The organism is Catenuloplanes sp. NPDC051500 (assembly GCF_044454585.1).
GTDB lineage: Bacteria > Actinomycetota > Actinomycetes > Mycobacteriales > Micromonosporaceae > Catenuloplanes.
In genome coordinates this window covers 1-52,550 of record NZ_JBITDX010000038.1, presented here as the reverse complement: position 1 = coordinate 52,550, position 52,550 = coordinate 1, and the positions used below count along the sequence as shown (strand labels likewise).

Below are 52,550 nucleotides of genomic sequence, written 5' to 3'. Positions count from 1 at the left end.
CCCCGAAGAATCCGAAAGCCCTGGCCGGGTATCAATCATAATTGGCACTGGCTTTTCAAGCACCCTGTTGAGTTCTCAAAGAACAACCACACACCTCACGGAGAACGGCTTTCCCGTACCCCCGTGTGGGGTATTTCGTTCGTTCGCTCCGGCGTTTCCCCCGGCGCTTCAATTACTTTACCCGGTCGTTTCCGTTCCGCCAAATCCGCCCCCCGCTTGGGGAACTCGAACCTTTCGGAAAAGCAAACTTCCAGATTTCCCCACGCGAACGCACACCATCATCTGGCGTTTGTTTGTGTAGGAGAAGTCCGCGGACCGGCCTCCGACCTGTACCCAGATCGTCTTGCCCGGCTCCCGCCGACCAACAGAATCTACCCGCCCGGTTCCTCCGCCTCGCACCGGGGGCCTTCTGATCGATGCAGATCGATGTTAGCGTTCACCTGCCCCTGAAAGGAGCTCCCATGTCAGCACCCGGCAGGCTCGTCCCCCTGTCCGCCGGCGCGGCCGCCCTGGCCGGCGCGCTCGTCGCCACCGTCCTGCTCACGCCCGACGCCTCGGCGGCCACCACTATCACCGTCGCGGCCGACGGCAGCGGCAACTACACGACGGTGCAGGCCGCGATCAACGCCGTCCCGGCGAACAACACCGGCGCGGTCACCATCACCGTCAAGGCCGGCACCTACCGCGGCGTCGTGACGATCCCGGCCGACAAGCCCTACATCACGCTTGCCGGCCTCGGCAGCGCCGCAAGGCAGGTGGTGATCGTCGAGGGCCACGCCTCCGGCCAGACCAAGCCCGGCGGCGGCACCTACGGCACGTCGGGCAGCGCGTCAGTCTTCGTCAACGCGAACAACACGGTGATCCGCAACCTCACCATGTCGAACGACTTCAACGAGGCGGCGAACACCCTCGACGCCGAGCAGGCCGTCGCCGTCAACACCTCCGGCGACCGGGTCGAGTTCGACAACGTCCGCATCCTCGGAAACCAGGACACGCTGCTGGTGAACGCGCCGAGCGCCTCTGCGGTGCGCCGGCTCTACGTGCGCAACTCCTACGTCGAGGGCGACGTCGACTTCATCTTCGGCCGCGGCACGATGGTCTTCCAGAACGGCACGGTCCACTCGCTGACCCGTGGCTCGTCCTCTAACAACGGCTACATCACCGCGGCCGCCACCGACATCAACAACAAGTTCGGCTACCTCTTCTGGGGTACGACCCTGACGAGCAACGCCCCGGCGAAGACCGTCTACCTCGGCCGGCCCTGGCACCCGAGCGGCGACGTCAACGCCCGCGGCCAGGTCCTCTACCGCGGTGTCTCGATGGGCGCCCACATCCGCAACGACCCGTGGACCGACATGTCCGGCTTCTCGTGGAAGGACGCCCGCTTCTCCGAGTACAGCAGCACCGGTGCGGGCGCCGTGGTCAACGCGAACCGCCCGCAGATGAGCGCGTCCACCGCCGCCCAGTACGTCCCCACCGCCTACCTGGCCGGCAACGACGGCTGGAACCCGATCCGCTGACCGGTGTCGATCTTCGGCGCTCGGGTGCCCCGCGGAGCGTGCCGCCGTGCGGAACGGCGGCACGCCACGACCCGGATCAGGGCTGAGCGGACGCCTCCGAGGCGGCAGTGGTCGGGCCGACCCGGAGCGCGTAGGCGGCCAGGCCGGTGACCAGGAACAGGGCGGCGGTGACGGCGGCACCCCGGTTGTCCGGCCGCTGGAGCATCCAGACCGCCGCCGCCCGCCAGGAATCCCCGTTCCCCGGGCCCACCACGCACTGCACCGCGGCCCATCCGATCGGCAGCTGCCAGGCGTAGCCGGCACCGAACACCGCGGCCGCCAGCCCGACCAGCCCGGTGAGTCCCGCCGCGTTCCTGGCGAGCTGGCCGGCCGTGCCGAAGTCGACGCCGGCCACCCGTCCCGCATAGAGCAGCGCCACGACGATCACGGCGCAGGCGAGCAGATGGGCGAGGCGGCGAGGAGGCAGGGGCAGCGCCGCGGTCGCCTCAAGTGCCGCGTCGTTGCCGGCAAGCGTGGGAACCAGCGGGGCCATCGCCAGCGCGGTGGTCAGCACCGCGAGGACCGGGTAGACCGGGCCGTCCGGGAAGAGCGTCCAGAGCGCGGTGACAAGCGCTACCGCGCCGGCCGACAGCAGCAGGGCCGCCGGTACGCGCCGCGCGCGCAGATACCGGACGATCATGACGCGGTGAGCGGTGTCGTCAGGTCCGGCGCGCAGCGCAGTGCGGCGTCGCGCACCGCTGTCACGCGGGCGAGCTGCTCCGCCTCGGGCAGCGCGCGCAGTGCCCGAAGGCCTTCCCGCACCTCCGGTTCCCGGGCCTCCGTGCTCCAGTAGCCGAAGCCCGGCTCCCAGAGGCGGAAGTCTTGCACGCCGAGCAGCCAGCCGCCGGCGACAGCCATCGGGACGTACCCCTCGGTCTGGTCTCCGCAGTGTGAGAGGTAGGTGCCGCCGCCCATCGCGATCCGCTCCGCCAAGCCCGGGTCGCCGCCGATCGGGGTGTCTGTCACGAAGTAGACGGTGCCGGGCTCGTCGTTCGGCGTGAAGCGCTGCCACTGTGCCGTGGTGTTGTCGCCGGGCCGGTAGAGGTGCACCTCTACCGCCCTGGTCGGTGCGCCGGGCAGCACCGCGAGCGCGTCGAGCGCGAGGCGCGCCTGCACTGTCACCTCCGGCAGCAGGTGCCGGTGCACAGCTGTCACACATACCTGCGGTGCATCGTCCGTGCAGGTCAGGCGTTGCGCCGCGGGGTCCAGCCGCCATTTTTCGGCGGGGCCGGGCTCGACGATGAGCATCAGTCCGGCCACGCCCGCGGCAAGCACCGCGGCGGCGCCGGTCCGGGTGAACCAGGAGCGGCCCCCGATCAGCAGAAGTCCGGCGGCGACAAGTCCGGCGGCAAGCGAGAGTTGGGCGAGCAGCGCCGCGGCGGTCGGCGTCTCCCAGTGCGTGGCCGGGCCGGGCGCGGGGACAAGCGACAGGTTGTGCCACCTGGTGTAGTGACCGTCGGCGGCGATCGGCGGCGAGATGAACAGCGCCACGGCTGTCGCCGTCGCGAGCGCGGGCGGCAGGATCGGCGAGGCCCAGGCGCGACCGGCCGCGATCCCGAGCCAGGCCGCTCCGGCCAGCGTCAGCGCGCCGATCAGCGGTATCGCGGCGTCCCACCGGCTGAGGTAGCCGTCGCCGGCCGCGATCGCCACCGCGCATGCGGCAGTGACCACGAGGAACGGGGTGGCGACGCCGAGACCCACGGCCGCGGTCGAGGGCAGGAACCGCTGCCAGCGAGGCCGGCCGGTGCTGCCCATCAGCTCCACCGCCCGGGTCCGTTTCTCCCGGCGGCCGAGCATGGCACCGTAGGCGAGCGCGATCGGCGTGAGCAGCATCAGGGCCGCGCCGAGTTCCTGGGCGGCCAGAGCCGACGAACTCCGCCAGTACGAGTAGGAGAAGGCCACCAGCAGCGCGCCGAACGCCACCAGGAGCAGCGCGGCGACAGGTCCGTTCGCGCGGCGCAGTTCGATCGCGAGCGCGCGCATCAGCGGCCGTCCCGGTGGCGTGTGAGGAGCAGCGAGTAGCCGCGTTCGGCCGGGCTGTCGCCGACGCCGCCCTGCTCGCCGAGCCGGGTCAGGTCCGTGGGCGACCCCTGGAAGACGAGCGTGCCCTGGTTGATCACGACGACGTCGGTGCAGGCCGCGACCACGTCCTCGACCAGGTGGGTGGAGACCAGCACGCACGCGTCCGTGCCGAGGTCGCGCAGCAGCTCGCGGAGTTCGATCCGCTGCTCCGGGTCGAGGCCGACGGTCGGCTCGTCGAGCAGCAGCAGTGACGGGTCGTTGACGATCGCCTGGGCGATGCCGGCCCGGCGCAGCATGCCGCCGGAGAGCGTCTTGAGCCGTGCGCCCGCCTTGTCGGTGAGCCGGACCCGGTCGATGGCGCGCTGGGCCGCGCCGGGGATCTCCGCGGACGGGACCTCACGCATCCAGGCCATGTACTCGACGTACTCCCGGACCGTGAACTTCGGGTAGTAGCCGAACTGCTGTGGCAGGTAGCCGAGTGTGCGCCGCATGCCGCGCAGCGCCCGTGCCCCCGCGGCCGCGTCCGTGCCGAGCAGCGTCAGCGTGCCGCCGGCCGGGGTGACCACTGTGGCGAGCGCGCGCATCAGTGTGGTTTTGCCGGCGCCGTTTGGGCCGAGCAGTCCGTGCACGCCGGTGCCGAGCCGCAGGTCGAGGCCGTTGACCGCGAGGTGCCGTCCCGCCTTCACGCGCAGGCCCACGGCCTCCACGTCCCAGGCGTGCAGCCTGGGTTTCACGTCCTCAGCGCTGATCACGCGCATGGTCATCTCCTGTGTCGGGGTGGGATGGTCAGGAATCCGTCCGCGCGCAGCAGCGCCAGGACGGTGCAGATCACGGCGGCGGCGGCCCAGCCGGGCACGCCTTCGGCGCGGATCATCGGGGGTACGTCCGAGGTGAGCACCGCCGGAACGACTACCGCGGCGGTCCACACGCCGATCAGGAGCGCGGCCGCCCGGGTGACGCCGGTCCGGCTGCCGAGCAGCAGCGTGGCCGAGGTGCAGGTGAGCGCGGGCAGCAGCCACATGGCGATCGGCTCGCCGAGCAGGAACCCGGCGGCGGCCAGCGCGGGAAGCGTGACCGCGAGGACCGCGAGCGCGCGCCGCAGCATCAGCTCCAGCCCGGCCCGCGGCATGCCGGCCAGCGTCTCCCACGCCGGGTCGGCGCGCCGGGACCAGGCCACCGCGAGCCCGCTCATCGGCGCGATGGGAGCCAGCGCCAGAACCAGCGACGGGAAGTCCGGGTAGACGCGCTCCAGCAGGAACGCGGCGGCCACGGCGCTTACAGCAGTGGCCGCCCAGCCGAGCAGCGACCAGCTCGTCCACCACCGCCACCGGTTACGGGGCGGGGCGGGGCGGGGTCCGGCGGACGCCGCGGCGAGGACCGCCAGCCGGGCGCCGTCGAGCAGGTCCCGTACCGGCGGCCCGGCCCGGTCCGCGAGCCGCGCCCGGCACTGTGCGCACGTGTCCAGGTGCGCCTCGACGCCCCAGGCCACGACGTCGTCCAGGCCGGGGTCGCCCGCGGCGTAGGCGGTGAGCGCCGCGGTGGAGATGTGCGTGGTCATGCCGGAATCCCCCGCCTGCTGCGGTTCCGGCGCCGTCGATCCGCTCATGACAACGCCTCCCGTAACGCCGCCCGCGCCCGCCGCGCCCGGCTCTTGACCGTGCCCTCCGGAAGTCCGAGCAGCACCGACGTCTCCTTCACGGTGAGCCCGTCCAGCACCATCGCGCGCAGCACCGCCCGCAGCTCCGGCGCGAGGTCGGCCAGCGCGGCGCCGATCTCGTCGCCGACCGTGCCGGCCAGCGCCTCGTCCTCCGCGCCGGGCACGGCGTGCACAGGCATGGTCTCCGCGGGCGTCTCGCGCCGCCGGGCCTGCCGGCGCAGCGCGTCGACAAGCCGCCGGGCCGCGATCGTCCAGAGCCAGCCGACCGCACCGCTGTCGCCGTCGCGGACCGCCGCGAACGAGCCCGCCGCGCGCCAGACCGTCAGGTACGTGTCCTGCAGCACCTCGGCGACCAGGCCCTCGTCGGAGCAGCGTCGCCGCAGCCGCATGAACAGCCACGGTGAGGTGCGCCGGTACAGCTCCTCGAACGCGGCCAGGTCCGCACGCGCGATCCGCCGCAGCAGATACGCCTCGTTGTCGGCCTCGTTCGCTCTCACACCCGGTAGATCGCTCCTCGTCGTTCGGCAGGATCACGGTCGCAAGTGACACAGGCCACAATCATTCGTGGGTACGACGTACCGCGCGACACTCTGCCGTCGCGGCCCTCACTGCCGATGGGACGGGCCCGTCGACCTGATTCTCTACGACAGCGACCGCACCACTGTCCTGCGCCGTCGTGAGCGGGCCTGCCGCAACCGGATCGCCGGCGGTCCGGAGCCACACCCCGGCAGAGTGTGGCTGGGGACCGGGAGCGCCGCAGATACTTGCTGACATGGAGGCGAAACGACAGCTCGGCGAGTTCCTGCAGAGCAGGCGTTCCCAGTTGCGGCCGGAGGACGTGGAGGTCGCCACGTACGGCGGCCGCCGCCGGGTGCCGGGCCTGCGCCGGGAGGAGTTGGCGCTGCTGGCCGACGTCAGCGCGTCCTACTACTCGCGGCTGGAGCAGGGTCAGGCCGCCAACGCCTCACCCGAGGTGCTCGACGCGCTGGCCCGTGCGCTGCGGCTCAACGATGCGGAGCGCGGCCACCTGCATCAGCTCGCGTCCGGGAAGCGGCGGCGGGCGCGCCGGCCGGCCCCGGAGAAGCTCACCCCTGCGGTACGCCAGCTGGTCAGCGCGCTCGGTGACGTGCCGGTGGTGGTACTGGGCCGGCGTACCGACGTGCTGGCCTGGAACGCGGCCGGGCACGCGCTGTTCGCCGGCCACCTCGACCGGGACGCGCCGGACCGGCCGAACATGGCGTGGCTGCTGTTCCTCGACGCGCACTCGCGGGACCTGTACGCGAACTGGCCCGCGAAGGCCCGCGCGGTCGTGTCCGCGCTGCGGGCCGCGTCCGGGCAGCACCCGGACGATCCGCTGCTCGCGGCGCTTGTCGGCGAGCTGTCCGTGAAGAGCCCGGAGTTCGCGGCCATGTGGTCCGCGCACCGGGTCAAGGGCGCCGGGTCCGCGGTCTACGAGATGCGGCATCCGCTCGTGGGCACGCTGTCGGTGACCCAGCAGACGCTTCGTACCGAGGAGGGATTCTCGGTGGTTGTCGTCACCGCCGTGCCCGACTCCCCGTCGCAGGCCGCGCTGACGCTGCTGGCGCACGGCGCCTGACCTTATCCCCCTGACAACTGGCGTTCCGACCGGAACGCCGGGCGCCTCATGCCCGAGAACACCCCTGGAGATCACCATGAATGAGATCAAGCTCGGCGACGTGACGATCACGCGCATCGAGGAGACGCACGGTCCGATCATGCCGGCCGGCGCGTTCTTCCCGGACCTGCCGGAGCAGGCCTGGCGCGACCACCGCGACGAACTGGTCCCGGACCACCTCGACGACGACGGCATGGTGCACGTGGCCATGCAGACGTGGCTGCTGCGAAGTGCGGGCCGGACCATCCTGATCGACACGGTCGTCGGCAACGACAAGGACCGGCCGGCCGTCGCGCCCTGGCACCGGCAGAACATCGACTACCTCGGCCGGCTCGCCGCGGCCGGTGTCCACCCGGGCGACGTCGACCTGGTGGTCAACACGCACCTGCACGTCGACCACGTCGGCTGGAACACCCGGCTCGCCGACGGGAACTGGGTGCCGACCTTCCCGAACGCGACCTACCTGATGCCGGCCGCCGACTTCCACTACTGGAATCCGGCGAACAACCCGCGCATCGAGGGCGGCGTCAACGAGAACGCGTTCGCGGACAGCATCGCGCCGGTGCACGCGGCCGGCCAGGCCCAGCTGTGGGAGGGGTCGCACCGGATCGACGCGCACCTGCGCCTGGAGGCCGCGCCGGGTCACGCCCCCGGCCATGCCGTGATCGTGCTGGAGTCCGGCGGGGACCGGGCGCTGTTCGCCGCGGACCTCCTGCACACCCCGCTGCAGCTGCACGCGCACGACCACGCCAGCTGCTTCTGCGAGGACCCGGCGCAGGCCCGCACCACCCGACGCCGCTGGCTCGACTGGGCCGCCGACAACCGGGCGCTGATGCTGCCGGCGCACCTCAGCGGCCGGTCCGCACTTGAGATCACCCGCGAGGGCAGCGGGTACGCCGTCGCGCAGTGGGGCCCGTTCGACAGCTACTGAGGACCAGGCCCTCACCTCGACCACCGCGCCGCCGACTTCCGCATCGTCTGAATCCGGCAACGGGACCGTGGGCGGTCAGCCGGCCAGCCAGCGCACGTCGCGGGCCACCTCCGAGAGCGCGATCGGCCCGAGCGCGGACGGTCCGCCCGGGGCAGGCGTACCGTCGGCCGTCCGCACCTCGAGGCCGTCCAGGCGCTGGGGCAGGTCCGTCGACTGCCAGTGGTAGCCGGGGCTGAACGCGACCTCGACGGTCAGCCCGCCCGGCCAGTCCCGCAGCAGCGCCTGGTGGCCGGGCGCGAACTGCCAGCCGCGCGCGCTCAGCGCGAACAGGCTCGCGCTCGTGGTCGGCATCCCGGCCACGGTGTCCGGGAGCGTGACACGCTCGCGGCCGAGCTGCGGGAACGGCTGGATGATCGCGTAGTCCGCGAAGATCTGGCCCCACACCGCGCTGTCGCCGCCGAGGTGCCACGGGTGCGGCAGGCCCACGGTCGCGGCCGGGTCGAGCGTCGTGGTCTTGTCGTCGACGTCGGCCAGGGTGCGGTCCTCCGCCACCCGGAACGTGGTCACGACCCGGTCCTCGCCGTCGAACGTCGCCCAGAGCAGCCGGTGGGTCAGGTGCCACATCAGCGGATGCCGCAGGAACAGGCTGTGGAACTCGGCGGCGGTCCAGCGCCGGCCGGTGACCATCGCCTCCTCGATCGCGCGGATCCGTTCCGAGGCGACCGCCTTCGCGTCCTTGCGCAGCGCCGCGAAGCGCCGGGCCGCGTCCGCGGCGAGGTCCGCGTCGTCGGTGGCGGCCGGGCGGGGCAGCCGGGCCAGCCGGGTGCCGTGCACGTCCGCGATCCAGGGCTGGAGCCGTTCGTCGAGCCGGGCGGTGAACCGGCGCGGCCCGTAGTCGAGTGTCATGCCGCCGTCCGCGTCGAGGCCGAGGTCCGGCACGATCCGGTCCGCGAGCTGCGCGGCCTCCAGCCCACGGGCGGCCGCGACGTCGTCCAGGCGCTCCTGGGCGAAGCGCCGGAACCCGGCCGTCTTCGCCTTGCGGGCGAGCCGGTACAGGTGGGTGAGCGCGGTGTCGGTGCCGATCGCGGCGAGCACGTCCATGCCGGTCCGCACGCGCATGCTGCTCCCGGTCGCCCAGTCGGGGAACAGCGACGTCAGCGCCGGCACGGTGTCGTCGTCGCCGAACAGCGCGAGCGCCACCATCGCCAGCCCGCTCTTCGCCGGGTACTGCGCGGCCTGCCACTGCGTGAACACCGCCCAGGCCAGCGCGGCCAGGTCGGCCCGCTCGCAGAGCGCGACCACGTCCGCGACCGCCGGGTGCGCCTTGGCGATCTTCGACGCGGCGAGCAGACCGCAGAGCGCGCGCACCGCGTCCTGGGACAGCACGTCGCCGTCGCGCAGGCGCACCGCGGGCAGCGCGGGAACGACCAACCACTCCGGCAGCGCGGTACGCGGCGCCACGGCGAGCGGCGGCGGCGTGCTGCCCGCGCTGGGTGCGGGGCCGGCCACCGCCTCCACCCTGGCGCGGGCCTCCGCGTCGAGCAAGGGCAGTGTGTCAGCGACCGCGCCGGGGTGGGCGAGCACGTGGTTGCGGAGCAGCTCGCCCGCGGCCTCGCCGGGTTTCGCGGCAAGCACCCGCAGCGCCAGGCCCGGGTCGCGGCCGGCCGCGGTGAGCAGCGCCGGGCGGACGTACTTGCGGTCGAGCCGGTCCACCAGGGCGCCGAACGCCTCCTCGGTCGGCAGCGCCGCGAGCGCGCCGACAAGCCGTTTCTCCTCGTCAGCGCCGTCGAGCCGGCACGAGCCGTACCGTTGATCGAGCAGCGCGAGCCAGCCGGTGCCGATCCCCGCGCCGCCGCTGTCCACGATCCGCTGAGCCCGGGCCCGCACCGACTCCGGAAGCGCTGACGCGACGGCCGGGAGCAGCCGCGGCTCGGTCAGCAGGTGTGCGCCGAGCAGGTCGGTGTAGATGGCGGACTCGTACGGGTTCGCCTCGTGCTCCCGGCCGTACTCCACGCGGAGCACCGGCGCGGCCGTCTCCAGCTCGGTGAGGATCCGCAGCGCCCGCACCGGGAAACGGGTAAGCGCCTTGGACTTCAGCAGCGCGCCCACCCGCACCCGCGGCGTGCCGATCGCCTCCCGGCACAGCAGCCGGAACGCGTCGTCTGTGGGCACCGCGGCGAGCAGGCGCAGGCCGTCCGCTCCCACCCGCTCGCGCAACGAGAAGGTGGTGTCGCTGTCGATGAGGCGGAGCATGTTGCGGTAGAACGGCGAGAACAGGACCGGGGCCGCGTCCGGGCCGACGCCGTCAAGCACTGTGCCGACCTCGCCGTGCATCTCGAACGGGAACATGGACCCGCCGATGTGGCCGTGCAGCAGTTCGAGGTGGCGCACAGTGCTCGCGGAGAGCAGCAGGATCCCGCTCAGCTGGCGGTGGTCGCCCCACACCCTGGCCTCGCCGCCGGAGGTGTCGGCCGCCCAGGCCTCGGCGGAGGCGCAGTCCTCGTCGACCCAGTCCACCCGGGTCGGCGCGAGGTAGGACGTCACGATCCGCTGGACCGGCGTGCTGCGGTACCCGGCCAGGACGTCGCAGGCCCGCGCGTACGAGTCGTCGTCGGCCTCGGCCAGCCGGATCCGTACCGCACAGGCGAACGTGTAGAGGACGTCCTTGTCCTCGCCACGCCACAGGCGCTCGTACTTCGCGTCCGGCCCCGGCTCGACGGACCAGAGGGCTCCGGTGGCGATCAGCCCGGCCATCTCGCCGACGACGCGGGCGGCGAACTCGGCGCCCCCGGCCGCCACCCACAGGTCGGCGAGGAGGTCAGTGGCCGCGCCCCACCTGCTGCCCGTGGTCAGCGCGGCCGCAGCGGCGGCGAGCGGGTCAGCGGAGGGGGCGCGCCCGTAGTCGGCGGCCAGCGCTTCCAGGGCCGGGTCGAGGCGGGCCGCGCGTTCCGACCTCCGGTGCTGGATCTTGACGGCCTCCTCGGACGCGGTCCAGGCGTGCCACCGCCCGGTCAGGTCGTCCGGCACGGCCCGGTCCGGCACGGGAAGCCCGCCGCGGCGGGGATGCAGGCGGGCCCGGAACGCCTCCGGCAGCGTCCAGGCGTTCTCGTCCGGCAACACGAACCTGCGCATGCGCATCCCCCGCGATCGATAAGTGACGGCAGCACACTGCCACGCGCCGGGCGGTGTGGGCGTCCACTCGTGACCGCGCGCCTGGTCAACCCGGCGAGTCGTTCCGCGGCCGCCTCCCGTACCCAATCTGGCGTTTTGGTATTGTTGTCTGTCCACCGGACGCTGATCGTGACGTGTGGCCGCCGTCGGACGGCTCCGCGGTACGGGCTACGGTCGTCGCGGCAGAGTGGGACAGGTACGGATGAGGTCGACAAGATGAATGCTCCGACGGTGGCTTCCTCGCGTGAGGTCGTGCGAGAGGCGGGCAGGCGCAGGACGTTCGCGGTCATCTCCCACCCGGACGCCGGAAAGTCCACGCTTACCGAGGCGCTGGCGCTGCATGCCCGGGTGATCGGGCAGGCCGGCGCCGTGCACGGCAAGGGCGAGCGACGCGGCGTCGTGTCCGACTGGATGTCGATGGAGCGTGACCGCGGCATCTCGATCACCTCGGCGGCGCTGCAGTTCGCCTACCGCGACGTGGTGGTCAACCTGCTCGACACGCCGGGTCACGCGGACTTCTCCGAGGACACCTACCGGGTGCTGACCGCTGTCGACTGCGCGGTCATGCTGCTCGACGCCGCGAAGGGCCTGGAGCCGCAGACGCTCAAGCTGTTCGAGGTCTGCCGCCAGCGCAAGATCCCGGTGATCACGCTGATCAACAAGTGGGACCGCCCCGGCCACGACGCGCTCGCGCTGCTCGACGAGATCGAGCGCCGCATCGACCTGCAGCCCACGCCGCTCAACTGGCCGGTCGGCATCGCCGGGCACTTCCACGGCCTTGTCGACCGCGAGACCGGCGACATGATCCGGTTCGAGCGTGCCCCGGGTGGCGCCGGGCTCGCGCTCGAGGAACTGCTCGACCCCGAAGAGGCGGGCCGGCGGTACGGCGCGGAGTGGACCACAGCGGTCGAGGAGCTGGAGCTGCTGTCGCTGTCCGGCGCGGACTACGACGAGGAGTCGTTCCGGGCCGCCCGCAGCACGCCCGTGCTGTTCGGCGCCGCCGTGTCGAACATCGGCGTCCGCCAGCTGCTCGACGTGCTCGTCGACCTGGCGCCGGCGCCGACCGCGCGGCCTGCCGACGACGGCACCGAGCGGGAGCTGGACTCCGACTTCTCCGGCTTCGTCTTCAAGATCCAGGCCAACATGGACCCGTCGCACCGCGACCAGGTGGCGTTCGTCCGGGTCTGCTCCGGCCGCTTCACCCGCGGCATGATCGTCTCGCACGGCACCACCGGGCGGCCGTTCACCACGAAGTATGCGCAGCAGATCTTCGGCCGTGAGCGGGACACGCTTGACGAGGCGTTCCCCGGTGACGTGATCGGTCTGGTGAACGCGACAGCGCTCGGCATCGGCGACACGCTTCACACCGGCCCGAAGGTGCGCTTCGCCGCGCTGCCGTCGTTCCCGCCGGAGCACTTCGCCGTGGTGCGGGCGGCCGACTCGTCCACGTTCAAGCGGTTCCGCCGCGGCATCGAGCAGCTCGACGCGGAGGGCGTGGTCCAGGTCCTCCGCTCCGAGCTGCGCGGCGAGCAGGCGCCGGTGCTTGCCGCGGTCGGCACCATGCAGTTCGACGTGGCGGTGCACCGGCTCTCCACCGAGTTCGGCGTGAAGACCATGATGGACCGGCTGCCGTTCGAGCTGGCGGTGCGCACCACGCTCGAGGGGCGGGACGTGCTGCAGGGGGAGGCCGGGGTCGAGGTGCTGCGCCGCACCCGTGACGGCGCGCTCCTCGCACTGTTCCCGAATCAGTACCGGCTGCGCTCGGTGTCCGCGCGCCACCCCGGCGTACCCCTGCTGCCGTTGTCCGGCGACGAGTAACGCGGTTTTTCAGCGGCGGGTAGCGCGGTTTCTCAGCGGCGGGTGAGCATGAAACCGTGCTCGATCAGGTGATCCAGGCCGAGCTTCTCGATCATCCGGTGCTCCGGGCGCTCGTCCCGCCGCACGTGCGCGATGTCGAACGCGGCGTCGAAGTACGCCTCGATCTGCTCCGGCCCCACACTGAACGGTGGCGTCGGCAGCACCGGCCGGTACTCCAGCGTGTTGATCCAGTAGCGGGCGCCGGGCGGGATCAGCCCGGTCATCGTCGCCACGTAGCGGTCCCGCATGTCCTCCGGGAAGGCGATCAGCGAGGCCCGGTCGTAGACGACGTCCACCGGGCCGAGGTCCGCCGCCGTCAGCCGGAACAGGTCCGCGCACCTGATCACCAGGTTGCCGGCGGTGAACACGCCCGGCGGGTCCTCGACCGGGGTGAGCGCGTTGTCCGCGAAGAACTCGCCGACCGCGCGCGGCACCAGCTCGATGCCGACGACCTCGCGGGCGTACCGCGCGAAGAACGGAAGATCCACCGACTTGCCGCACAGCGGTACCAGCACCCGCGCGTCGTCGAGCACCCCCTGCTCCGCAAGCGCCACCGCGTGCTCGTGCACGTCACGGAGATGAAAACTGGTCTTGGTGCCGCCCTCGTCCCACGAGTCCACCCAGAACTGCTGCTCCATGGTCACCGACCATAGAGGATTCGCCTGCGCGGAGTAGTCATCCGCCACGTGCCATTAGGGTTATTTAGGGATTATGGGACGCGGAAATTCTTGAGCGTCGATCGACGGGCTGCTTTCCTTTAACAGTCCTTACCGATTCCCCCACCCGGTAAAGAGGTCACCCCCATGCAGAGGCGCACCCTGCTCGCCGCAGCCCTGACCAGCACCGCCGCCGCCACGCTCGGCGCCCTCGGCGCCGGAACCGCCTCGGCCGCCGCGCTCGACCCCACAGTCCCGCCCGGCGGCAACTTCAACCTGTCGATCTGGTCGCTGCAGCTGCCCACCGGCTCGCCCGGCAGCCCCGACACCATCGCCCCCGCGCAGCTCAAGGGCGCGAACGGCTACAGCAACCCGTCCTACTTCTGGACCGACAAGAACGACGGCTCGATGACGTTCTGGGCGCCGGAGAAGGGCGTCACCACGCCGAACTCCAACTACGCCCGCTCCGAACTGCGCGAAATGAACGCGAACGGCAGCGCGGCGAACTGGACGCTGGCCGGCAACCACACGCTCAGCGCCCAGCTGCGGATCGTGTCGGTGACCAAGAACGTGGCGGTCGGGCAGGTCAAACTCGGCACCGGCGGCACCTCGACCAAGCCGCTCGCCGAGCTCTACTACCGGCCCAACGGCGACATCTACCTCGGCACGCAGAACTCGCCCGACGCCAGCGGGCAGACGCTGCACAAGGTCGGGAGCGTGGCGCTCGGCGTGAAATGGACCTACGTCCTCAACGTCAACGGCAACACCCTGAGCCTGACCCTCAACGGTACGAAGACGACGTACACGATTCCGGCCGCGTTCAACCCGTACCGGCAGTACTTCAAGGCCGGCTCGTACAACCAGTCCTCCTCGGAGAGCAGCACAAACGGCGCGAAGGTCAAGTTCTACAGCCTGACCGTGCAGCACGCCTGAGCGGCTCGTGCCCGCAGCGGATGATCGCCCGACGTCGATCGGCGCACCGCTGCGGCCCGCTGAGCCCGTCCGAGCCGGCCCTGACGACCTCCTGGCACGCCCCGGCGAGACTGCGTGATCCGCCCTTGTGACCTGCGGCTACCTATCTTGTCGGTACGGTCAAGTTGCGCTAGCTTCGGGACCATGCAGTCACGTACCGCCGAACCGACGATCGTCGAGACCGACGAGCCGGCCCCCGCGCAGACTCCCCCACCGCTGATCTTCCTGGAACCGGCCGACGACGCCGGCGTCTGCGCAGTGGACGGAGAGTGCGCATGACCGCCAGCGCCTTTGGTCCTGCCGCCGAGCCGATCGTGATCGACGTCTGGAGCGACGTCGTCTGCCCGTTCTGCTACCTCGGCCACGCCGTCCTCGAGGAGGCCGTGGCCCAGTTCCCGCACGGCTCCGGCGTCGAGATCCGCTACCACAGCTTCCAGCTCAACCCGGGCATGAAGGCCGGCCAGGCGATCCGCGCCGACGACTACCTCGCCACCCAGGTGCACCTGCCCAAGGAGCAGATCGAGGCCTCGCACGCGCAGCTCGCCGCCCGTGGCGCCCGCGCCGGCCTCGACTACCGCTTCGAGGACGTGCTGATGGTCAACACGCTCGACGCGCACCGCATGATCCACCTGGCGAAGGCACACGGCCAGGAGACCGCGATGGTCAAGCGGCTGTTCCGCGCCGAGTTCACCGACACGCTCAACCTCGCGGACCACACAGTCCTCGCCGATCTCGCCGCCGAGCTGGGTCTCGACCGCGCCGAGGCCATCACCGTGCTGGAGACCGGCGCCTACGAGAAGGACATCCGCGCCGACATCGCGGACGCCCGCCAGCTCGGCATCAGCGGCGTGCCGTTCTTCGTCTTCGACAACCGCCGGGCCGTCTCCGGCGCCCAGCCGATCGAGACGTTCCGCAAGGCGCTGGACCTGATCTGGCAGGACCGGGCCGCCCAGCCCGCATGACCGAGGAACAGCGGCTGCGCGCGGACGCCCGGCGCAACACCGAGGGCATCCGCCGCGCCGCCCTCGACGTCTTCCGCACCGGCGGCCTGACCACCCCGCTCGACGAGGTGGCCCGGGCCGCCGGCGTCAGCAAGGGCACCATCTACCACCGCTTCGGCAGCCGCCGCGGCCTGATCGACGCGGTCGTGGACGACCTCGTCGCAGCCCGGCTGGCCGACATCATCGAGGCCGTCGACGCGCTCGACGGCCCGCTGATCCGCTTCGAGCAGTACCTCCTGCGCACCTGGCTGCTCCAGTTCGACGAGCCCGCCGCCAACGACGTACTGATGCGGGTCCTCCCCGACTCCGAGCCGATGACCACACTCTTCGACAGGTCCTGCGCCTTCGGCCGCCACCTGCTCCACGACGCGCAGACAGCCGGCGTCATCCGCCCCGACCTCACCCCAGAAGACCTGGTCCACCTGATCCTGGACCGCGGCGTGATCGTCCGCAGCTGCACACGACAATCCCGCGCCGACTACCAACGACGCCTCAGCTTCCTGCTCCGCGGCCTCAGACCCGAGTAGAACGTCAGCCCCGGCCAACACATCGTCTCGCTCGGGCGGCGGTCCGGCCCGCACACGCCAACAGGCCCTCGCACGCATCCCGCGACGCCTGTGGCCCGATGGGCAGAGTGCCCTCGGCCCTCATTTCGCCGATTCGCCGTCCGACTCGGCCATTTGCAGTCGTGCTGAAGATCCCTGCGGCCCTTACAGTGGCGTTTTACGGGCCGCCAGAGCCGCAAGGATCTTCAATCCGCCAGGTGGATAGCTGGATCCGCGCTCTGCGAGCTCCGCAGCAAGCGAGGTTCGCAAGCTCGATCATCGTGCGGGCGAGCACGTCCACGCCGGCCCACCGGCATGCGCGGACGCGACCGGCAGCCGGCCCCGTTCGACTGGCCGCCGGCCGAAAAGGCTTATTGGTGCAGACGGATTGCCTGGGTCGAGCGCCGGCTTCAGGAGTCGAGTTTGCCCTCGGCCTTGGCGCAGGCCTTCTCGGCCGCGTCGATCGCGCGGCCCAGCTTGTCGTCGTTGTCCTCGCGGAGGGCGATGAAGATGTCCTGGGTACCGCGCATGCACGGGACGAGGACGTCGCGTTCCTCGGTGACGTCTGCCAGGCCGTCCTTGGTGGTGTCGAGCGTGGTGGTGAGGTCGGCCTCGCGCTTTCCGGCGTCGGCGATCGTGGCGTCCCGCTGGGTGACGAGGTCGCGCTGTTCCTGCAGTTCGGCCCGGGTGTCGCCGAGTTCGCCGCGCTCGTTGAGGTAGAGCCCGAAGCCGACCCCGGCCAGCAGGAACAGCACCGCGCACAGGACGCCGAGCACCAGGCCGGCCCGGCCGGGCGACGACCCTGCCGCGGGTACGGGTACCGGCGGGTACGGCTGCTCGACCGGCGACGGCGGGATGTGTGCCGGGAAGGCGACTGTCGGCGGCCCGGACGTGGGTGCCGCCGGTGGCACCGAGGTGGGTGGTGGAACGGCGTGCGGGTAGACCGGCCCGGGGACCTCCGCGGGGCGATACTGGGCGCCCTCCGGTCCGTACGACGGGTACGACACGGTTTCTCCTTTCTTGATCACCTGAGGAATCAGCACACGTGGAAGGTCTTGCACGCGGCCTGGATCGGCACCGCGAGCCCGATCCCCTCCGCGTCCCGCGCCTTGGCGTCGGCGATGCCCACGACCTGTTTGCCGGTGTTGATGACCGGGCCACCCGAGTTGCCGGGATTGACGGACGCGTCGAACTGGATCATCGTTCCGGGGCCGTCCGACCTGTCGCGGACCGCGCTGACCACGCCAGTGGTGATGCTCTGCGCAAGGCCGAGCGGGGCGCCGACGACGAGCACGTTCTCCCCGGAGGTGGGCGGCTCGGCCGCGGTGCTCAGGCCTGCGAACTCGGTGTGGACCTCAAGCAGCGCGATGTCAAGCGCCTCGTCTACCTTGGTGATCGGCGCGGTGTAGCGCTTGCCGTCGCGCTCCAACGTGACCGTCTTGTCGTCGGTCCGCCAGACCGCCTCGACCACGTGGAACGCGGTCAGCACGTTGCTTCTGCCGGACTCCGCCTCGCCGACCGCGAACGCGCTGCCCGTGAAGTCGCCCGCGATCGCCTGGAAGACGCTTGGCAGCACCGCGGTGGCGACCGCCTCCGGGTCGAAGATCTGCCGGCTGCGCTCCTCGATCGCGGTGAGTCGCGCGTCCACACTGTCCAGACGGTCGGCAGTTCCGGCCGCGGCCTCCTCGGCGCCGCGTTCCGCCCGGGTGAGGTCGTCGCGCAGCCGGTGAAGCTGCACCGCCTGCACCGCGACCACAAGCACCAGCGCGAGCAGCACGGCCGCGGCGGTCCGGGCGGCCGCCCTGCGCCTGACACTCGGCCGGCGCAGCGGCGGCGCAACCGGATACACCATGTCTCCCCCTCGAAAACCCGAAACTCGAAACCCGAAGCACTGGAAGCACTGGAAGCGCCAGAACGCTCGAAGAACCAGAACGCTCGAAGAACCGAAACCGCCCCGAACAACACTCGAAGGTCCACGCCGAAAGCCGAAGACCAAAGGCCAGAACACCCGCGAAGGCCGTCCCCCAAAACGTATCGACGGCGCCACGCAGACCGTGATGGTCGATCGACCCCCATCGAGCGCCGCGGCGATACCATGACCCCGTGCCGGGCGCGGTCGAGCAGAGGCTTCTTCAACAAGGGCTGACGTATGCGCTCGGTCTCCGCATCGTCGTGATCGGACTGTCCGGTGCGGCCGCGCTCGCGCTGGCGCCGATGCCCGATCGGACCGTGGCCGCGGCCGTCATCACGGCGTTCACCGCCTGGAGCCTGCTCTACGCGGCCGTGATGGTGCGCGGCTCCGCCCGTACCCGCGGATGGGTGCCGTTGATCGATGTTCTGGCGGTCGGCGGCATCTGCCTGAGCCTGCCCTGGACGGTCACGCCGGACCCGCGCGCGGGCGCCACCTGGGTGCTCATCGCGATCAACATGGTGGTGATCACCTACCCGTGGCAGCTCGGCGGGCCGGCGATGATCGGGGCCACCGGCGCCATCATCGCGGTCTACTACGCCGGCGCGACGCTTGCGGATCCGGGCGGCTGGCTTGTCGATCCGACGCTCGGGCCGTGGACGGCGGCGGAGGCGGCGCTGTCCTGGGGGCTGTACCGGTTCGTGCGGCGGGGTGCCCGCACCTCGGACCGGATCATCGCGCGCGCCGCGGAGCTGCGCCGGGCCGCGGAGATCGCCGCCGCGCGCCGGGCCGGCGAACGGGAGTACCTCGCGGCGCTGCACGACACCGCGGCCGCCACGCTGATGATGGTCGGCAGCGGCATCGTCGCCCGGCCCGAGCCGTGGCTCGCCGCGCAGGCCCGCCGCGATCTACGCGAACTGCACCGCTCCGAGGACGCGGCGCACGGCGAGACGGACCTGGTCCCGCTGCTTCACGAGGTGGCCCGGCACGCGCCGCTGCAGATCACCTGGCGTACCCCGGAGGTCCTGATCCTGCCATCGGCCGACGCGGTGTCGCTCAGCCGCGGCGTGCGTGAGGCGCTCACCAACGTGGCCCGGCATGCCGGCACCGAACGGGCGGAGATCCGGGTCCGCGAGGACAGCGCGCTCGTCACCGTCGAGATCGTCGACGAGGGACGCGGTTTCCACCCACAGATCATCACCCATCAGCGGTACGGCGTGACGCGCTCACTGATCGAGCGGATGTCAAGGATCGGCGGCCGGGCGCGGATCGACAGTACGCCCGGCCACGGCACCACTGTCACGCTCACCTGCCCGCGTGTCACCCCGGAGGACACGGGTGACCGGGACGTGATCGCCACCTCGTTCCAGCGGGGCCTGCGCTGGGCCGTGATCGTGATGAGCCTGGCGATCCTGGTCCTGCTTGACCTGCCGCGGATGCTTGCCAGCCGCGCCGCCTACACCGCGTTCTGGCCGCAGGTGGCCACCTGGGTGGGTCTGGTGGGGATCATCCTGTTCACGGCGTTCCGGAAGCGCCCGCCCGGCCGGTGGCGGGCGCCGCTCATCGCGCTCGTGTTCGCGCTCGCCGCGCTGGCCACCTGGTCAGTGCGGCCGGAGTACCTGCTCGGGCCCGCGCACTGGTCCGAGGGCGACGCGGGCTGGCCGATCGTGCTGCTCATGATGGGTGCGCGGGTGCCGGTCTTCGCGGCCGTGCTCGCGGCCCAGTACCTGATGACGTTCGGGCAGGCCGTGCTGGCCGGCGACGCGGCGCTGAGCGTGGCCGGTGCGGTGAGCGCGACCTGGGCCGTGCTCACCTACCAGCTCGCGATCGCGATGATCGCGGCGGTGCTTCGTGGCATGTCCGCGTCGTCAGCCCGCGCGCTGCACGCGGCCGAGCGGGTGCGTACGTCCGAGGCGGTCGACAGGCATCTACACTCGGACCGGACCGGCCGGATCGCGGCGTTGACGGCCACTGCCGTACCGCTGCTGGAGGGTCTGGCCTCTGGTGCTCTTGATCCGGGTGACGGGCCGGTGCGGGTCGCGTGCGCGGGTGAGGCCGCGCGGATGCGCCGGTTGATTGCCGACGACGACGGGCTCTTCTTCCACGAGCTGCGCGCCTGCGTCGAGGAGGCGGAGCGCAACGGCGTCGCGGTGTCATTCACCGAGTTCGGCACGTTTCCCGCGCTCACGCCGCCGGTCCGCCGCAGGCTGATCGAGCCGGCCATCGCGGCGCTCGCCACCGCGCACGGCAAGGCGCGGCTCACTGTCGCGGGCACGCGCGACGCGGTCACGGTAAGCGTGGTGGCCGCGTGCATGCGACTGCCGCCGGTGCCGGACCGTGACGGTGTGAAACGGTCCATCGTGGAGGACGGCGGCCGGCTGTGGATTCAGGCGACCTGGCAGGGAGAGTAAATGACCACCGCGGTCATCGTGGACGATCACCCCGTCGTCGTGGCGGGCGTGCGCGCCTGGTGCGCGCTCGCGGACCCGCCCATCGAGGTCGTCGCTGCCGGGCCGACCGTCGCCGCCGCGTGGCTCGACCCGGGCGACCGGGCCGACGTGGTGGTGCTCGACCTGCAGCTCGACTCGACCGGCCCTGCGTTCGGCGATCTCAAGCGCCTGGTCGACGCGGGACGCCAGGTCGTCGTCTACACCATGCGGGCGGACCGGGAGACCGCGCTGACCGCGCTGGACATCGGCGCGTTCACGTTCCTGACCAAGGCCGAGGGTGAGGACCACCTGGTCGGCGCGATCCACGCGGCCGCGGCCAGCGCGCCCTACACGCCACCGACGCTATCCGGCGCGTTCGGCACGGACGAGCGCTCACACCGGCCGCGGCTGTCCCCGCGCGAGCAGCAGGTGCTGATCGAGTGGTTCCACTCCGAGTCGAAGGAGATGGTCGCGCGACGGCTGACAATCACCGTGCACCGGGTGAACTCGTGCCTGGAGCGGGTGCGCATCAAGTACGCGAACGTGGGACGGGACGCCCCGACCAAGGCCGCCCTGGTCGCACGCGCGCTCCAGGACGGCCTGATCACCACGGACGAGCTCTGATCAGCGTTCGGTGGCGGAGAGTCGCTCAGTGAGGTAGGCCGCGGTCGCGGTGCCGGCCGGCTCGCCGTAGGGCGCGACGTAGGCGGGCCGGTCGCGCTGGAACCGCCAGCTGTCCGCGAGCGCGCCGGTGTCGAGCGCGTCGTACCCGATCGCGTCGAGGAACTCGGTCACCGTCTTCTTCGCGGCCGCGTCGTCACCGGCGATCGGAAGCGTGGACCGGTCCGCGCTTCCGGACGGACGGCCGAGCGACGCCAGGTGCACGTAGTAGATGTTGTTGAAGGCCTTCACCACCCGCGACTCCGGCAGGTGCGCCTGGAGCAGCTGACTTGTCGTGGCCGACTCGTCGTCCAGCTCCGCGATCTTCCCGTCCCGGTCCGGATAGTAGTTGTTGGTGTCGATGACAACCTTGCCGCTCAACTCCGCCACCGGCACCTCACGGTAGGCCTTCAGCGGCACGGTCACCACCACGATGTCCCCGGCCGCGGCCGCCTCCGCCGCGGTCGCCGCGCGGGCTCGCGGTCCCAGCTCGCTCACCAGCCCGGCCAGCGTCTCCGGCCCGCGGCTGTTGCTGAGCACCACGTCGTAGCCGGCCTCCACCGCCAGCCGCCCCACGGTTCCGCCGATGTTCCCGCTGCCGATCAATCCGATAGTCGTCACATCCTGGCCAACCCGGGGTCGTCCGCAACCATTCCGGCGTCCTGGCGAGGAACTCGGCAGAACTCAGAATTTGTCGGCGCAGGAGGCGGTGTCGGCGACCTTGATGAGGAGGCGGTTGAGCTGGTCGCGTTCTCTGGGTGAGAGCGCGCCGAAGAGGTCGTTGTCCGCCTTGTCCAGGACGTCGTCGACGGCCTGGAGGGTGGCGGCACCCTTCGGGGTCAGCGTGACGATGTGCCGGCGGCGGTCGGCCGTGTCGCGCTGCCGGGAGGCCAGGCCGAGGCCCTCCAGTTCGTTGAGCACGCCGACCAGGGAGCTGGGGTCGACGCCGAGCAGGTCGATAAGCGTCTGCTGGTTGACCGGGCCGTCGGCCAGGTGCCGCAGCGTGAAGACGGAACGCATGGTCAGGCCCTCGGTGGCCAGCGCATCGCGCACGCGCGCGCTGGCGACCGCGCCGCGGCCGGCGAGGAGCACGCCCAGCTCAACCGGGAGCGCGGTGTGCGGTGGCGATGTCACCCCAGCATCTTAACCTCCGCCAATTGTATGTCGTGGTCAATCGTTGTAGCCTTTCAACGATTATTGCATCTGGATCATTAAGGGAGCTCACAATGTTTGTTGCCTACACCGTGGCCGCCGTCGTGTTCGGCCTGATGAACGTCGGCACCGGACTGGCGAAGATCCGCGGATCCGAACGGGTCGTCTCGAAGCTGTCGCACGCCGGCGTGCCGTCGTCCTGGTTCGTGCCGCTGGGCCTGCTGAACCTGGCGGGCGCGGCCGGCCTGTGGATCGGCATCGCCTGGCGCCCGATCGGCATCGCAGCCGCCACCGGCCTCCTCCTGTACTTCGCCGGCGCGGTGCTCACCCACCTGCGCGCCCGCGACACCGAGAACCTGCCGATGCCAGCCGTGCTCACCGTCCTCGCGGCGATCCCCCTCGCGCTGGCCATCGCCTCGGCCTGACCCCGAGCCCGACGCCGGGTCTGACGCCGGGTCTGACGCCGGTCCGATGCCCGGTCCGTGGCCCGGTCCGGGAGACGGCGAACGAGGCGGAAGGACCGAAATACGCGGGCCGGTCAGGAACGGCGAAAGGGTGCCGATCAGGGGTACATGAGGAGTGGGTACTGGCGCGCGGTCTACCTGGCCTGGCTGGCGGCGCTCACCTCGGCGTACTACGCCTGGCCGGACCAGCGGGTCCTTCTCTGGACGCTGATCGGGCTGTCCGGCGCGGCCGCGATCCTGGCCGGTGTGCGCGTGCACCGTCCGGCGCAGCCGCTGCCCTGGCTGCTGATCACGGCGGCGCTTGTCGTGTTCATCGCCGGCGACATGATCAACAACATCTACCTGACGGTGGAGGTCCAGCCACCGTACCCGGGCGTCGCCGACGTGCTCTACCTGCTGGTCTACCTGCTCCTCGGCGGCGGGCTGCTGCTGTTCGTGCGGGCCCGGGCCGGGGACCACAACCGGGCCGCGCTGCTTGACGCGCTTGTGCCCACGGTCAGCTTCGGGCTGCTGACCTGGGTGTACCTGATCGCTCCCTACGCGCGGGCCACCGATCTGACGCCTGTGGAGAAGGCGTTCTCCGTCGCGTACCCCCTCTGCGATGTCCTGGCTCTTGGTCTTCTGCTCCGGCTGTTGACCGTGCCGGGGCGCAAGCCGTCACCTGTGAAGCTGCTGACCGTTGCCGTGCTCGGGCTGCTCTCCTCGGACGTCGCGTTCAGCCTCGCGCGGCTCGACGCGAGCTGGTCGATCGGCGGCCCGATCGACCTCGGCTGGGTCCTGATGTACGGCTGCGCCGGTCTGGCCGCGCTGCAGCCCACGATGCCCGTGATGACCGACGTGTCCGCGGCGCCGCCCGGCTCCGGCACCCGGGCCGTGTTCCGCAGGCTGGCGCTGCTCACCGCTGCCTCGTTGATCGCGCCGGCCGTGCTGCTTGTCGAGTACGCGCAGGGCGCCGTGATCGACGCGCCGGTCATCGCTGCCGCGGCAGGGCTGATGTTCGTGCTGGCCATGGCGCGGGTGCACGGCCTGCTGACCGCGCAGCGCCGGGCCGAGGACCGTGAGCGCACGCTGCGCCGCACCGCGGAGACGCTTGCCGCGGCCACCACGCATGACGAGATGGGTGCTGCGGTCGCGGCCGCGGTCGAGTCCATCCTGCCTGCGGGCGCGGAGTACCGGATCAGTCACGAGCCGATCCGGTACGGCCCGTTCCAGCCCGGGGTGCGACTTGACGATGACCTGCTCGAGGCCGTGACGATCCTGCCCGGCGCGCCGCTGCGGTCCGCCGCGCTGCGACTGTCCGCGACGCCTGCCGCGCTGCGCGAGGTGCACCCGACGCTTGCGGCGTTGCACGCGCAGATCGGCACGGTCCTGCAGCGGATCGCGCTCGCCTCCGAGGTCAGCCGGCGCGACGGCGAGGCGTACTTCCGCACGCTGATCCAGAGCGCGTCGGACGTGATCCTGATCGTCGGCGACGACGGCCGCATCCGGTACGCCAGCCCGTCCGCCACCACGCTGCTCGGCTACCCGGACCTGCACGGCATGCCGCTGCTGCGGATCATCGCGGACACCCACCACGAGGTGCTTCGCGGCCGGACCGCCGCGGAGGGCCTGGATCTCACCGCGGTCCGCGCGGACCGGCGCCTGCTGCAGGTCGAGTGCACGGTCCGGGACCTGCACGACGATCCCACGGTACGGGGTCTGGTGCTCACCATCCGGGACGTCACCGAGCGCCGGCGCCTGGAGAACGACCTCACCCACCAGGCGTTCCACGACAGCCTGACCGGGCTGGCGAACCGGGTGCTGTTCCGCGACCGGCTGGAGCAGTCCTACGTGCGTGCCGCGCTGGCCGGCGCCACAATCGGCGTGCTCTTCGTCGACCTGGACGACTTCAAGGAGGTCAACGACACGCTCGGGCACGCGGTCGGCGACCAGCTGCTGGTCACGGTCGCGGGCCGGATCGCGGGCGCGGCCGGGAAGTACAACACGGCCGCGCGGATGGGTGGCGACGAGTTCGCGATCCTTGTCGAGCACGCGGCCGAGGAGGGCGGCGCCGAGCAGATCGCCGCGGCCGTGGTCGCCGCGCTGAGCGTGCCCGCCCAGGTCAGTGACGGCATCGGCGGCCGGCACGTGGTCAGCGGCGCGGCAAGCGTCGGCGTGGCGACAAGCGCGGACGCCGCCAACCCGACCGAGCTGCTGCGGCACGCCGACCTGGCGCTGTACCTGGCCAAGGGCGCGGGCAAGGGCGACTGGAAGCGGTACCGGCAGGACCTGCACACCGCGATGGTGGAACGCCTGGCGATGCGCCAGGCGCTGCAGGAGGCGGTCGAGCAGGAGCAGTTCGTGCTGCAGTACCAGCCGATCGTCGAGGTGGACAGCGGCGCGGTCGTCGGCCTGGAGGCGCTGGTGCGCTGGCAGCACCCGGAGCGCGGGCTGCTCGGGCCGTACCACTTCATCGAACTGGCGGAGGAGAGCGGCGCGATCGTCGGCATCGGCGAGTGGGTGCTGCGCGCGGCACTGCGCCAGTTCACCGCCTGGGGACCGGAGACGCCGCTGCGGTACGTCAGCGTGAACGTCTCCGCCCGCCAGTTCCGCCAGCCCGGGTTCGTCGACACCGTGCGCGCGGCGCTTGCCGGCACCGGCGCCGCGCCCGCGTCGCTGCTGCTGGAGATCACCGAGAGCCTGGTGCTCCGCGACACCGACCAGGTGCTCGCGGACTTGGACGAGCTGCGCGGGATCGGCGTCCGGATCGCCATCGACGACTTCGGCACCGGCTACTCGTCGCTGAGCTACCTGCGCCAGATCCCGGTCGACGTGCTGAAGATCGACAAGTCGTTCATCGACGACATCATCGGCAGCCGGCAGCAGCACGCGCTCGTCGGCGCGATCGTCACGCTTGCCCACAACCTCGACCTGACAGTGGTCGCCGAGGGCATCGAGCACGCGGAGCAGCGCGAGACCCTGCATCGGATGGGCTGCCCGTACGGCCAGGGCTATCTGTTCTCGAAGCCGGTCTGGCCGGACGAGATCCCGGCACTGGCCGCCGCCTCACCCCGGTTCTGACAGGAGCGGACGCCAGCGGTCGGCCGACTCGAGCGTGTCCAGGATGATCCGCTCCAGGAACGCCCCGCCCCGGGCCAGCCGCCGCCCGACCGGGGTGTCCAGCCCGGCGGCCTCGGCGCCCGCAAGCGCTGACCGCGCGGCCTCAAGCGTCTGCCGCGAGCTGATCACCACGGAGTTGTACCAGGCCGCGTCGTCGACCACGTAGATGTCGCGCCGGCGCTCCGGATCGCGCTCGCGCCTGACGTACCCGTTCTCGACCAGGGAGTTCACCGCCACGGAGACGGAGGCCGGGCTGACCTTCAGCCGGCGGGTCAGCTCGGCCGCGGTGCGCCGGCCGTCCTCGGACAGCAGCAGATCGATGTGCACGCGCGCGGTCAGCCGGGGCAGCCCGGACCGGACCGCCACCTCGATCATCTCGTCGTCGATCACGCCGCCCGCGGAGCCGTCCGCGGGCGGGGGCACCGGCGTGCCACGCCGCGCCCGGATCGCCGTCGCCCGGTGTGCGCGCTGAGGCTGGTAGGCGCCCGGGCCGCCGTTGCGGGCGATCTCCCGGCTGATCGTCGAAGTGGGCCGCGCGAGTTGCCGGGCGATCTGCGCGTAGGAGAGCCGGCCGGCGAGCCCGGCCGCGATCCGCTGACGCTCCTGCTGGGTCAACCGTCCTCCAGGCATGCGCCAAGTATTGCCTTCAGCCCCATCCATTGCAACGCGACAGTGCATTCGACGGCATCGTCATTGCACCGTTTTAGTGTCAGTGAGCTGCTGTTACGCGGAAGCTGCAATTGACAGCGACGTCTAGGCCGCCTTAGCGTTTTACTCACCGCAAACGAGCACTATCGCGATACAGGGAGCAGTCATGACGCATACCCTCCCGGCGATGCCGGTCGCCCGCCGGCCCGGCTGCCCGTTCGACCCACCCCCGGAGCTGAGTGAGGCGCAGCGGCACGGCCCGATCAGCCGCATCACCCACTCGCACGGGAAACCCGGCTGGCTTGTCACCGGCTACGACCAGGTGCGGGCGATCCTTGCCGACCCGCGGTTCAGCGCACGCAAGGACCTGCTGAACGTCGGCGACTTCACAGTCCCACCGGCGCCGCCCGGCGAGTTCCTGCTCACCGACGACCCGGAACACGCCCGCTACCGCAAGCCGCTGATCCGCCGGTTCACCGTGCGGCGCATGCGGCAGCTCACCGAGCGCGTCACCCAGATCACCACCGACTGCCTGGACGCGATGGAGAAGACCGGGCCGCCCGCCGACCTGGTCACCGCGTTCGCCGCGCCGATCCCGACCATCATGATCTGCGAGCTGCTGGGCGTGCCGTACCAGGACCGCGGCTCCTTCCAGCGACAGATCGAGACGTTCATGGGAGGCGAGGTCACCGACGAGGAGCTGCACGCCGCCTACACCGCGACCCAGCGCTACCTCCGCGAACTGGTCGTCACCAAGCGCGCGAATCCCACCGACGACGTACTCAGCGAACTCACCACAGGCGACCTGACCGACGAGGAACTACAGGGCGTCGCACTGCTCCTGCTCGCCGCCGGCCTCGACACCACCGCGAACATGCTGGCTCTCGGCACGTTCGCGCTCCTGCAGAACCCGGCCCAGCTGACCGCGTTCCGCACCGACCCCGCCCGCGGCGTCGAGGAACTGCTGCGCTACCTGACCGTCGCCAAGACGTTCATGCGGACCGCGCTGGAAGACGTCGAGGTCGACGGCCAGCTCGTCGAGGCCGGCACCACAGTGGTCCTCTCCTACCACACCGCCGACCGCGACCCGGCCCGCTTCACCCAGCCCGACAAGCTCGACGTGACCCGCGAGCACAACGGCCACCTCGCCTTCGGACACGGCATCCACCAGTGCCTCGGCCAGCAACTGGCCCGCGTCGAGATGACCGTCGGGTTCACCACCCTCTTCGACCGCCTCCCCACGCTGCGGCTGGCAGTGCCGCCGGAACAGGTAGTGTTGCGCCCCGAAACCGCGGACATCTTCGGCGTGAAGCGCCTGCCGGTCACCTGGGACACCTGACAGCGCAAGAGCGGGAAGATCCAATTCCAGATCTTCCCGCTCACGCGGTGGTGCGGCCCGCATGCTCCCGCGGGCCAACCTCGCGCCGGGCAAAGACTCCGCTGGCGCTCCGCTTTCCCCGCCGCATCGGAGCCGGTTCCGCGCGGCGCGGGAAAGAGCACGGGCGGGCCGCGCTCGCCGATTTGCTTGCTGGGGGGTCGCGGATGGGGAGCGAGTCGGGCACTTTGTGCCCGACATTTCGTTATATAGAGACCTTGGATGCGCGATCTGTGCCTGAAATTTCGGGACTTACTGGCGTTTCGCGGTAGGGTGCGGGTCGGGCACTTCGTGCCCGATATTTCGTTATATAGAAGGCTCCCTGACAGGCCCTCACCCTGACCGCGGAAGGTCAGTACTCAGGCACGGCGTCGGGTGCTGTGCGACCTGATGTCTTGCCATGTGTGCGACGGGGCGGTGCGCTTTCTGCCTTGTCGTTTCTGTCGGCGGGTGGGGTGGGGCGGGTTGGCTGCGGTTCTTTTGCCTCCGGCGGCCCTCCGGGGGGAGCACTCCGGCTCCGGGGCGACCGAAAGAGCTTGCGGCTTCGCCTTCTAACCCGCGGTGGTTGGGTTTCGTGTGGCCTGGCTGCCCCGTCTGCCATCGACCCGGGCAGAGCCGGGTCGATGGCAGACGGGGCAGCCAGGCGGTCACCTTTGTGTGCTGCGCACGCAACACCAAGGTCAAAGGCGTGGTGGTGGCGGCGATATGGGCGAAATGCGGAGAAGTGGCGAGGGTGAAGGGCGTCAGGTGAGGCGTGAGCACGCTATTTGGCGCGAATGACGTGCTCACGCCTCACCTGGTCATTGATCTATCGACGGTTGGCGATCGATGACGGCGGGCAGTCCGGTACAGAAAAGGAAGAGGAGGACGATTTTCCCGATATTTCCGCAGCCATTGCGACTTATCAAAGGATAGCCGATTTGCTACTGGATGTACTTTACTGAGGTTTCGCGGTCGGGGTGCGAGTCGGGCACTCCGCACCCGCGATTTCGTCATATAGAAGCCCCTGACGCGCCTCACCCTGACCACGGAAGGTTAGTAGTGTCGCTTCTGCGGCAGACCTCGCTTGAGGCAAGGGCTCGCTGGCCGCCGGGTCGGCCAGCACGACGCGGCGGCCGGTTGTGGTGCTCAGCCGCGCAGGAGGGGGATGCCGATTCTGTCCACTGTGGCCGGAACGATCGCCGAACGGGGAGCTGATCGGAACCCACGGGGCTGCTGGTCGCTGTTGGGTGCGCCGGGGTTCGGCTCGCGGGGAGGGGCGGGGCTGTGGAGCGGCTCCGCCGCGGGCTGGGAGTTCTCGGTCGTACCGATGCGTGGTTGGGTTTGGGGGAAGGTGGGTGAGGGGTTAGGAGATGCGGTTGAAGAGGTGCTTTGACCAGAGGTAGCCGCCGAGCGCGATGACCGCGCACCAGGTCAGCGCGATCCAGGCGTTGTTGCCGATCGGAGCGGCGGTGAGCAGGCCGCGGAGCGTCTCGATGATCGGGGTGAACGGCTGGTAGTCGGCGAACCAGCGGAGGGCGGTCGGCATCGAGTCGGTGGGGACGAAGCCGCTGCCGAGGAACGGGAGCAGGATGAGCGGCATGGGTGTGTTGCTTGCGGTCTCCACGGTTCCGGCGGCCAGGCCGAGCGCCACGCACAACCAGACGAACGCGAACGCCAGCACGATCAGGAATCCGGCTGTGGCCAGCCAGGCCAGCGGGCCGGCGGTGGGCCGGAAGCCGACGAGCAGCGCCACGGCGGTCACCACAGTCACGGCGAACATCGCCTGGAGAACGCTGCCCACCACGTGCCCGGTCAGCACGGAGACCCGGGCGATGTGCATGGTGCGGAACCGGGTGATGATGCCCTCGGTCATGTCCATCGCGACCGAGATCGCGGTGCCCTGCACAGTGGACAGTACGGTCATCAGCATGATCGCGGGGGCCACATAGTTGGCGTAGGCGGCGCGGCCGCCGCCGTTGATTCCGGTGCCGAGCGTCTCGCCAAGCACGAAGACGAAGAGCAGCAGGAAGATGACAGGCATCGCCACCAGGATGACGGTCATCGACGGATAGCGGATCATGCGCTTGAGGTTCCGGCGGAGCATGGTGGCGGAGTCGCGCATCGGATAGGTGGTCATCGGGTGCTCACCTTCTCGGTGGGCTCGCCGGCCGGGCGCCCGGTCAGGGCCAGGAACACGTCGTCGAGGTCGGGGGTGTGGACGGAAAGCTCGTCGACCTCTACCGCATTGTCGTCGAGGCTGTCGATCAGGGTCTTGAGCGCGCGCAGGCTGCCGTCACTCGGCACGCGGAGCAGGAGGTCGCGGCCCGCCTCGCCCTCGCCGGTGGCGTCGGTCAGCAGCCGGCGGGCCGCGTCGAGGGCGTGCGGGTCGGTGAACTGCAGACGTACGTGCCCGCCGGGGATGCGGCGTTTCAGCTGTTCCGGGGTGCCTTCGGCGACCACGCGGCCGTGGTCGAGGACGGCGATCCGGTCCGCCAGCTCGTCCGCCTCCTGAAGGTACTGCGTCGTCAGGAAAATGGTGACGCCGCCGGCCACCAGGTCGCGGACGATCTGCCACATGTCGCGGCGGCTGCGCGGGTCGAGCCCGGTGGTCGGCTCGTCCAGGAAGATCACCCGTGGGTTGCCGACAAGCGTCATCGCCAGGTCGAGCCGTCGCAGCATGCCGCCGGAGTAGGTCGAGGCAGGCTTCCTCGCGGCCTCGGCCAGGTCGAATGTCTCCAGCAGCCGGGTGACGGCCCGGCGTCCGTCGTCGCGGGACAGGTGGTGCAGGTCTGCCATCAGGCGCAGGTTCTCCTCGCCGGTGAGCAGCTTGTCGACCGCGGAGAACTGGCCGGTGACGCCGATCGCGGCGCGGACCGCGTCCGGCTCGCGTGCCGGATCGTGGCCGGCGACGCGGACCTCGCCGCCGTCCGCCCGCAGCAGCGTGGACAGGATCTTGACGGTGGTGGTCTTGCCGGCGCCGTTCGCGCCGAGCAGCGAGAAGACAGTGCCCGCCGGCACTTCAAGATCTATTCCGTCGAGTACGACGTGGGCGCCGAACGACTTCCGCAGTCCGGCCACGGTGATTGTCATGGTGTCCTTCCCGGTCAGGCGCGGTGGATGATGATGTCGCCGAAGGCGGTACGGCCGCGGATCTCCACGGTCCGGTCCGTGTCCGCCGGGCCGGACGCGTTGGTCAGCTCGTTGCGGACGTTGCCGAACCCGGTGTTGACCTCGAGCCACGCCGCGGCGCCCTCGGCGATCCCGACGTCCAGGTCGCCCATGCCGCTGGCCAGCGTGATCGCGCCGCCGCCCACCTCACCGAGGCGGATCGCGCCGTTGGAGGTCTTCACGTCCACGTCCGCGCCGGCCCGCTCGACCCGGATCTCGCCGTTCGCGGAGCGCACCCGCAGCTCCCCCGCGATCGAGTCGATCGTGGTGTCACCGTTCGAGTTCTTGATCACCGCGGTGCCGCCGACCGTGCCGAGCCGGATCCGGCCGGAGCCGGTGTGCAGGTCTGCGTCCCCGGCGATCGCGTCCGCCGTGATGTGCCCGGCGGACAGGTCCAGGTGCAGTGCCCCGGTGCGCTCCACCCGTACGTTGCCGGCCGAGACCTTGATCCGGCACTGCCCGAGGCGCCCGGCGCTGTGGTAGTCGCCCGCGTCCACCTTCCCGGTCACCCGGGAGTCGTTCGGCAGCTCGATCGTCACCTGCACCGACCGGGACTTACGGGAGAAGTCGAAGGTGCGCTTCGGCGCGATGACCCGCAGCGTCCCGTTCGCGTAGTCGACCCGGATCTGACCCGCCGCCTCCACGTCGGAGGCGTTGTTCTCGTCGCTCGGCCGCACCTCGACGACGGTGTCGGTGCGGTCGCTCGCGGCGAGCCGCACGTCGCCGACGCTCAGCTCCACGATGACGTCGATCGATTCGGGCGTCTGGAAAACAGGCATGGTGGTCCCCTTGTGATGAGTGAGTGAGGCGTCCCTGCAGGTCAGGGACGTGTGTGAGGTGTTCTCAGCGAACCGGCGCGGACGCCGGCCTAGCGGACCCAGCCGGTGAAGCGCTGCTGGGTGCGTGTGGTGCTTGTGGACGGCGCGGGCCGCTGCTCCCGGTCCGCACGGTGCACCCCGGCCGCCGCCGCCCGGACGAGCCAGGCGTTGACGGACCGGCCCTCCTTGGCCGCGGCCTCCTCGACCGCGGCCTTGAGCTGCTCCGGCAGGCGCACGTTGATCCGCGCCGCCGGACCGTCCTCCGCGAACACCGGCTCGTCGTCCGGCACGGCCTGGGGCGTCTGCTCCACCGGCGGAGTGCTGACGACGAAGTCTGGATTCCGGCCGCGCAGCCGCAGCTCCACCGAGCCGGGCGCGAGATCGCGGGTGATCTCGTCGGCCGCCGCGGCCAGCGCCTCAAGCAACGTCATCCGGATCGCCGACTCCAGCGGCCCGGTCAGGCGCTCGACCAGCGCACGCGCCTCCTCGCCACCGGACTCCGCAAGCGTGGCGAACTCGCGCCCGAGGTTGTTCACATACGTGGTCAAGTCCATGGCACCATGGTGGCACACACATGGCACCACCCACAAGCCATGTTGGCATCATTGTGACGCCATCTCGGTGCCACGTTGGCATTTTCGCAGCTCCCGGACCTGCTACATCCGCTCGTAGGCAGCGTCTACGCCGTCTGATAAACAGTGGCTATGCCTGATGATCTGCGCGCACGACTCATCCAGGTCGGCGGGGACCTGCTCGACCGGGAGGGCCTGGCGGCGGTGTCGCTTCGTGAGATCGCCCGGCGGGCCGGCGTCTCCCACGGCGCGCCCCGCCGTCACTTCCCCACCCACCTCGAACTGCTGTCCGCAATCGCCCGCGAGGGATTCACCGACCTCACCGCACGCGTGCAGGACGCGCTGGCCGGCGCGCCCGCCGACGCCCGCACCCGGATCGGCGTGCTCGCCCGCGTCTACCTCGACTTCGCCGGGGCGCGCCGCGGACGGTACGAGCTGATGTTCCGCCATGACCTCCTGGCCAGCGGGCACCTCGGGCTCCGGGACACCAGCCTGCCGCTCTTCGCCCTGCTCACCGACCTGGTGGCGGAGGCCCGGCCGGCACCGGAACCACCGGCCCGGATCGTCGCGGGCGCGCTCTGGGCCAATCTGCACGGCATCGCCCAGCTCTGGCACTGGGGCAGCCTCGCCCTGGCCACGGACGCGGCCGATCCGGAAGCGCTGCTCGACGCGGCCCTGACCGCACACCTCGGCGGATGAGCGCGCCGGACTCGCTTGGGCAGCACACGTTCCACCGCGTGGTGGTGCGTCACAGGCCGTTGAGCGTGTCCGACGGGTGGCAGGCGTAGCGTTCCCGGTAGCGGGCGGCGAACCGTCCGAGGTGGACGAAGCCCCACCGGTTGGCGATCTCCGCGACGCCCGCGGTCGCCGGGTCGGAGGCGGACAGGTCCAGGTGTGCGCGGGTGAGCCGGATGTCGCGCAGGTACGCGGTCGGGGTGACTCCGCAGTGCCGCCGGAAGCCCATCTGCAGCGCGCGCACGCTGACCTGGGCGGTGCGGGCCAGGTCGGAGAGGGTCCACGGCCGTTCGGGCGCGTCGTGGATCGCGTCCAGCGCGCGCTGGATCGACACGGAGGAGGCGGACCGCACCACCGGCTCGCGGAGCAGGTCCGCGTACTGGTGGTCGACGGAGAGCAGCAGCGCACGCACCACATTCTCGGCGAGCGGCGGGCCCAGTATCGGGTGCGAGGCGAGCCCATCGGGGTTGCGGGACTCGGCGGCGAGGAGCCGGACCAGACCCGCCCAGGTACGCCCCGGGCCGCTCGTCACATCCATCGAAGGCCCCAGCAGCAGCGGCCCGTCGACCGGCCGCCCGATGATCCGGCGCAGCGCCCGCTCCATGACCTCCCGGTCCACCTTCACCGCGAGGATCATGCACCCGGCCTCCCACCGGTTCACAGTGGTGAGCCCGACCGGCCGGAACACCGCTGCCGACTGCACGGTGGCGACCATCGGCCCGGTGTGCGGCTGCTCCCAGCTGATCCGCCCGTTCCCGACCGGCAGATTCACATGGTACGAGCCGAGCTCAGGCGTGACGGTCCGCATGTCCACACCGAACCGCAGCGCGCCGACCGTCAGGGCCGGGCTCTGCAACAGGTCGAGCGAGGCCCCGACCGCGGTCGCCCGGCCGAGCGCGTCGAGTCGCGATTTGTAATAGCTGTCCACAACGACCGATCTCGCATGGTCGAGGTCGTCCGTGCGCACTGACAGGTGCACTCCGCTCCTCCCGTTCCCTCCCACGGTAACTCTCCGCGCTCCTTACGCAACGCACCCGCGAGAGTGAGCCGCCCGACCTGACGGAATGCTTCCCTAAAGCGAGCTTCCGTCCTTTGTGCTCGCCCCGCGGAAATGACTATCCGGCCAGGCGCCTGGCGATCCTGGCACGCAGCGCCCGCGCGCCTCGGTGAACCCTCCAGGTGAGCAACGCCTCCGCCACGTCGCCGCCTGCCCAGGCCCTCGGGCGCGCGCACGGTCTGCCGGCCACCGCCGACCCATGACGGTCCTCCCATGAGTCTGATTCACGTTCCTGGCCATCGACGATAAGCAGTGTCTTACTCCCGCACCAGGTGCAAAATCCAAGATCAGATCTCGGGGGTACGACCGGGAGGCGCGCCACCCAGTACAGTGATCCTGCGTGGGCAGCAGATGGCCGCAGAGCGGAACCTGGATCGTCGTCCCCACGTCCGCCACCGCGGATTGGCACCTCGTCACCACGGTCCTGGCCGCGGCCGCCACGGCGCGGGTGGCGGTGGCCGGGGTGGGGATCGGCACACCGCCCGGCAAGCGACTGCTGACGCACGTCGCCACCTGGGCCGACCTGCACGACGGCGCGAAGGACCCGCTGCGGCTCGCGGACGCGTTGCGGATCATCGATGCACTTGCCCACGGACACGACCTGGTGCTTGTCGTCAACGCGGGCGGGCTGCTGGTGCCGGCCGGGCGTACCGGATGGACGATGGCCGATCTGGCCGCCGCGCTCGGCGCGCCGACAGTCGTGGTGGTCGGCGACGATCCGCGCGGGGTGAACTACACGACTGTGGAGGCGCTTGAGGCGCGCGGGCTCGCATCGGCGCTTGTCACCGTCGGCGACGCGCCGAAGTCCCTGCCCGCGGACCCGGCCGGGCGGATCCCGGCCGGCGTGCGCGAGGTCGATCCGGAGACCGCACGCGGATTCCTCGATCCGGCGCTGCACGCGGTTCCCGATGCGATCGGGCCACGCCCCGCCCGGCGCAGTCCGCGTGCACCGGCCGGGAGCGGGTGGCCGGACAACGGTCCCTGGGTCGTCGCCCCCGCCTCGGCCGACGCCGACTGGGAGAGCGCGGTGACAGTGCTCGCGGCGGCGTCCACGGCCCGGGTCGCGGCCGTGGCGTTCGGCGTTCCCGGTGCGCCGGGCGTGCGGCCGGCCGCCCACCTGGGCAGCTGGGTCGTCCTGCGCGACGGCGCGAAGGATCCCGTGCGGCCGGCCGACGCGGTCGCGGTGACGGAGGCCCTCGCCCGCACCCACGAACTCGTGCTTGTCATCGGGACCGCGGGACCGCTCGCGCCGACCGGCTGGACCCTCCTGGACCTGGCTGACGCGCTCAGCGCCCCGGTCATCGTGGTCACGACCGGTGACCCGGGCGAGCCCGGCCACGTCTCCCGGATGATCGGTGCGATCGAGGGGCGCGGGCTGGCGGCGGCGATCATCACGGCCGGTGACGCACCGCCCGGAGACGCGACGCCCGAGGACGCGACGCCCGGACACGCGACGCCCGGACACGCGACGCCCGGACACGCAGCACCCGGACAGGCAGCACCCGGCGACGCGGCGCCCGGACACGCGACGCCCCGACACGCGACGCCCGGACACGCGACGACCGGAGACGCGGCACCCGGCGACGACCTGTCTCCGGTGAGGCCCACGGGGCGGATTCCCGCCGATCCGGGTGCTCTGGACGCCGACTCCGCCCGTGCGCTCCTGGACCCGAGACTTCACGCCAGGCCCGCGCCCGTTCCCCTGCCCACGCCGGCCCAGGCGCGCATGCGCACGCCGTCGACGCGGGCCGGGGGCGTACGCGCGGCGATCCTGGTGTTGGTGATCTTCGTGGTCATGGCGGTGGGCGCGGTCGGGCTGGCCTACCTCAACCGGACCACGCCGGACCCGGAGCCGCCGGCCGGGGTCGGGATGCCGGCCGCACCGCAGCCGCACGCGGAGCGCGACGACGGCTACGAGGACCTGTGCCGGGAGTTCCGGCTCGGTGGCGAACCCACCCGGCCGGGCGCGGAGGTCTCCGCCCGGGTCGACGCCGCCTGGCTGCGCATCGAGAGCTGGCTGGCGGCGCGGGCGCCCGCGACGCACCGTGCGCTGCTGCCGCCGGCCGCCGGACCTGACATCGACGCGGCGCAACGGCGGATGTCTGTGGCGTTCCCACCCGACCTGGTCGCGTCGCTGTTGCGTCATGACGGTGCGGAGTCGTTCGCCGCGGTGCTGCCGGCCGGGTACCGCCCAATGCCGGTCGCGGAGATCGTGGACAACCGGGCGGCGCTCTGCGAGGTCGTCTCCGAGACCCCGGAGCTGTCCGGCACGGGGTGGGTGCCGTTCGCCGACGACGTCACCGGCGGCTTTCTGCTTGTCGATCAGCGCCCCGGCGGCCACGGCCGGGTCGGGGAGTTCGGCAAGAACGGCCTGGACTTCGAGGCGTGGCCCGTGTCCGTCGCGGACCTGCTGGAACAGACCGCCACCTCGCTGGAGACCGGGCGGCCCCTCGTCGGCGACGTCCGGCCGGTGGTCGAGGACGGCTTCCTGTCCTGGTTCTGACCACCGTCACCGGGGTTACGCCCCTTGCTGTCAGGAGCGTTCGGCGAGCGCGCGGGCCTCGGTCAACAGCGCGGCGCCCACCGCCGCCGACGGACCCGTGTGGGCGCCGATCCGGGCGAGCAGCAGCGAGCGCCCGGTCCACCCGGGATCGTCGACCTCGATGGTCACGATCCGTTCCGGCAGGATGCCGGCCCCGAGCGTCGGCAGCGTGGTGATCGCCAGCCCCGCCGCGACGAACCCGAACCGGGTGGACCAGTCGGCCAACTCCGCGACGACCCGGGGGTTGCGCAGGGTCGGCCAGGCCCCGAACTGCGGCTCTCCCCGCGCCCCACGCCCCGCGACCCAGTCCTCGCCTTCGAGCTCCGTCACGGCGACCCGCTCCGCCCGGGCGAGCCGGTGCCGGCGCCCGACCGCGACAAGCAGCGGCCCGACCGGCAGCCGCTCGGTCTCGATCCCGGTCAGGTCCCACCCCGGCAGCCCTTCGCCGGACGCGAGAAGGGCGAGGTCGATCCGCCCCGCCCGCAGCCGCCGGATCTGCACCCGCGTCGACGACTCCAGAAAGTCGACGTCGATGGACGGGTGCTCGACCCGGAGGCGGGCGACGGCCCGGGGCACCAGGCTCATGCCGGTCGCCGGGAACCCGCCGAGCGCGATCTGACCGCCGACCGGCGCGGACAGGTCTTCCAGCTCCCGCGCCGCGATGTCCAGCTCGTCCAGGACCGTCGCCGCCCGGGCCGCCAGCCGGTGTCCGGCCTCGGTCGCCTCGACGCCGCGCGGCCCACGGCGGAACAGCCGGGTTCCGGCCGCCGCCTCAAGCGCCGCGATCTGCTTGGACAGCGCGGACTGGGTGAACCCGAGCCGCTCGGACGCCGCGGTGAGCGACCCGGTCTCCAGCACCGCCCGCAGTGCCCGCAGCAGTTGGGGATGCACATCCAGACTCACCGCCCCAGTATGCCGTACCGGAATACCTGCTCTGCCAATCATTCGCTGGTGGCATACCTGAATCGGGGCGATAGTCGAGTCATGACAAAGGTCTGGTTCTTCACCGGTACGTCGAGCGGCTTCGGGCGTCTGTGGGCAGAGGCCGCCCTGGAACGCGGCGACCGCGTCGTGGCCACCGCCCGCAACACCGCCCCGCTCGACGCGCTCGTCACCCGCTTCGGTGACGCCGTGCTCCCGCTCGAACTCGACGTGACCGACCGCGAGGCCGTCTTCTCCGCCGTCGCGCACGCGGTGCAGCGCTTCGGCCGCATCGACGTCGTCGTCAACAACGCCGGCTACGGCCACGTCGGCATGGTCGAGGAGGTCACCGAGCGGGAACTCCGCCAGCAGCTGGAGACGAACTTCTTCGGCGCGGTCTGGGTTACCCAGGCAGTCCTCCCGGTCCTGCGCAGGCAGGGCGCCGGTCACCTGCTGCAGGTGACGAGCGAGGGCGGCGTCCGCGCCTACCCCGGTTTCGGCGCGTACCACGCGTCGAAGTGGGCGGTCGAGGGCCTGACCGAGGCGCTCGCCCTGGAGATCAGCGACTTCGGGCTCCACCTCACCTCGGTCGAGCCGGGCCCGTACGCCACCGACTTCGCCTCGCGCGGCCTGCGCATCAGCGACCCGCTGGCCGACTACGACGAGACGCGCGAGAAGACGGCGCCGCAGTTCCGGATGGGCGACCCCGCCGCGACAGTCCCGGCGATCCTCGCGCTTGTGGACGCGGAGCAGCCACCACGCCGCCTGATCTTGGGTGACGTGTTCCCGGAGGTCGAGGCGATCTACGAGGAGCGCCTGAAGACCTGGCGCGACTGGCAGCCGGTCTCGCTCGCCGCATTCGGCGGGTAGCCACCGGAGAGCGGGCGGCGGCGCTCAGCTCAGCCGGTCGGCGACGAGCGGCTGTACCATGCCGCGGTGATCGAGGCATTGCGCACGCCGCGTCTGCTGATCCGGCGCTTCGCACCCGGGGACTACGACGACTTCGCCGCCTACCACGCGCACCCGCGCGTGCGCCGGTACCTGATGGGCGCGCCGATGGACGCTGAACGGGCCGCCCGCTACCTCGCCGAGCAGGCCGTGCTGGACGCCCGCGAACTCGAGCGCTGGCACGGCTACGCGGTCGAGCTGCTCGCGACCGGCACGGTCATCGGCGACGTCGGCGTCTACCTCGCTGCCGCGGACGAGGGCGACGTCGGCTTCCAGTTCCACCCCGCACACCACCGCCGGGGGTACGGTCTGGAGGCGATGACCGCGTTCCTCGACTACTGCTTCGGCCCGCTCGGACTGACCCGGGTGACGGCCGGCTGCGACCGGGACAACGCCGCCTCCGCCGCGCTGCTCACCCGGCTCGGCCTGCAGCGCCAGGTCCCGGACGCGGTCGACGGCGGGTTCCGCTTCGCACTTCATCGCTGAGCCTTTCGGGCGTTTCCGGCCTCGGCCTGCCTATCCGCGCTCACCGACCTGTGCATCGCCGGCGGACCCACGAGCTGCACCTGCCGTCCGCTCCCCGGCCCCCTCCGCGACCCGCGGGCTGGCGGGCGCGACGATCGCGGCGTCATTGCCGGGCGGCTGAGGGGTGCACGGCGCTCAAGCTGCGGCCACCCCGGCCAGGATCAGGTCGATGCCGGTGAGGAACTGGGTGCGGTCGTCGTGGTCGCGCAGTTGGGTGGACATGGCGTGGAGGAAGGGGAAGGCGGCCGGGTCGGGGGTGGTGGAGATGGATTCGAGGAAGGCGCGGCGGTCCAGGCCCGGCTCGGCGTCGCGCGCCATCGCCGCGTTCTGGGCGGCCACGCCGGAGATGTAGAGCAGCAGCGCGGACGCCGCGCCGAACTGCGTGCCGGCGGGGACGCCAAGCGCGCGCAGATGCCCGCCGACGCGTTCGAAGAGGCGCAGCATGGCCGGCTGGGAGCCGGTACGGGTGAGCTGAGTGCCAATCCACGGGTGCGCGTCGATCGCGTCGAACACGGCCAGCGCCAGCGCGCGGATCGCGTCCTCGGGGGATCCCCCGGCCTCGTCGGAGGCCATCGCCCTGGCCAGGACACCGTCGGTGGCCGCGACCAGCAGCTCGTCCTTGTTCGCGACGTGATGGTAGATCGCGCCGGCGCCCGTCTTGAGGTGCGTGCTTAGGGCGCGGAAGGTCAGGCCGTTCTCGCCCGCGGTGTCAAGCAGTTCCACGGCCGCGCCGACGATGCGCTCCCGGCTCAGGGCTTCTGTCCTCGCCATGTCAGCCATCTTGACACGCTTGGAACAGTGTTCCAAACTGGGTCATGGAACGCCGTTCCACAGCTCAGGAGGAACCATGATCGCGATCATCGGCGCGGGGCTCGGCGGGCTCACGCTCGCCCGCATCCTGCACGTCCACGGCATCCCGTCCACAGTCTTCGAGGCGGACGCCGCACCGGGCGCCCGCACCCAGGGCGGCCAGCTCGACATCCACGAACACAACGGCCAGGCCGCACTGAAGGAGGCCGGACTGTTCGACGAGTTCCGCAGGCACGTCCACGAGGGCGCGGAGGCGATGCGAGTGGTCCGCCCGGACGGCGAGGTGCTGCTCGACGAGATCGACGACGGCACCGGGAACCGCCCCGAGATCCTCCGCGGTGACCTGAGGAAACTGCTGCTCGACTCGCTGCCGGACGGCACGGTCGCCTGGGGGCACAAGGTCACCGCGGTCGCGGCGCTCGGCGGTGGCCGGCACGAGGTGACATTCGCGGACGGCTCGACCGCGATCACTGACCTGCTCGTCGGTGCGGACGGCGCATGGTCACGCGTGCGCCCGCTGGTTTCCGACGCGATCCCGGCCTACCTCGGTACGTCGTTCGTCGAGACCTACCTCTACGACGTGGATGCCCGGCACCCGGCTGCGGCAAAGGCGGTCGGCCCCGGCGGGCTGGTCGCGGCCGTCCCGGGACGGGGCATCCAGGCACACCGGGAGGCGGGCGGCGTGCTGCACACCTACGTGGCATTGACCAGGCCGCGGGACTGGTTCGACGTCAGCGGCCCGGCGGCCACCGCGCGGATCGCCGCGGAGTTCGACGGGTGGGCGCCGGAACTGACCGCGCTGATCACGGACGGGGAGACGCCGCCGGTGCTGCGCCCGCTGCACGTGCTGCCGGTCGACCACAGGTGGGCCCGCGTCCCCGGCGTGACACTGCTCGGCGACGCCGCACACCTGGCCCCGCCGAACGGGGAGGGCGCGAACCTCGCCATGCTCGACGGGGCCGAGCTGGCCCGGGCGATCGCGGCCCACCCCGGCGACGTCGAGGCCGCACTCAGCGCATACGAGACGGCACTGTTCCCGCGCAGCGCGGAGGAGGCCGCCGAAGCCCACCGCGACTTCGACCTCTGCTTCGGTGCGGACGCCCCGAACGGCCTCGTCGCACTGCTTACCGGAGCCGCCTAGCCGAAGCCGCCTAGACCGGCATCAGCACCGCGGTGTACTCGGGGGCTTCGGTCAGCAGCGGTGTCCAGCCGGGCCGGGGGGCGAGCGGGAGCCGCTCGTCGCCGAGCACGAGGCCGTCGAGCCGGAGGCCGGTGCCCTCCAGAAGCAGCGTCAGGTCGGCGGGCGAGTAGCAGCGCAGCACCTGGGTGACCTTCTCGTCCGGCCGGGCCGCGTCCCACCAGGTGTCGAACGCGGTGTTTGTCACCGGGTCGAAGGAGGTCTGCTCGCGCACCTCATGGTCGTACCCCCGGGCCGGGTCTGGGAATTTGTGGTCCTCGGTGCCGTTCCATCGCGCCCAGACAAGCGGGTTGAACACGTCGATCAGCGCGACGCCGCCGGGGTGCAGCCACTCGCCGGAGATCCGCCGCAGCAGCCGCCGCTGGTCCGCGTCCGTGCCGACGCCGAAGCCGTTCCAGTAGCAGACCACGTCGAAGCGCCCGTCGAGCGTGACGTCGTAGAAGTCGCCGTTGATCGCGGACAGACCTGCCGTCTCCGGGGTGTGCCGGATGCGGTCGGTGAGTTCCACAGCTGTCACGGCGCAGCCGTCCCGGACCGCGGCGACCGCGGTCATCCCGTAACCGGACCCGAGCTCCAGCAGCCGTAACGGACCGTCACCGGCGTATGCGCGCATCATCCGCACCCGCCGGTGATCACGCTCGGTCACCTGGGTGTTCGCCCGTCCCCACCACGACCCGGTCCGCGAGTAGAACCCCTCAACCCAGTCCACACAGCGACCATAGTCGTGCCGCTCCGGGAGAGCCTGCCGATTTCGCGAGCGCCCGCGGCCGACGCCGTCGACAGTGGACATTCACACACTTTAAATCAATCAGTTGCCTTAATCGGACGTAATCGGTTGGCTTGCGGCATGTCTTCCGCCTTCTCGTCCCCGGAACTCGGCTTCGACCCGGACGCCCTGCGCGCCACGTACCGGCAGGAGCGCGACCGGCGCATCCGGCCCGACGGCGCCGGTCAGTACCGGGGGGCGCGCGGCGAGTTCGGGTACTACGCCGCCGACCCCTGGACCGCGCGTGTCGACCGCGACCCGAAACAGGACCGGGTCGAGGCCGTGGTGATCGGCGGCGGCTTCGGTGGGCTGCTGACCGGGGCGAAGCTGCGCGACGCCGGGGTGGAACGCATCCGGATGATCGACGAGGCCGGTGACGTCGGCGGCACCTGGTACTGGAACCGCTACCCCGGCATCCACTGCGACGTCGAGTCAAGCGTCTACCTGCCGCTGCTCGAGGAGGTCGGCACCGAACCGACCTGGCGCTACTCCCCCGGCGAGGAGATCCGGCGGCACGCCGTCGCCATCGCCGAGCACTACAGCCTCTACGACGACACGATGTTCCACACCCGCGTCACCGAGCTGCGCTGGCACGAGGACGACGCCGAGTGGCAGGTGCGCACCGACCGTGGCGACGACTTCCGCGCCCGCTACGTCGTGGTGTCGAGTGGCACGCTCTCCGCGCCGAAGCTGCCCGGCATCCCCGGCATCGAGACCTTCCGTGGGCACACCTTCCACACCAGCCGCTGGGACTACGACTACACCGGTGCCGACCTGCACAAGCTGGCGGACAAGAAGGTCGGCGTGGTGGGCACCGGAGCCACAGGCATCCAGGTCGTCCCGCACGTCGGCGACAGCGCCCAGCACCTGTACGTCTTCCAGCGCACGCCGTCGAGCGTGGACGTCCGTGACAACCGGCCCCTGGAACCCGGCTGGACAAAGGCACTACAGCCGGGTTGGCAGCAGGAGCGGATGGACAACTTCCTGACCGTGGTCACCGGTGGGCACGCCGAGCGTGATCTGATCGGCGACGGCTGGACCGCCACGGCCGCGCTGCAACGCACGTTCCTGTCCGGCAGCCGCACCGAGCTGAGCGACGAGGAACTCGAGCTGGCCGACTTCGCCACCATGAACCGCATCCGCGACCGCGTCGACGCCGTCGTCACCGATCCCGCGGTGGCCACGCTACTCAAGGCCTGGTACCGGTACATGTGCAAGCGGCCGACCTTCAGCGACTTCTACCTGCAGACCTTCAACCGGCCCACTGTGACGCTTGTCGACACCGCGGACACCGGCGGGATCACCTCCATGACCGAGAACACGGTCGTGGTCGGCGACCGGGAGTACGCAGTGGACTGTCTCATCTTCGCCACCGGCTTCGAGGTCGGCGTCTCCGGCGTCGTCTCCGGCACCCTGCCCGTCTACGGCCGCGACGGCGTACCCCTGCTGCAGTCCTGGTCTCAAGGCCCCCGCACACTTCACGGCTTCTACAGTCACGGCTACCCGAACCTGTTCCACCTCGGCTCACTGCAGAACGCGAACTCCGTCAACTTCACGCACATCCTCACCGAGCAGGCGACGCACATCGGCGCCGTCGTCGCCGAAGCCCGGAAACGCGATGCCCGCTGGGTCGAGCCCACCGCCGAGGCCGAGCAGGCGTGGATCGCCGTGATCCGGGCCAACGCCATGGACAACTACCGGTTCCAGGCCGAGTGCACCCCCGGCTACTACAACGGGGAGGGCAGGCCCCGGCCGGTCAACAACTCGTACGGGCCCGGCCCGGTCGCCTTCCACGAGCTGCTGCGCGCCTGGCGTGCCGGGAACGGGATGGACGACGTCCTGGCAGAAACGAAGTGACAGGCCCGCTGCGCGGCTCCAACGGCGTCGCCGTCGGCCCGGACGGACGCCTGTACGTCTGTGAGTTCCTGGCCGGGCGGATCAGCGCGAATCGCGGTCCGCCCGGACGGCACCCTCGTCGTGGCCGAGTCCGGGGCGGGCCGGATCCTGAGCATCGGCCCGGACGACAGCATCGGCGTGCTTGCCGACGGGCTCGGACGCCCGGCCGGCATCGCCGGTGACTACGTCAGCGACGAGGAGCGCGGCACCGTGCACCGGCTGACCGATGCCGGCCCGGAACGTGTCGCCGACGGCCTCGACGCTCCCCAGGGCCTGGCGGTCCACGGCGACCGCGTGTTCGTCGTGGAGGCCGGCAAGCGGCGCCTACTCTCGATCGACCCGCACACCGGCGACACCCGGGCCGGACGCGATCTCGACCTGCCCGCCCGCCGCGACGTCGCCTTGACGGCACACGGCATGCCCGGCGTCCCCCAGCCGTTCGCCGGACTCGCCGTCGCCCCCGACGGCACGCTGCACATCGCCGCGGACGGCCACGTGGTGGAACTCAGGTGACCGGCCGCCGGCAGATCCTCAGGCCGCCCACGGGATCTGCGGTGACGGGTAGAAGCCGACACCGCGTGTGGTCCACCGCGGGCCGTAGGCGCCCAGCCGGGAACGGAAGGACTCCCAGTCGCGGGTGGTGGACCAGCCCAGCTCCGCGATCGCGGCCAGCCGGGGGAACGCCATGAACTCGATGTCGTCGCCGCTGCGAAGCGTTTCCGACCACAGTGGCGCCTCCACCCCCAGAACAGCCTCCGCGGGTACGCCGGACAGGTAGCTCCCCGGGTCCCAGTCGTAGGCGGTCCGGACCTCGATGTAGCCGGCCCAGCTGAGCCCGAGTGGCGTCGACGGGTCGTACTTCTGGTCGAGGTAGGCGCGGTCGGCCGGCGACATGATCACTTTCGTGCCGCGGGCGACGGCGGCGGCCAGCACGGCATTCTCGGTGCCCAGGTTCCAGTACTGGGCCACGGCGGTCGCGGCGGCCGGGGACTGGGCGATCTCGTTCCACCCGTAGGCGGTCTTGCCGTACTTGGCGACCAGCGGCAGCACCCGCGCCTGGAACGCCAGGTAGTCCGCGTCCGAGGTGGCGTGGGCCTCGTCGCCGCCGATGTGCAGGTACGGCCCGGGAGTCAGCGCGGCCAGCTCGCGGATCACGTCCTCGGTGAACCGGTAGGTGACCTCCTTGCCGATGCACAGCGAGCTGTATCCGACAGCGGTGTCGGTGCGCGGTGGTGGTGCCTGGCCGTCGCAGGTCAGCTCCGGGTAGGCGACCTGCGCGGCGTTGACGTGCCCTGGCATGTCGATCTCCGGGACGACTGTGACGAACCGGTCGGCGGCGTACCGGACGAGGTCGCGGTACTCGGCCTTGGTCAGGAACCCGCCGCCGACGCCGTCGACCCCGGTGCCGGGCGCCCCGCCGATCTCGGTCAGCCGTGGCCACGAGTCGATCTGGATGCGCCAGCCCTGGTCGTCCGACAGGTGCAGGTGCAGGTAGTTGACCTTGAACCGGCTGATCTCGTCGATGTAGGCCTTGACCTCGTCCGGGGTGTGGAAGTGCCGGGCCAGGTCAAGCATCGCGCCGCGGTAGGCGTACCGCGGCCGGTCCTCGATGTCGCCGCCGGGCACGGTCCAGGCGGCGTGCTGCGGGGTGGTGGCGTCGATCGGCGCGGGCAGCAGCTGCCGCAGCGTCTGCACGCCTGCGAACAAACCGGCGTTGCTCGCGGCCCGGATGGCGACGCCGCCGGGCCGCACGCTGAGCCGGTAGCCCTCGCCGTCGAGCCCGTCACCGGGCCGGGTGAGGAGCAACGAGATGGCCGGCGTGCCCCGCCCGGCGCGCGCGACGATCGGCAGTCGGAAGCCGGTGGCCGGCCGCAACGCCTCGGCCAGCCGGTCGGCCACCACGCCCGCCGCGCGCGGCGCCTCGATCACGGTCCGCTCGCCGAGCCGGAACCCGGGCCCGTGCGGCCGTACCTGCGCCGGCGCCGGCAGCACGCCGCCCAACTCCACGGCCGGCCGCGCCTGGGCCGGCGCCGCCAACCCGGTCACCAGCAGCACCCCGGCCAGACCCGCGATCAGAGAAGCCCGCATCCCCGCACGGTACTTTTATTGGCGTCGATCTGTAAAGACTCCTTCACGTCGCGGGCGCGGCCCCGGCCCGGTGAGCGTCTCACCGAGCCGGGGCCGCAGCGGGGCCGGCTCGTGCCGGCACCGGCGTCAGGATCTGATCCACTGCTGGTTGCTGCCGCCGTTGCAGGTCCACAGCGCGACCGCGGTCCCGTTGGCGGTCGCCGCGCCGGTGACGTCCAGGCAGAGGCCGGACTGCACGCCGGTGATGGTGCCGTCCGGGTTCGCCCGCCACTGCTGGCCGGCGCCGCCGTTGCAGGTCCAGATGCGTGCCCGGGCACCGGCCGTGCTGCCGGCGGCGTCCAGGCACTTGGTGCCGTAGACGGTGAGCTGACCGCCGGAGGTAAGCGTCCACGTCTGGTTGGCGCCGCCGTTGCAGTCCCAGATCTGCACCACCGTGCCGTCCGCCTGGGCCGCGCCGTTGACGTCCAGGCAGCGGTTGGCGCCCGCCCCGCGGATCGAGCCGGTCGGGCCGGGCTCGCTGCCACCGAGCGGGGTGACGGACAGGTTGTCGAACTGCGCGGTCACGCCCTGCCCGGTGGCGTAGCCGATCTGGCCGGCCACGAAAGCCGAGTCGCTGACACTGCCGAGGGTGCTGCCGTCCAGGGCCGCGGTAAGGGTCGCGCCGTTGAGCGTAAGCGACAGCCGGTGCCAGCGGCCGGTGCCGAGCGCGGTCGTGGTGCCGGAGGCGAGAGTGCGCTGGTTGCCGCCGGTGGTGTTGCTGCGGATCGACCAGGCGCCGTTGTCGGCGACGCGCAGGTAGTAGGCGTTGAGGTTCTGCGGCCCGTCGTGGTTGTAGTTGCCGGCCCGGCCGATCAGCTGGGCGTAGCCGCTTCTTTCCAGCAGCACGTCGGTGGCGACTGTGTAGTTGCGCCAGCCCACGTCGCCGAGCAGCGTGAACGGTTCGGCGTGGCCCGAGGTCCAGAAGATCGGCGTCTGCTCCGACATCTGCCGCACGCAGCGGCCGGTCCGCCCGCCGCCGCACGCGGCCACCTCGAACGAGCCCTGGTGGTCCATCAGGTACCGCGCCTGCGACCCGGCCCGGTAGGCGTCGAAGTCGTCGGCGTACGGCAGGGCGAGCGACCCTTGCGCCGGGCTGGTGGCGGTCCCCTTGCCCTGGCCGGTGGTGGTGCTGAGCGTGTAGACGTGTCCGGGCTGGACGGTAAGCGAGAACGAACCGTTCGACGGCGTGATGTCGGCGCGCCGGACGAAGTGGTCGGCGGTGTAGTTCGACCGCACGTCTGTGGACCACACGTGCACCGTGCCGGTGGAGAGCCCGCCGGTGACGGCGATGCTGACGTCCTGCGCCGCGGTGGCGTCCATCGTCTCGATGACGGTGCTGTAGTCACCGCCGGACGGTGAACGCAGCGTGACGTAGCTGCCGTTGGTCCGGTTGCCGCCCAGGTAGCCGGTGGCGCCGTCGAGGTACCGCCAGCCGGGCGCGGTGAACTGGGTGGTCTGCGCCATCACCCAGGTGCTCTTGCCGATCGCGTAGTAGCCGGACCACGGCTGCGGGGCCACCGCCACCCCGGTCGTTGCCCACGGCACGTTCGGGGTGATAGCGGCGATGACCGGCCAGTTCAGGTAGGCGGTCATCTTCCCGTCGATGTAGTCGCGGTTGATGCCCCGGGCCAGCGCCTGCGCGCCGCCGTTGTAGTCGTCGGAGCCGTTCTCACTCGCCCACAGCGTCTTGCCGGAGTTCACAGCGGTCGTCGAGCTTGGGCACTGGGTCTGGGCACTGCGGTAGCCGCACACGTAGTGGCTGCCGTACACCGCCACGGCGTTGCCGAACGCGGGGTCGCGTTGCGCGTCGTCGGCGGCGCCCCAGCCGAAGTCGTCCGACGCCACGATCTTGACGTTGGCGTAGCCGCGGGCGTTCAGCGCGGTGCGCAGGTTCTTGTACCAGTTCAAGTCTCGGCCGCGCTCGTTCCAGCCGCCGAGGTAGTCGATGGTCAGCCCGTGCGAGGCGGCGCACCCGAGCCAGGAGGTCAGGTAGTCGATCGAGTCGGTGGACCAGAAGGTGCCGTTGCCGATCCAGCCGGGCGCGCCCCAGGAGAGCCCGACCAGGGTGATGCCGGGGTTGCGCGCCTTCGCCTGACCCATCAGCCACCACTGGTAGCCGCGGTCGCAGTCGACAGCGCCCCGGGTGTGCTGGTGGCTCGGTTCCGCGCCGGAGGTCGAGTTGGTGTCCCCGCCGATCTCCACCTTCATGATCTGCATGGCGGCGCCGTACCCCGGCTTGAACAGGTAGTCGAGGATCTCGCTGCGCTGCGGCTCCGGGTAGTCGATAAGCAGCCGGCTGTTGCCGCCGCCGCTGATCGCCCCGACGCCATCGAACGTGCGCCCGCCGGACGCGCCGTTGACGGTGATCGTGGTGGCGGCACGGGCCGGATCGGGTGGCGCGGCGAGCACGCCGGCGAGCGCCAGCAGCAGGACCGCGATCGCGGCCCCGGCGCGCGGGATCAGGGGTCGGCGGGTCAACTGTTCCACGACAGCGGTCATGGTCGCATGTTAACGCTCACAGGAATAGCAACACAATGAGAGTCGTCGATATTTATTGCCTTTCCTTGCACGCGTCGTCATGCGTCGAGAGTCGCTACTGAAACCCTTTCAACTGCGAAAACTTCTCCCGGGTACGACGTGCGACCTTGTTAACACGAGGTTACTAACACTTTTTTCGGCGTACATCGGCGTCGATTATTTGCTTATGGCGAGGACCATTTGACGCCCGCGATGTGATGGCTAACATCGACGCAAGCCGATAGATCTGGGAGATCGCCATGAGCGCAGTGACACGACGGCACCTGCTCGCCGCCGGCGCGGCCGGTGCCGGAGCCGCGCTGGCCCCGCTCGGGTGGAGCACCGCCCACGGTGCCGGTCCGGCCGCCGACGACCTGGTGCTGCGCTACGACGGCCCGGCCGGCACCGACTGGCTGCGCGCGCTGCCGATCGGCAACGGCCGGCTCGGCGCCATGGTGTTCGGCAACGTCGACGCCGAGCGGCTGCAGCTCAACGAGGACACCGTCTGGGCCGGCGGGCCCTACGACTCCGCCAACCCCCGGGGTGCGGCGGCGCTCGCCGACATCCGCCGGCTGGTCTTCGCCGACCAGTGGAGCCAGGCGCAGAACCTGATCAACCAGACGATGATGGGCAGCCCGGGCGGGCAGCTCGCTTACCAGCCGGTGGGCAACCTGCGGCTGACCTTCCCGTCGCAGGGGACGGTGACGCAGTACGCGCGCACCCTGGACCTGAGCACCGCAACCGCCGCCCTGACCTACCTCGCCGGCGGGGTGCGGTTCCGGCGCGAGGTGTTCGCAAGCGCGCCCGACCAGGTGCTCGTGGTGCGCCTGACCGCCGACCGGGCGAACGCGATCACCGTGACGGCCGCCTTCGACAGCCCGCAACGCACCACTGTCGCAAGCCCTGACGGCACCACGATCGCGCTGGACGGCATCTCCGGAAGCATGGAGGGCATCGCCGGCAGCGTCCGCTTCCTCGCCCTGGCCCAGGCGGTCGCCGACGGTGGCTCGGTCACCAGCTCCGGCGGCACGCTGCGGATCACCGGCGCCACGTCCGTGACCCTGCTGATCTCGATCGGCTCCAGCTACGTCAACTACCGCACCGTCAACGGCGACTACCAGGGCATCGCGCGCAACCGGCTGGCCGCCGCCCGCGCCGCCGGGCACGACCAGCTGCGCGCCCGGCATCTGGCCGACTACCAGGCGCTGTTCGGCCGGGTGACGATCGACCTCGGGCGTACCGCGGCGGCCGGCCAGACCACAGACGTGCGGATCGCCCGGCACGCCTCCCAGGACGACCCGCAGTTCGCCGCGCTGCTCTTCCAGTACGGCCGCTACCTGCTGATCTCCTCGTCCCGGCCGGGCACCCAGCCGGCCAACCTGCAGGGCATCTGGAACGACCAGATGGCGCCGTCCTGGGATTCCAAGTACACGCTCAACGCGAACCTGCCGATGAACTACTGGCCCGCCGGCACCACCAACCTCGCCGAGTGCCAGCTTCCGGTCTTCGCCATGATCGAGGATCTGACGGTGACCGGCGCCCGCACCGCCCGGGCCCAGTACAACGCCGGCGGCTGGGTCACCCACCACAACACCGACGCGTGGCGCGGCTCCTCGGTGGTCGACGGCGCGCTGTGGGGCATGTGGCAGACCGGCGGCGCGTGGCTGTCCACGCTGATCTGGGAGCACTACCGGTTCACCGGCGACGTGGAGTTCCTGCGCGCCCACTATCCGGCCCTGCGCGGCGCCGCACAGTTCTTCCTTGATGCCCTGGTCACCGATCCGGCCCGCGGCTACCTGGTGACCAACCCGTCGAACTCACCCGAGCTCCCGCACCACACCGACGCCAGCGTCTGCGCCGGGCCCACGATGGACAACCAGATCCTGCGCGACCTGTTCGACGCCGTCGACCGGGCTGCCGAGGTGCTCGCCACCGACGCCGACCTGTGCACCCGGGTCCGCGCGGCCCGGGACCGGCTGGCCCCGACCCGGATCGGCTCGCGCGGCAACGTCCAGGAGTGGCTGGCCGACTGGGTGGAGACCGAGCGCAACCACCGGCACGTCTCACACCTGTACGGCCTGCACCCGAGCAACCAGATCAGCAGGCGCGGCACCCCGCAGCTCCACGAGGCCGCCCGCCGCACCCTTGAGCTGCGCGGCGACGACGGCACCGGCTGGTCGCTCGCCTGGAAGATAAATTTCTGGGCCCGGCTGGAGGACGCCGCCCGCGCCCACAAGCTGCTGCGCGACCTGGTGCGCACCGACCGGCTGGCACCCAACCTGTTCGACCTGCACCCGCCGTTCCAGATCGACGGCAACTTCGGGGCCACCTCCGGCATCGCCGAGATGCTTCTGCACAGCCACCTCGGCGAGCTGCATCTGCTTCCCGCGCTGCCGTCGGCCTGGCCCACCGGCCGGGTCACCGGCCTGCGCGGCCGGGGCGGATACACGGTGGCGATCGCGTGGAGCGGCGGCGCGGCCGACGAGTTCGTCATCCGGGCCGACCGCGACGGCACCGTACGGCTACGGGCCCGGCTGTTCACCGGCGGCCACACGATCACCGACCTGACCGGCGGCGGCACACCCGCGACCACCCGGCCCGAGACCGACGTCGTCGCGGTCGCCGCCCAGGCCGGCCACACCTACCGAGTCACGCGATGACGCCGCCCGTACCGCACCTGCCGGAGAGGACACCGCGCATGCACCAGTTGATCCGAGGAGCCCGCCGTCGATGGACGGTGGCCGCCGCCGCCCTGACCGTAGCCGTCGGCTCACTTGTCGCGTCGCCGGCCGATGCCGCCACCGTCGACACCGCCGCCTGGTACGTGCTTGTGAACCGGGGCAGCGGCAAGGCGCTCGACGTGTCCGGCTCGGCCGCGAACGACGGCGCGGCGCTCGCCCAGTGGGCCCGGCACGACGGCGCCAACCAGCAGTGGCAGTTCGTCGACTCCGGCGGCGGTTACTACCGGCTCAAGGCGCGGCACTCCGGCAAGGTGCTTGACGTCTCCAACGCCTCCACCGCCGACGGCGCCGCGCTCGTGCAGTGGCCGGACACCAACGCCACCAACCAGCAGTTCCGGCTCGCCGACTCGGACGGCGGGCAGGTGCGGCTGATCAGCAGGCACAGCGGCAAGGCCGTCGAGGTGCAGGGCGCCGCCACCACCGACGGGGCTCCGGTGGTGCAGTACACCGACTGGAACGGCGCCAACCAGCAGTGGCAGCTGGCCGTGGTGGGCGGGGGTGGCACGACACCCCCGCCCACCGGCAGCGGCTGCGGCCGTACGCCTCCGGCCAGCGGGGTCTACACCATCTCCAGCAACGGCAAGAGTCGCTCGTACACGCTGCGTGTCCCGGCCGGGTACGACGCCACCCGCCCGTACCGGCTAATCTTCGCCTTCCACTGGCGGGGCGGGACCATGCAGGACGTCTCCTCCGGCGGCACAAGCGGCACGCCGTGGTCCTACTACGGCCAGCAGGAGCAGTCGAACAACAGCGCCGTCCTGGTCGCGCCGCAAGGGCTGGGCAACGGCTGGGGCAACGCCGGTGGCGAGGACGTCACCTTCGTCGACGACATGATCCGGCGGCTCGACGGCGAGCTGTGCATCAACCCGGCGCAGCGCTTCGCCACCGGCTTCTCCTGGGGCGGCGGCATGAGCTACGCCCTGGCGTGTGCCCGGGCCGGGGTGTTCCGGGCGGTCGCGGTGATCTCCGGCGGGCAGATCAGCGGATGCAGCGGCGGTACGCAGCCGATCGCCTACTTCGGACTGCACGGCATCAGCGACAACGTCCTGCCGATCGCCCAGGGCCGCGGGCTTCGCGACACCTTCGTGCGCAACAACGGCTGCGCCGCACAGAACCCGCCGGAGCCGGGCGCGGGCAGCCGCACCCACATCACCACCGTCTACAGCGGATGCCGGGCCGGTTATCCGGTGCAGTGGGCGGCGTTCGACAACGGGCACATGCCCGGCCCGGTGGAGGGCAGCTACGCCGAGAGCGGCATCACCACCTGGACCAAGGGGGAGATCTGGCGGTTCTTCGCCCAGTTCTCCTGACTCCGGCGGGGGGGGGGCGGGGGGGGGCCGCCCCGCGGGCCCCCCCCCCCCCCCCCCCCCCCCCCCCGGGGGGGGGGGGGCGGGGGGGGGGGGGGCCCCCCCCCCCCCCCGGGGGGCACAACTAAAAGAGTAATTCGGGACACGCCCCGGGTGAGTGTGATATGCCCGAGGCGG

General features: G+C 71.4%; 44 protein-coding genes. 22 read left to right on the top strand and 22 right to left on the bottom strand.

The window, feature by feature from the left end:
• Window positions 1–461 precede the first annotated feature (461 nt).
• Entirely contained in the window at window positions 462–1,520 is a 1,059-nt protein-coding gene (locus ACIA8K_RS39320) for a pectinesterase family protein (protein WP_396068595.1), read from the top strand.
• Between the two features lie 76 nt (window positions 1,521–1,596).
• On the opposite strand, the gene ACIA8K_RS39315 is transcribed toward ACIA8K_RS39320, so the two are convergent.
• Genes ACIA8K_RS39315 through ACIA8K_RS39295 form a run of 5 tightly spaced genes read right to left on the bottom strand, consistent with a single transcriptional unit; the run spans window position 1,597 to window position 5,735 of the window.
• A complete protein-coding gene (locus ACIA8K_RS39315; protein WP_396068594.1) occupies window positions 1,597–2,199 on the bottom strand; it encodes a hypothetical protein in 603 nt (200 codons plus the stop codon).
• Window positions 2,196–3,542, bottom strand: coding sequence for a hypothetical protein (locus ACIA8K_RS39310; protein WP_396068593.1), 1,347 nt, complete (start codon window positions 3,540–3,542; stop codon window positions 2,196–2,198). The genes ACIA8K_RS39315 and ACIA8K_RS39310 overlap by 4 nt, the downstream gene beginning before the upstream one ends.
• Window positions 3,542–4,339, bottom strand: coding sequence for an ATP-binding cassette domain-containing protein (locus ACIA8K_RS39305; RefSeq protein ID WP_396068592.1), 798 nt, complete (start codon window positions 4,337–4,339; stop codon window positions 3,542–3,544). The genes ACIA8K_RS39310 and ACIA8K_RS39305 overlap by 1 nt, the downstream gene beginning before the upstream one ends.
• A gap of 2 nt (window positions 4,340–4,341) precedes the next feature.
• Complete coding sequence (locus ACIA8K_RS39300) at window positions 4,342–5,187, bottom strand: zf-HC2 domain-containing protein (protein WP_396068591.1); 846 nt, start codon at window positions 5,185–5,187, stop codon at window positions 4,342–4,344.
• A complete protein-coding gene (locus ACIA8K_RS39295; RefSeq protein ID WP_396068590.1) occupies window positions 5,184–5,735 on the bottom strand; it encodes an RNA polymerase sigma factor in 552 nt (183 codons plus the stop codon). Before ACIA8K_RS39295 ends, ACIA8K_RS39300 begins: the two co-directional genes overlap by 4 nt.
• A 275-nt stretch (window positions 5,736–6,010) precedes the next feature.
• Between ACIA8K_RS39295 and ACIA8K_RS39290 the strand changes: the two genes are divergently transcribed.
• Window positions 6,011–6,835: a helix-turn-helix domain-containing protein gene (locus ACIA8K_RS39290; RefSeq protein WP_396068589.1), complete on the top strand. Its 825-nt coding sequence runs from the start codon at window positions 6,011–6,013 to the stop codon at window positions 6,833–6,835.
• Window positions 6,836–6,911: 76 nt separating this feature from the next.
• Complete coding sequence (locus ACIA8K_RS39285; RefSeq protein WP_396068588.1) at window positions 6,912–7,805, top strand: MBL fold metallo-hydrolase; 894 nt, start codon at window positions 6,912–6,914, stop codon at window positions 7,803–7,805.
• A 75-nt stretch (window positions 7,806–7,880) separates the two neighbouring features.
• Here the strand turns inward: ACIA8K_RS39285 and ACIA8K_RS39280 are convergent, their stop codons facing one another.
• The gene (locus tag ACIA8K_RS39280; protein ID WP_396068587.1) at window positions 7,881–10,937 is read right to left on the bottom strand and encodes a DUF4132 domain-containing protein; all 3,057 of its coding nucleotides are present in this window, start codon (window positions 10,935–10,937) and stop codon (window positions 7,881–7,883) included.
• A gap of 270 nt (window positions 10,938–11,207) precedes the next feature.
• Between ACIA8K_RS39280 and ACIA8K_RS39275 the strand changes: the two genes are divergently transcribed.
• Window positions 11,208–12,794, top strand: coding sequence for a peptide chain release factor 3 (locus ACIA8K_RS39275; protein ID WP_396068586.1), 1,587 nt, complete (start codon window positions 11,208–11,210; stop codon window positions 12,792–12,794).
• A 32-nt stretch (window positions 12,795–12,826) separates the two neighbouring features.
• On the opposite strand, the gene ACIA8K_RS39270 is transcribed toward ACIA8K_RS39275, so the two are convergent.
• Entirely contained in the window at window positions 12,827–13,519 is a 693-nt protein-coding gene (locus tag ACIA8K_RS39270) for a thiopurine S-methyltransferase (RefSeq protein ID WP_396068585.1), read from the bottom strand.
• A gap of 117 nt (window positions 13,520–13,636) precedes the next feature.
• Between ACIA8K_RS39270 and ACIA8K_RS39265 the strand changes: the two genes are divergently transcribed.
• The 4 genes from ACIA8K_RS39265 to ACIA8K_RS39250 all read left to right on the top strand — a co-directional run bounded on the left by ACIA8K_RS39265 (window position 13,637) and on the right by ACIA8K_RS39250 (window position 15,989).
• Window positions 13,637–14,422, top strand: coding sequence for a polysaccharide lyase family 7 protein (locus ACIA8K_RS39265; protein WP_396068584.1), 786 nt, complete (start codon window positions 13,637–13,639; stop codon window positions 14,420–14,422).
• A gap of 183 nt (window positions 14,423–14,605) precedes the next feature.
• On the top strand, window positions 14,606–14,740 hold the full coding sequence (locus ACIA8K_RS39260; protein WP_396068583.1) for a hypothetical protein: 135 nt from the start codon (window positions 14,606–14,608) through the stop codon (window positions 14,738–14,740).
• A complete protein-coding gene (locus ACIA8K_RS39255) occupies window positions 14,737–15,423 on the top strand; it encodes a DsbA family protein (RefSeq protein ID WP_396068582.1) in 687 nt (228 codons plus the stop codon). The genes ACIA8K_RS39260 and ACIA8K_RS39255 overlap by 4 nt, the downstream gene beginning before the upstream one ends.
• Window positions 15,420–15,989 carry a TetR/AcrR family transcriptional regulator gene (locus ACIA8K_RS39250; RefSeq protein WP_396068581.1) on the top strand — a complete coding sequence of 190 codons (570 nt, stop codon included), beginning with the start codon at window positions 15,420–15,422 and terminating at the stop codon, window positions 15,987–15,989. Before ACIA8K_RS39255 ends, ACIA8K_RS39250 begins: the two co-directional genes overlap by 4 nt.
• A 428-nt stretch (window positions 15,990–16,417) precedes the next feature.
• On the opposite strand, the gene ACIA8K_RS39245 is transcribed toward ACIA8K_RS39250, so the two are convergent.
• Window positions 16,418–17,014 carry a hypothetical protein gene (locus ACIA8K_RS39245; protein WP_396068580.1) on the bottom strand — a complete coding sequence of 199 codons (597 nt, stop codon included), beginning with the start codon at window positions 17,012–17,014 and terminating at the stop codon, window positions 16,418–16,420.
• Between the two features lie 29 nt (window positions 17,015–17,043).
• Window positions 17,044–17,859 carry a S1C family serine protease gene (locus ACIA8K_RS39240; protein WP_396068579.1) on the bottom strand — a complete coding sequence of 272 codons (816 nt, stop codon included), beginning with the start codon at window positions 17,857–17,859 and terminating at the stop codon, window positions 17,044–17,046.
• A 251-nt stretch (window positions 17,860–18,110) separates the two neighbouring features.
• Here ACIA8K_RS39240 and ACIA8K_RS39235 point away from each other — a divergent pair, with 251 nt between their 5' ends.
• Both ACIA8K_RS39235 and ACIA8K_RS39230 read left to right on the top strand, forming a co-directional pair.
• Complete coding sequence (locus ACIA8K_RS39235; protein WP_396068578.1) at window positions 18,111–20,327, top strand: sensor histidine kinase; 2,217 nt, start codon at window positions 18,111–18,113, stop codon at window positions 20,325–20,327.
• On the top strand, window positions 20,328–20,969 hold the full coding sequence (locus ACIA8K_RS39230) for a response regulator (RefSeq protein ID WP_396068577.1): 642 nt from the start codon (window positions 20,328–20,330) through the stop codon (window positions 20,967–20,969). It begins immediately after the preceding gene.
• Here the strand turns inward: ACIA8K_RS39230 and ACIA8K_RS39225 are convergent, their stop codons facing one another.
• Both ACIA8K_RS39225 and ACIA8K_RS39220 read right to left on the bottom strand, forming a co-directional pair.
• Window positions 20,970–21,626, bottom strand: coding sequence for an NADPH-dependent F420 reductase (locus ACIA8K_RS39225; protein ID WP_396068576.1), 657 nt, complete (start codon window positions 21,624–21,626; stop codon window positions 20,970–20,972).
• A gap of 63 nt (window positions 21,627–21,689) precedes the next feature.
• A complete protein-coding gene (locus tag ACIA8K_RS39220; protein WP_396068575.1) occupies window positions 21,690–22,139 on the bottom strand; it encodes a MarR family winged helix-turn-helix transcriptional regulator in 450 nt (149 codons plus the stop codon).
• A 92-nt stretch (window positions 22,140–22,231) separates the two neighbouring features.
• Here ACIA8K_RS39220 and ACIA8K_RS39215 point away from each other — a divergent pair, with 92 nt between their 5' ends.
• The gene (locus tag ACIA8K_RS39215) at window positions 22,232–22,582 is read left to right on the top strand and encodes a DoxX family protein (protein ID WP_396068574.1); all 351 of its coding nucleotides are present in this window, start codon (window positions 22,232–22,234) and stop codon (window positions 22,580–22,582) included.
• Between the two features lie 147 nt (window positions 22,583–22,729).
• A complete protein-coding gene (locus tag ACIA8K_RS39210) occupies window positions 22,730–25,681 on the top strand; it encodes a putative bifunctional diguanylate cyclase/phosphodiesterase (protein WP_396068573.1) in 2,952 nt (983 codons plus the stop codon).
• Here the strand turns inward: ACIA8K_RS39210 and ACIA8K_RS39205 are convergent.
• Window positions 25,667–26,350, bottom strand: a complete 684-nt coding sequence (locus ACIA8K_RS39205; protein ID WP_396068572.1) for a helix-turn-helix domain-containing protein — start codon at window positions 26,348–26,350, stop codon at window positions 25,667–25,669. The two genes, ACIA8K_RS39210 and ACIA8K_RS39205, sit on opposite strands and share 15 nt — an antisense overlap.
• A 184-nt stretch (window positions 26,351–26,534) precedes the next feature.
• Between ACIA8K_RS39205 and ACIA8K_RS39200 the strand changes: the two genes are divergently transcribed.
• Window positions 26,535–27,707, top strand: a complete 1,173-nt coding sequence (locus tag ACIA8K_RS39200; protein WP_396068571.1) for a cytochrome P450 — start codon at window positions 26,535–26,537, stop codon at window positions 27,705–27,707.
• Between the two features lie 1,381 nt (window positions 27,708–29,088).
• On the opposite strand, the gene ACIA8K_RS39195 is transcribed toward ACIA8K_RS39200, so the two are convergent.
• The 4 genes from ACIA8K_RS39195 to ACIA8K_RS39180 all read right to left on the bottom strand — a co-directional run bounded on the left by ACIA8K_RS39195 (window position 29,089) and on the right by ACIA8K_RS39180 (window position 32,265).
• Window positions 29,089–29,862 carry an ABC transporter permease gene (locus tag ACIA8K_RS39195; protein ID WP_396068570.1) on the bottom strand — a complete coding sequence of 258 codons (774 nt, stop codon included), beginning with the start codon at window positions 29,860–29,862 and terminating at the stop codon, window positions 29,089–29,091.
• Window positions 29,859–30,815 carry an ATP-binding cassette domain-containing protein gene (locus ACIA8K_RS39190; RefSeq protein WP_396068569.1) on the bottom strand — a complete coding sequence of 319 codons (957 nt, stop codon included), beginning with the start codon at window positions 30,813–30,815 and terminating at the stop codon, window positions 29,859–29,861. The genes ACIA8K_RS39195 and ACIA8K_RS39190 overlap by 4 nt, the downstream gene beginning before the upstream one ends.
• A 14-nt stretch (window positions 30,816–30,829) precedes the next feature.
• The gene (locus tag ACIA8K_RS39185; RefSeq protein WP_396068568.1) at window positions 30,830–31,672 is read right to left on the bottom strand and encodes a DUF4097 family beta strand repeat-containing protein; all 843 of its coding nucleotides are present in this window, start codon (window positions 31,670–31,672) and stop codon (window positions 30,830–30,832) included.
• A gap of 89 nt (window positions 31,673–31,761) precedes the next feature.
• Window positions 31,762–32,265 (bottom strand): YlcI/YnfO family protein, encoded by a 504-nt coding sequence (locus ACIA8K_RS39180; RefSeq protein ID WP_396068567.1) that lies wholly within the window; start codon window positions 32,263–32,265, stop codon window positions 31,762–31,764.
• Between the two features lie 150 nt (window positions 32,266–32,415).
• Between ACIA8K_RS39180 and ACIA8K_RS39175 the strand changes: the two genes are divergently transcribed.
• Window positions 32,416–32,982, top strand: coding sequence for a TetR/AcrR family transcriptional regulator (locus ACIA8K_RS39175; protein ID WP_396068566.1), 567 nt, complete (start codon window positions 32,416–32,418; stop codon window positions 32,980–32,982).
• Window positions 32,983–33,031: 49 nt separating this feature from the next.
• Here ACIA8K_RS39175 and ACIA8K_RS39170 read toward each other — a convergent pair whose 3' ends face one another.
• The gene (locus ACIA8K_RS39170) at window positions 33,032–33,997 is read right to left on the bottom strand and encodes an AraC family transcriptional regulator (protein ID WP_396068565.1); all 966 of its coding nucleotides are present in this window, start codon (window positions 33,995–33,997) and stop codon (window positions 33,032–33,034) included.
• A 418-nt stretch (window positions 33,998–34,415) separates the two neighbouring features.
• Here ACIA8K_RS39170 and ACIA8K_RS39165 point away from each other — a divergent pair, with 418 nt between their 5' ends.
• Window positions 34,416–36,578, top strand: coding sequence for an SMI1/KNR4 family protein (locus tag ACIA8K_RS39165; protein ID WP_396068564.1), 2,163 nt, complete (start codon window positions 34,416–34,418; stop codon window positions 36,576–36,578).
• A 30-nt stretch (window positions 36,579–36,608) separates the two neighbouring features.
• Here ACIA8K_RS39165 and ACIA8K_RS39160 read toward each other — a convergent pair whose 3' ends face one another.
• Window positions 36,609–37,520, bottom strand: a complete 912-nt coding sequence (locus ACIA8K_RS39160; protein WP_396068563.1) for a LysR family transcriptional regulator — start codon at window positions 37,518–37,520, stop codon at window positions 36,609–36,611.
• Window positions 37,521–37,601: 81 nt separating this feature from the next.
• Between ACIA8K_RS39160 and ACIA8K_RS39155 the strand changes: the two genes are divergently transcribed.
• Both ACIA8K_RS39155 and ACIA8K_RS39150 read left to right on the top strand, forming a co-directional pair.
• Entirely contained in the window at window positions 37,602–38,408 is an 807-nt protein-coding gene (locus ACIA8K_RS39155; RefSeq protein ID WP_396068562.1) for an SDR family NAD(P)-dependent oxidoreductase, read from the top strand.
• Window positions 38,409–38,474: 66 nt separating this feature from the next.
• A complete protein-coding gene (locus ACIA8K_RS39150) occupies window positions 38,475–38,972 on the top strand; it encodes a GNAT family N-acetyltransferase (protein WP_396068561.1) in 498 nt (165 codons plus the stop codon).
• A gap of 174 nt (window positions 38,973–39,146) precedes the next feature.
• On the opposite strand, the gene ACIA8K_RS39145 is transcribed toward ACIA8K_RS39150, so the two are convergent.
• The gene (locus tag ACIA8K_RS39145) at window positions 39,147–39,782 is read right to left on the bottom strand and encodes a TetR/AcrR family transcriptional regulator (protein ID WP_396068560.1); all 636 of its coding nucleotides are present in this window, start codon (window positions 39,780–39,782) and stop codon (window positions 39,147–39,149) included.
• A 76-nt stretch (window positions 39,783–39,858) separates the two neighbouring features.
• On the opposite strand from ACIA8K_RS39145, the gene ACIA8K_RS39140 reads away from it, so the two are divergent.
• Window positions 39,859–40,962, top strand: a complete 1,104-nt coding sequence (locus tag ACIA8K_RS39140) for an FAD-dependent oxidoreductase (protein WP_396068559.1) — start codon at window positions 39,859–39,861, stop codon at window positions 40,960–40,962.
• A 10-nt stretch (window positions 40,963–40,972) separates the two neighbouring features.
• On the opposite strand, the gene ACIA8K_RS39135 is transcribed toward ACIA8K_RS39140, so the two are convergent.
• Window positions 40,973–41,728 (bottom strand): class I SAM-dependent methyltransferase, encoded by a 756-nt coding sequence (locus tag ACIA8K_RS39135; protein WP_396068558.1) that lies wholly within the window; start codon window positions 41,726–41,728, stop codon window positions 40,973–40,975.
• Window positions 41,729–41,866: 138 nt separating this feature from the next.
• On the opposite strand from ACIA8K_RS39135, the gene ACIA8K_RS39130 reads away from it, so the two are divergent.
• Together ACIA8K_RS39130 and ACIA8K_RS39125 are read left to right on the top strand one after the other, a co-directional pair.
• A complete protein-coding gene (locus ACIA8K_RS39130) occupies window positions 41,867–43,642 on the top strand; it encodes a flavin-containing monooxygenase (protein ID WP_396068557.1) in 1,776 nt (591 codons plus the stop codon).
• 60 nt (window positions 43,643–43,702) lie between these two features.
• Window positions 43,703–44,194, top strand: coding sequence for a hypothetical protein (locus tag ACIA8K_RS39125; protein WP_396068556.1), 492 nt, complete (start codon window positions 43,703–43,705; stop codon window positions 44,192–44,194).
• Window positions 44,195–44,212: 18 nt separating this feature from the next.
• Here ACIA8K_RS39125 and ACIA8K_RS39120 read toward each other — a convergent pair whose 3' ends face one another.
• Window positions 44,213–45,769: a beta-N-acetylhexosaminidase gene (locus ACIA8K_RS39120; protein ID WP_396068555.1), complete on the bottom strand. Its 1,557-nt coding sequence runs from the start codon at window positions 45,767–45,769 to the stop codon at window positions 44,213–44,215.
• A gap of 126 nt (window positions 45,770–45,895) precedes the next feature.
• Window positions 45,896–48,307: a ricin-type beta-trefoil lectin domain protein gene (locus ACIA8K_RS39115; RefSeq protein ID WP_396068554.1), complete on the bottom strand. Its 2,412-nt coding sequence runs from the start codon at window positions 48,305–48,307 to the stop codon at window positions 45,896–45,898.
• 278 nt (window positions 48,308–48,585) lie between these two features.
• Here ACIA8K_RS39115 and ACIA8K_RS39110 point away from each other — a divergent pair, with 278 nt between their 5' ends.
• Entirely contained in the window at window positions 48,586–50,985 is a 2,400-nt protein-coding gene (locus ACIA8K_RS39110) for a glycosyl hydrolase family 95 catalytic domain-containing protein (protein ID WP_396068553.1), read from the top strand.
• 38 nt (window positions 50,986–51,023) lie between these two features.
• Complete coding sequence (locus ACIA8K_RS39105; RefSeq protein WP_396068552.1) at window positions 51,024–52,376, top strand: RICIN domain-containing protein; 1,353 nt, start codon at window positions 51,024–51,026, stop codon at window positions 52,374–52,376.
• The last annotated feature ends 174 nt before the right edge of the window (window positions 52,377–52,550 follow it).

Bases quoted from the DNA above. Each gene is read 5' to 3' on its own strand.
- ACIA8K_RS39320 (WP_396068595.1), top strand. From the start codon at position 462: ATGTCAGCACCCGGCAGGCTCGTCCCCCTGTCCGCCGGCGCGGCCGCC.
- ACIA8K_RS39315 (WP_396068594.1), bottom strand. From the start codon at position 2,199: ATGATCGTCCGGTATCTGCGCGCGCGGCGCGTACCGGCGGCCCTGCTG.
- ACIA8K_RS39310 (WP_396068593.1), bottom strand. From the start codon at position 3,542: ATGCGCGCGCTCGCGATCGAACTGCGCCGCGCGAACGGACCTGTCGCC.
- ACIA8K_RS39305 (WP_396068592.1), bottom strand. From the start codon at position 4,339: ATGCGCGTGATCAGCGCTGAGGACGTGAAACCCAGGCTGCACGCCTGG.
- ACIA8K_RS39300 (WP_396068591.1), bottom strand. From the start codon at position 5,187: ATGAGCGGATCGACGGCGCCGGAACCGCAGCAGGCGGGGGATTCCGGC.
- ACIA8K_RS39290 (WP_396068589.1), top strand. From the start codon at position 6,011: ATGGAGGCGAAACGACAGCTCGGCGAGTTCCTGCAGAGCAGGCGTTCC.
- ACIA8K_RS39285 (WP_396068588.1), top strand. From the start codon at position 6,912: ATGAATGAGATCAAGCTCGGCGACGTGACGATCACGCGCATCGAGGAG.
- ACIA8K_RS39280 (WP_396068587.1), bottom strand. From the start codon at position 10,937: ATGCGCAGGTTCGTGTTGCCGGACGAGAACGCCTGGACGCTGCCGGAG.
- ACIA8K_RS39265 (WP_396068584.1), top strand. From the start codon at position 13,637: ATGCAGAGGCGCACCCTGCTCGCCGCAGCCCTGACCAGCACCGCCGCC.
- ACIA8K_RS39260 (WP_396068583.1), top strand. From the start codon at position 14,606: ATGCAGTCACGTACCGCCGAACCGACGATCGTCGAGACCGACGAGCCG.
- ACIA8K_RS39255 (WP_396068582.1), top strand. From the start codon at position 14,737: ATGACCGCCAGCGCCTTTGGTCCTGCCGCCGAGCCGATCGTGATCGAC.
- ACIA8K_RS39250 (WP_396068581.1), top strand. From the start codon at position 15,420: ATGACCGAGGAACAGCGGCTGCGCGCGGACGCCCGGCGCAACACCGAG.
- ACIA8K_RS39240 (WP_396068579.1), bottom strand. From the start codon at position 17,859: ATGGTGTATCCGGTTGCGCCGCCGCTGCGCCGGCCGAGTGTCAGGCGC.
- ACIA8K_RS39230 (WP_396068577.1), top strand. From the start codon at position 20,328: ATGACCACCGCGGTCATCGTGGACGATCACCCCGTCGTCGTGGCGGGC.
- ACIA8K_RS39215 (WP_396068574.1), top strand. From the start codon at position 22,232: ATGTTTGTTGCCTACACCGTGGCCGCCGTCGTGTTCGGCCTGATGAAC.
- ACIA8K_RS39210 (WP_396068573.1), top strand. From the start codon at position 22,730: ATGAGGAGTGGGTACTGGCGCGCGGTCTACCTGGCCTGGCTGGCGGCG.
- ACIA8K_RS39205 (WP_396068572.1), bottom strand. From the start codon at position 26,350: ATGCCTGGAGGACGGTTGACCCAGCAGGAGCGTCAGCGGATCGCGGCC.
- ACIA8K_RS39200 (WP_396068571.1), top strand. From the start codon at position 26,535: ATGACGCATACCCTCCCGGCGATGCCGGTCGCCCGCCGGCCCGGCTGC.
- ACIA8K_RS39195 (WP_396068570.1), bottom strand. From the start codon at position 29,862: ATGACCACCTATCCGATGCGCGACTCCGCCACCATGCTCCGCCGGAAC.
- ACIA8K_RS39190 (WP_396068569.1), bottom strand. From the start codon at position 30,815: ATGACAATCACCGTGGCCGGACTGCGGAAGTCGTTCGGCGCCCACGTC.
- ACIA8K_RS39185 (WP_396068568.1), bottom strand. From the start codon at position 31,672: ATGCCTGTTTTCCAGACGCCCGAATCGATCGACGTCATCGTGGAGCTG.
- ACIA8K_RS39180 (WP_396068567.1), bottom strand. From the start codon at position 32,265: ATGGACTTGACCACGTATGTGAACAACCTCGGGCGCGAGTTCGCCACG.
- ACIA8K_RS39175 (WP_396068566.1), top strand. From the start codon at position 32,416: ATGCCTGATGATCTGCGCGCACGACTCATCCAGGTCGGCGGGGACCTG.
- ACIA8K_RS39155 (WP_396068562.1), top strand. From the start codon at position 37,602: ATGACAAAGGTCTGGTTCTTCACCGGTACGTCGAGCGGCTTCGGGCGT.
- ACIA8K_RS39145 (WP_396068560.1), bottom strand. From the start codon at position 39,782: ATGGCGAGGACAGAAGCCCTGAGCCGGGAGCGCATCGTCGGCGCGGCC.
- ACIA8K_RS39140 (WP_396068559.1), top strand. From the start codon at position 39,859: ATGATCGCGATCATCGGCGCGGGGCTCGGCGGGCTCACGCTCGCCCGC.
- ACIA8K_RS39130 (WP_396068557.1), top strand. From the start codon at position 41,867: ATGTCTTCCGCCTTCTCGTCCCCGGAACTCGGCTTCGACCCGGACGCC.
- ACIA8K_RS39120 (WP_396068555.1), bottom strand. From the start codon at position 45,769: ATGCGGGCTTCTCTGATCGCGGGTCTGGCCGGGGTGCTGCTGGTGACC.
- ACIA8K_RS39115 (WP_396068554.1), bottom strand. From the start codon at position 48,307: ATGACCGCTGTCGTGGAACAGTTGACCCGCCGACCCCTGATCCCGCGC.
- ACIA8K_RS39110 (WP_396068553.1), top strand. From the start codon at position 48,586: ATGAGCGCAGTGACACGACGGCACCTGCTCGCCGCCGGCGCGGCCGGT.
- ACIA8K_RS39105 (WP_396068552.1), top strand. From the start codon at position 51,024: ATGCACCAGTTGATCCGAGGAGCCCGCCGTCGATGGACGGTGGCCGCC.